This is a genomic window from Microbacterium sp. C23T, from assembly GCF_053345975.1.
Genome location: NZ_JBKFBD010000033.1, coordinates 1 through 56,147 on the forward strand (window position 1 = coordinate 1; position 56,147 = coordinate 56,147).

51 protein-coding genes, 2 tRNA genes and 2 pseudogenes (1 of these 55 running past the window's edge) are annotated in these 56,147 nt (G+C 70.4%); 36 read left to right on the forward strand and 19 right to left on the reverse strand.

What is annotated here, in order from left to right:
* The 3 genes and pseudogenes from ACLBXX_RS16940 to ACLBXX_RS16950 form a co-directional block, all read left to right on the forward strand.
* Positions 1–461, forward strand: a pseudogene (locus tag ACLBXX_RS16940) (DNA polymerase III subunit gamma and tau); the annotation flags it as partial.
* 3 nt (positions 462–464) lie between these two features.
* Complete coding sequence (gene recR, locus ACLBXX_RS16945; protein ID WP_310292398.1) at positions 465–1,058, forward strand: recombination mediator RecR; 594 nt, start codon at positions 465–467, stop codon at positions 1,056–1,058.
* 179 nt (positions 1,059–1,237) lie between these two features.
* On the forward strand, positions 1,238–2,170 hold the full coding sequence (locus ACLBXX_RS16950; protein WP_447658994.1) for a DMT family transporter: 933 nt from the start codon (positions 1,238–1,240) through the stop codon (positions 2,168–2,170).
* A 2-nt stretch (positions 2,171–2,172) separates the two neighbouring features.
* Here ACLBXX_RS16950 and ACLBXX_RS16955 read toward each other — a convergent pair whose 3' ends face one another.
* Positions 2,173–2,661, reverse strand: coding sequence for a hypothetical protein (locus ACLBXX_RS16955; RefSeq protein WP_447658995.1), 489 nt, complete (start codon positions 2,659–2,661; stop codon positions 2,173–2,175).
* 250 nt (positions 2,662–2,911) lie between these two features.
* Between ACLBXX_RS16955 and ACLBXX_RS16960 the strand changes: the two genes are divergently transcribed.
* The 5 genes from ACLBXX_RS16960 to ACLBXX_RS16980 all read left to right on the forward strand — a co-directional run bounded on the left by ACLBXX_RS16960 (position 2,912) and on the right by ACLBXX_RS16980 (position 9,912).
* On the forward strand, positions 2,912–4,213 hold the full coding sequence (locus tag ACLBXX_RS16960) for an aspartate kinase (protein WP_387147403.1): 1,302 nt from the start codon (positions 2,912–2,914) through the stop codon (positions 4,211–4,213).
* 177 nt (positions 4,214–4,390) lie between these two features.
* On the forward strand, positions 4,391–5,461 hold the full coding sequence (locus ACLBXX_RS16965; RefSeq protein WP_447658996.1) for an aspartate-semialdehyde dehydrogenase: 1,071 nt from the start codon (positions 4,391–4,393) through the stop codon (positions 5,459–5,461).
* Between the two features lie 144 nt (positions 5,462–5,605).
* Positions 5,606–7,120, forward strand: coding sequence for a malate:quinone oxidoreductase (locus tag ACLBXX_RS16970; protein ID WP_447658997.1), 1,515 nt, complete (start codon positions 5,606–5,608; stop codon positions 7,118–7,120).
* 53 nt (positions 7,121–7,173) lie between these two features.
* Positions 7,174–9,201 carry a DUF2207 domain-containing protein gene (locus ACLBXX_RS16975; protein ID WP_447658998.1) on the forward strand — a complete coding sequence of 676 codons (2,028 nt, stop codon included), beginning with the start codon at positions 7,174–7,176 and terminating at the stop codon, positions 9,199–9,201.
* Between the two features lie 63 nt (positions 9,202–9,264).
* Positions 9,265–9,912, forward strand: coding sequence for a thymidine kinase (locus ACLBXX_RS16980; RefSeq protein ID WP_447658999.1), 648 nt, complete (start codon positions 9,265–9,267; stop codon positions 9,910–9,912).
* A gap of 7 nt (positions 9,913–9,919) precedes the next feature.
* On the opposite strand, the gene ACLBXX_RS16985 is transcribed toward ACLBXX_RS16980, so the two are convergent.
* The gene (locus ACLBXX_RS16985; RefSeq protein WP_447659000.1) at positions 9,920–10,750 is read right to left on the reverse strand and encodes a DUF1295 domain-containing protein; all 831 of its coding nucleotides are present in this window, start codon (positions 10,748–10,750) and stop codon (positions 9,920–9,922) included.
* 136 nt (positions 10,751–10,886) lie between these two features.
* On the opposite strand from ACLBXX_RS16985, the gene ACLBXX_RS16990 reads away from it, so the two are divergent.
* Positions 10,887–11,636 (forward strand): FadR/GntR family transcriptional regulator, encoded by a 750-nt coding sequence (locus ACLBXX_RS16990; protein ID WP_447659001.1) that lies wholly within the window; start codon positions 10,887–10,889, stop codon positions 11,634–11,636.
* An 18-nt stretch (positions 11,637–11,654) separates the two neighbouring features.
* Positions 11,655–13,043, forward strand: a complete 1,389-nt coding sequence (locus ACLBXX_RS16995; protein ID WP_447659002.1) for an alpha-hydroxy acid oxidase — start codon at positions 11,655–11,657, stop codon at positions 13,041–13,043.
* A gap of 63 nt (positions 13,044–13,106) precedes the next feature.
* On the opposite strand, the gene ACLBXX_RS17000 is transcribed toward ACLBXX_RS16995, so the two are convergent.
* From ACLBXX_RS17000 to ACLBXX_RS17025, 6 genes are all read right to left on the reverse strand, one after another.
* Positions 13,107–13,883, reverse strand: coding sequence for an HAD-IIB family hydrolase (locus ACLBXX_RS17000; protein WP_447659003.1), 777 nt, complete (start codon positions 13,881–13,883; stop codon positions 13,107–13,109).
* A 51-nt stretch (positions 13,884–13,934) separates the two neighbouring features.
* Positions 13,935–14,011: transfer RNA gene (locus ACLBXX_RS17005), tRNA-Pro, on the reverse strand.
* 18 nt (positions 14,012–14,029) lie between these two features.
* Entirely contained in the window at positions 14,030–15,469 is a 1,440-nt protein-coding gene (locus ACLBXX_RS17010) for a hypothetical protein (protein WP_447659004.1), read from the reverse strand.
* Positions 15,470–15,576: 107 nt separating this feature from the next.
* Positions 15,577–15,831: a hypothetical protein gene (locus ACLBXX_RS17015; RefSeq protein ID WP_447659005.1), complete on the reverse strand. Its 255-nt coding sequence runs from the start codon at positions 15,829–15,831 to the stop codon at positions 15,577–15,579.
* A 102-nt stretch (positions 15,832–15,933) separates the two neighbouring features.
* On the reverse strand, positions 15,934–16,866 hold the full coding sequence (locus ACLBXX_RS17020) for a metallophosphoesterase (RefSeq protein ID WP_447659006.1): 933 nt from the start codon (positions 16,864–16,866) through the stop codon (positions 15,934–15,936).
* Positions 16,866–19,685, reverse strand: coding sequence for a transglycosylase domain-containing protein (locus tag ACLBXX_RS17025; RefSeq protein ID WP_447659007.1), 2,820 nt, complete (start codon positions 19,683–19,685; stop codon positions 16,866–16,868). Before ACLBXX_RS17025 ends, ACLBXX_RS17020 begins: the two co-directional genes overlap by 1 nt.
* Positions 19,686–19,794: 109 nt before the next feature.
* Between ACLBXX_RS17025 and ACLBXX_RS17030 the strand changes: the two genes are divergently transcribed.
* Positions 19,795–20,010, forward strand: coding sequence for a hypothetical protein (locus ACLBXX_RS17030; RefSeq protein WP_045298026.1), 216 nt, complete (start codon positions 19,795–19,797; stop codon positions 20,008–20,010).
* Positions 20,011–20,012: 2 nt separating this feature from the next.
* On the forward strand, positions 20,013–20,480 hold the full coding sequence (locus ACLBXX_RS17035) for a RidA family protein (RefSeq protein WP_447659008.1): 468 nt from the start codon (positions 20,013–20,015) through the stop codon (positions 20,478–20,480).
* 74 nt (positions 20,481–20,554) lie between these two features.
* Here the strand turns inward: ACLBXX_RS17035 and acs are convergent, their stop codons facing one another.
* Positions 20,555–22,546 carry an acetate--CoA ligase gene (gene acs / locus ACLBXX_RS17040; RefSeq protein ID WP_447659009.1) on the reverse strand — a complete coding sequence of 664 codons (1,992 nt, stop codon included), beginning with the start codon at positions 22,544–22,546 and terminating at the stop codon, positions 20,555–20,557.
* A gap of 415 nt (positions 22,547–22,961) precedes the next feature.
* Here acs and ACLBXX_RS17045 point away from each other — a divergent pair, with 415 nt between their 5' ends.
* The 9 genes from ACLBXX_RS17045 (at position 22,962) to ACLBXX_RS17085 (ending at position 32,480) form a co-directional block, all read left to right on the forward strand.
* Positions 22,962–24,173, forward strand: coding sequence for a TadA family conjugal transfer-associated ATPase (locus ACLBXX_RS17045; protein ID WP_447659010.1), 1,212 nt, complete (start codon positions 22,962–22,964; stop codon positions 24,171–24,173).
* The gene (locus tag ACLBXX_RS17050; protein ID WP_447659011.1) at positions 24,158–25,213 is read left to right on the forward strand and encodes a type II secretion system F family protein; all 1,056 of its coding nucleotides are present in this window, start codon (positions 24,158–24,160) and stop codon (positions 25,211–25,213) included. The genes ACLBXX_RS17045 and ACLBXX_RS17050 overlap by 16 nt, the downstream gene beginning before the upstream one ends.
* A gap of 86 nt (positions 25,214–25,299) precedes the next feature.
* Complete coding sequence (locus tag ACLBXX_RS17055; protein WP_310292424.1) at positions 25,300–25,542, forward strand: DUF4244 domain-containing protein; 243 nt, start codon at positions 25,300–25,302, stop codon at positions 25,540–25,542.
* The gene (locus ACLBXX_RS17060) at positions 25,542–25,874 is read left to right on the forward strand and encodes a TadE family type IV pilus minor pilin (protein WP_447659012.1); all 333 of its coding nucleotides are present in this window, start codon (positions 25,542–25,544) and stop codon (positions 25,872–25,874) included. Before ACLBXX_RS17055 ends, ACLBXX_RS17060 begins: the two co-directional genes overlap by 1 nt.
* 49 nt (positions 25,875–25,923) lie before the next feature.
* Positions 25,924–26,241, forward strand: a complete 318-nt coding sequence (locus tag ACLBXX_RS17065; RefSeq protein WP_447659013.1) for an Rv3654c family TadE-like protein — start codon at positions 25,924–25,926, stop codon at positions 26,239–26,241.
* A gap of 67 nt (positions 26,242–26,308) precedes the next feature.
* Positions 26,309–29,026, forward strand: a complete 2,718-nt coding sequence (topA, locus tag ACLBXX_RS17070) for a type I DNA topoisomerase (protein ID WP_447659014.1) — start codon at positions 26,309–26,311, stop codon at positions 29,024–29,026.
* The gene (gene tmk / locus ACLBXX_RS17075) at positions 29,023–29,682 is read left to right on the forward strand and encodes a dTMP kinase (protein WP_447659015.1); all 660 of its coding nucleotides are present in this window, start codon (positions 29,023–29,025) and stop codon (positions 29,680–29,682) included. Before topA ends, tmk begins: the two co-directional genes overlap by 4 nt.
* Positions 29,683–29,739: 57 nt before the next feature.
* On the forward strand, positions 29,740–30,924 hold the full coding sequence (locus ACLBXX_RS17080) for a DNA polymerase III subunit delta' (RefSeq protein WP_447659016.1): 1,185 nt from the start codon (positions 29,740–29,742) through the stop codon (positions 30,922–30,924).
* Positions 30,921–32,480, forward strand: a complete 1,560-nt coding sequence (locus ACLBXX_RS17085; protein WP_447659017.1) for an alpha/beta hydrolase — start codon at positions 30,921–30,923, stop codon at positions 32,478–32,480. Before ACLBXX_RS17080 ends, ACLBXX_RS17085 begins: the two co-directional genes overlap by 4 nt.
* A 75-nt stretch (positions 32,481–32,555) precedes the next feature.
* Here ACLBXX_RS17085 and ACLBXX_RS17090 read toward each other — a convergent pair whose 3' ends face one another.
* From ACLBXX_RS17090 to ACLBXX_RS17100, 3 genes are all read right to left on the reverse strand, one after another.
* On the reverse strand, positions 32,556–33,215 hold the full coding sequence (locus ACLBXX_RS17090; protein WP_447659018.1) for a methionine ABC transporter permease: 660 nt from the start codon (positions 33,213–33,215) through the stop codon (positions 32,556–32,558).
* Complete coding sequence (locus ACLBXX_RS17095) at positions 33,208–34,245, reverse strand: methionine ABC transporter ATP-binding protein (protein WP_447659019.1); 1,038 nt, start codon at positions 34,243–34,245, stop codon at positions 33,208–33,210. Before ACLBXX_RS17095 ends, ACLBXX_RS17090 begins: the two co-directional genes overlap by 8 nt.
* 87 nt (positions 34,246–34,332) lie before the next feature.
* A complete protein-coding gene (locus tag ACLBXX_RS17100; RefSeq protein WP_447659020.1) occupies positions 34,333–35,235 on the reverse strand; it encodes a MetQ/NlpA family ABC transporter substrate-binding protein in 903 nt (300 codons plus the stop codon).
* A 258-nt stretch (positions 35,236–35,493) separates the two neighbouring features.
* Between ACLBXX_RS17100 and ACLBXX_RS17105 the strand changes: the two genes are divergently transcribed.
* Both ACLBXX_RS17105 and ACLBXX_RS17110 read left to right on the forward strand, forming a co-directional pair.
* Positions 35,494–35,569, forward strand: a tRNA-Thr gene (locus ACLBXX_RS17105).
* Positions 35,570–35,635: 66 nt separating this feature from the next.
* Positions 35,636–35,845: pseudogene (locus ACLBXX_RS17110) on the forward strand (formate dehydrogenase accessory sulfurtransferase FdhD); the annotation flags it as partial.
* Between the two features lie 39 nt (positions 35,846–35,884).
* On the opposite strand, the gene ACLBXX_RS17115 reads toward ACLBXX_RS17110, so the two are convergent.
* Both ACLBXX_RS17115 and ACLBXX_RS17120 read right to left on the reverse strand, forming a co-directional pair.
* Positions 35,885–36,859, reverse strand: coding sequence for a hydroxyacid dehydrogenase (locus ACLBXX_RS17115; RefSeq protein ID WP_447659021.1), 975 nt, complete (start codon positions 36,857–36,859; stop codon positions 35,885–35,887).
* Positions 36,860–36,891: 32 nt separating this feature from the next.
* Positions 36,892–38,865, reverse strand: a complete 1,974-nt coding sequence (locus ACLBXX_RS17120) for a DUF2264 domain-containing protein (RefSeq protein ID WP_447659037.1) — start codon at positions 38,863–38,865, stop codon at positions 36,892–36,894.
* A 110-nt stretch (positions 38,866–38,975) separates the two neighbouring features.
* Between ACLBXX_RS17120 and ACLBXX_RS17125 the strand changes: the two genes are divergently transcribed.
* The 8 genes from ACLBXX_RS17125 to ACLBXX_RS17160 all read left to right on the forward strand — a co-directional run bounded on the left by ACLBXX_RS17125 (position 38,976) and on the right by ACLBXX_RS17160 (position 47,772).
* Positions 38,976–40,043, forward strand: coding sequence for a substrate-binding domain-containing protein (locus ACLBXX_RS17125; RefSeq protein WP_447659022.1), 1,068 nt, complete (start codon positions 38,976–38,978; stop codon positions 40,041–40,043).
* 113 nt (positions 40,044–40,156) lie between these two features.
* On the forward strand, positions 40,157–41,479 hold the full coding sequence (locus ACLBXX_RS17130; RefSeq protein ID WP_447659023.1) for an ABC transporter substrate-binding protein: 1,323 nt from the start codon (positions 40,157–40,159) through the stop codon (positions 41,477–41,479).
* Between the two features lie 61 nt (positions 41,480–41,540).
* Positions 41,541–42,503 (forward strand): carbohydrate ABC transporter permease, encoded by a 963-nt coding sequence (locus ACLBXX_RS17135; RefSeq protein ID WP_387147273.1) that lies wholly within the window; start codon positions 41,541–41,543, stop codon positions 42,501–42,503.
* Positions 42,500–43,402, forward strand: coding sequence for a carbohydrate ABC transporter permease (locus tag ACLBXX_RS17140; protein ID WP_447659024.1), 903 nt, complete (start codon positions 42,500–42,502; stop codon positions 43,400–43,402). Before ACLBXX_RS17135 ends, ACLBXX_RS17140 begins: the two co-directional genes overlap by 4 nt.
* A gap of 185 nt (positions 43,403–43,587) precedes the next feature.
* The gene (locus ACLBXX_RS17145; RefSeq protein WP_447659025.1) at positions 43,588–44,142 is read left to right on the forward strand and encodes a hypothetical protein; all 555 of its coding nucleotides are present in this window, start codon (positions 43,588–43,590) and stop codon (positions 44,140–44,142) included.
* A 185-nt stretch (positions 44,143–44,327) separates the two neighbouring features.
* On the forward strand, positions 44,328–47,072 hold the full coding sequence (locus ACLBXX_RS17150) for an exo-rhamnogalacturonan lyase family protein (protein WP_447659026.1): 2,745 nt from the start codon (positions 44,328–44,330) through the stop codon (positions 47,070–47,072).
* A gap of 16 nt (positions 47,073–47,088) precedes the next feature.
* A complete protein-coding gene (tatA, locus tag ACLBXX_RS17155) occupies positions 47,089–47,265 on the forward strand; it encodes a twin-arginine translocase TatA/TatE family subunit (protein ID WP_387147260.1) in 177 nt (58 codons plus the stop codon).
* Positions 47,266–47,376: 111 nt separating this feature from the next.
* On the forward strand, positions 47,377–47,772 hold the full coding sequence (locus ACLBXX_RS17160; RefSeq protein WP_310292444.1) for a hypothetical protein: 396 nt from the start codon (positions 47,377–47,379) through the stop codon (positions 47,770–47,772).
* Positions 47,773–47,798: 26 nt separating this feature from the next.
* On the opposite strand, the gene ACLBXX_RS17165 is transcribed toward ACLBXX_RS17160, so the two are convergent.
* On the reverse strand, positions 47,799–48,755 hold the full coding sequence (locus ACLBXX_RS17165; protein ID WP_447659027.1) for an EamA family transporter: 957 nt from the start codon (positions 48,753–48,755) through the stop codon (positions 47,799–47,801).
* 92 nt (positions 48,756–48,847) lie between these two features.
* On the opposite strand from ACLBXX_RS17165, the gene ACLBXX_RS17170 reads away from it, so the two are divergent.
* Genes ACLBXX_RS17170 through ACLBXX_RS17190 form a run of 5 tightly spaced genes read left to right on the forward strand, consistent with a single transcriptional unit; the run spans position 48,848 to position 53,253 of the window.
* Entirely contained in the window at positions 48,848–51,232 is a 2,385-nt protein-coding gene (locus ACLBXX_RS17170) for an MMPL family transporter (RefSeq protein ID WP_447659028.1), read from the forward strand.
* Positions 51,229–51,819 (forward strand): isochorismatase family protein, encoded by a 591-nt coding sequence (locus ACLBXX_RS17175; protein WP_387147250.1) that lies wholly within the window; start codon positions 51,229–51,231, stop codon positions 51,817–51,819. The genes ACLBXX_RS17170 and ACLBXX_RS17175 overlap by 4 nt, the downstream gene beginning before the upstream one ends.
* Positions 51,812–52,477 (forward strand): DNA alkylation repair protein, encoded by a 666-nt coding sequence (locus tag ACLBXX_RS17180; protein WP_447659029.1) that lies wholly within the window; start codon positions 51,812–51,814, stop codon positions 52,475–52,477. Before ACLBXX_RS17175 ends, ACLBXX_RS17180 begins: the two co-directional genes overlap by 8 nt.
* Positions 52,478–52,504: 27 nt before the next feature.
* Entirely contained in the window at positions 52,505–52,954 is a 450-nt protein-coding gene (locus ACLBXX_RS17185; RefSeq protein ID WP_447659030.1) for an N-acetyltransferase family protein, read from the forward strand.
* Positions 52,951–53,253, forward strand: coding sequence for a hypothetical protein (locus ACLBXX_RS17190; RefSeq protein ID WP_447659031.1), 303 nt, complete (start codon positions 52,951–52,953; stop codon positions 53,251–53,253). The genes ACLBXX_RS17185 and ACLBXX_RS17190 overlap by 4 nt, the downstream gene beginning before the upstream one ends.
* A 105-nt stretch (positions 53,254–53,358) precedes the next feature.
* On the opposite strand, the gene ACLBXX_RS17195 is transcribed toward ACLBXX_RS17190, so the two are convergent.
* The 4 genes in view from ACLBXX_RS17195 to narH are tightly spaced (each overlapping or abutting the next) and all read right to left on the reverse strand, a layout consistent with a single transcriptional unit that may run on beyond the window.
* Entirely contained in the window at positions 53,359–54,582 is a 1,224-nt protein-coding gene (locus ACLBXX_RS17195; RefSeq protein WP_447659032.1) for a nitrate/nitrite transporter, read from the reverse strand.
* On the reverse strand, positions 54,579–55,367 hold the full coding sequence (gene narI / locus ACLBXX_RS17200; RefSeq protein WP_387147235.1) for a respiratory nitrate reductase subunit gamma: 789 nt from the start codon (positions 55,365–55,367) through the stop codon (positions 54,579–54,581). The genes ACLBXX_RS17195 and narI overlap by 4 nt, the downstream gene beginning before the upstream one ends.
* Positions 55,367–56,050: a nitrate reductase molybdenum cofactor assembly chaperone gene (gene narJ, locus ACLBXX_RS17205; RefSeq protein ID WP_447659033.1), complete on the reverse strand. Its 684-nt coding sequence runs from the start codon at positions 56,048–56,050 to the stop codon at positions 55,367–55,369. The genes narI and narJ overlap by 1 nt, the downstream gene beginning before the upstream one ends.
* Positions 56,047–56,147, reverse strand: the final stretch of a protein-coding gene (narH, locus tag ACLBXX_RS17210; RefSeq protein ID WP_447659034.1) for a nitrate reductase subunit beta. It continues 1,591 nt past the right edge of the window; the window shows 101 of its 1,692 coding nt (coding positions 1,592–1,692); its start codon lies off the right edge, out of view; its stop codon occupies positions 56,047–56,049. Before narH ends, narJ begins: the two co-directional genes overlap by 4 nt.

Sequence of the window (56,147 nt, forward strand, 5' to 3'; positions counted from 1 at the left end):
CGCCCCGACCGACCGCGCCGGCTGCGGCGCCGGCGTCGGCTGCCCCGGTCACCGACTGGGCCGTCGCGCCCATCCCGTCCGACGACGACGCCCCGCCGCCCGACCCGGGTCCGGCCGCCTTCCCCGCCGAGACGCCCGCGCAGTTCGCGGTCGACGACGAGCCCGAAGACGCCGAGGCCGCGACCGCACGCGTCGCGACGCTCGCGCCGCCGCGTGAGGGCGAGGTCCTGCCGCGTGCCGAGATCGTACCTGCCCTCGAGCGCGATGACGACGACGAAGAGGACGACACGGATGCCGTCGCCGACCTCCCGGTGCCGCCCACGGTCGCGCCGCCGCTGACCCCGGTGGTCACGAGCCGCAACGGCGGCGTGCAGCGCTACGGCGAGGCGGTCGTGCGCCAGGTGCTCGGCGCGACGTTCGTCCGCGAGGAGCCCTACGAGCCCCCGACGAGGTTCAGCTAAGCCATGTACGACGGCATCGTCCAAGACCTCATCGACGAATTCGGCCGGCTCCCCGGGATCGGGCCGAAATCGGCTCAGCGCATCGCGTTCCACATCCTGCAGACGCCGAACTTCGACGTGTCGCACCTCGCCGAGCTGCTCAGCGAGGTGCGCGAGCGGGTGCGCTTCTGCGAGGTGTGCGGCAACGTCTCCGAGCAGGAACGCTGCTCGATCTGCCGCGACCCTCGCCGCAACCAGACGCTGATCTGCGTCGTGGAGGACGCGAAAGACGTGGCCGCGATCGAGCGCACGCGCGAGTTCCGCGGGCTGTACCACGTGCTCGGCGGCGCGATCAGCCCGATCGCCGGCATCGGTCCCGACGACCTGCGCATCACGCAGCTCATGCAGCGTCTCGCCGACGGCACCGTGCAAGAGGTCATCCTCGCGACCAACCCGAACCTCGAGGGCGAGGCGACTGCGACCTACCTGAGCCGCCTGCTGCACACCCTCGAGATCTCGGTCACCCGCCTCGCCTCGGGCCTTCCGGTCGGCGGCGACCTCGAGTACGCCGACGAGGTCACGCTGGGTCGCGCCTTCGAGGGGCGTCGCTCGGTCTGACCCCGACGCCGGTCGGAGTGTGCTCCGCCATCGCCGATGATGTCGGAAGTGCGTCGTAGATTGGCGGTCGGCCGTCTCGCGCGCAACGCCCGGCGACCCGGAACCTGAGTCGATGATGACGACGTCCGTCCGGCGGCGTCTCGGTTGACTTCGCCACACCACCTTGGGAGACACCCCGCATGAACTCCTCACAGCGGTTCGACACGCGCGCATGGCTGCTCTTCGCCGCGATGGCGCTGCTGTGGGGTGTCCCGTATCTGTTCATCAGCGTCGCCGTCGAGTCCTACTCGCCCGCGGCGGTGGTCGCCGGCCGCACACTGCTCGGCGCGCTGCTCCTGCTGCCCTTCGCGCTTCACCAGAAGGCGCTGCGTCCCGCGTTCGCGAAGATCGGCTGGGTGCTGCTGTTCGGCGGGATCGAGATGGCCGGGCCCTTCCTGCTGCTCGGCCATGCCGAGCAGACGCTGCCCTCAGGACTCACAGGACTCCTGGTGGCGACCGTGCCCCTGTTCGCCGCGCTGATCGCCTTCGGCGGCGGCGACCGGTCCGTGCTCAGCCCGGCGCGGGCGATCGGGCTCTTCATCGGCTTCGCCGGCGTGTTCGTGATCGTCGCCGGTCCCGGGCTCGCCATCGAGGGCGGCGGCGGCCTCCTCGCGGTGGGGGAGGTGCTCCTCGTCGCGCTCCTGTACGCGATCGCGCCCTTCGTCATCGCGACCAAGCTGCGCGACGTGCCGGCCCTCGGGTCGATCACCCTCGCACTCTTCGCGGTGGGCATCTTCTATACACCGATCGCGTTCCTGACGCAGCACCAGGTGCCGACCGTCGAGAGCACCGTGTCGCTCGTGGCCCTCGCTGTGCTCTGCACGGCGCTCGCGTTCATCGCCTTCTTCGCGCTGATCGCCCGGGTCGGCCCGGTCAAGGCGCCGCTGTTCACCTACGTGAATCCGGTCGTCGCGATCGTCCTCGGCACGATCATCCTCGGCGAGCCGCTGACCCCGGGCCTCTTGATCGGCTTCCCGCTGGTGCTCCTCGGCTGCTGGCTCGCTGCCACCGGCGGCGCGCTGCGCGCCCGCAAGACCGAGACGGCCGACCTGCCGCCGATCTCCTCGAGCTGAGTTCAGCGGAGCACTTCGACCAGCACGATCCACGACACCAGCAGCGCGGCGCCGATCGCGACGATCGACCCGACGGCGAACCACGCCAGGCCGCCGGGCCGGCCGGCAGCCAGGAGTGCGCCGCCGATCAGATAGGCGAGCGGGGCGAAGAAGCCCACCGCCGACTTGAGCCCGCGCATCCGGTTGGCGGGATGCTGATTCTCGAAGATCCTCCGAGTGGCCTGCCCCTGGAAGACCCCGGCGCCGAGCGCGATCACGATCATCGCCACCCCGTACGGGACAGGCCCGACCTCCGGAATGAGCCCGATCGCGGAGCCGACGAGCGCGAGCACGAGGCCCGAGATGCCCGCGGCAAGACGGGCGGTGAGCGACGCCTCCTTGATGATGTCGCCGATGTTGACGCTCGCGGCGACGATCACGAGACCCGCGAGCGCCGCCGTCGCGCCGACCATGGCCACGTTGAAGTCCGACCACGCCTCGATCTGCTCCATGCTCGGATGCTACTGGCGCGCCGCGGCGCACAGAATCGGAGCCTCTCGCCGACACGCCGGTCGGCGCACCGCGCGGGCGGCGTGTCGGCGCGGATCTCCGATCCTGTGCAGCGCCGCCGCCGCTCGGGCGGCGCGACACATGGCTGGGCGCGCATAAGCGCGTCCGTAAGATGGACCTTTGGGTGACAGGAGACCGCGGTGAGCGGCATCCGTTCTCGCCCGTCCTCAGACAAAACGCGTGGAGTTCGATGTGGCGCTGATCGTCCAGAAGTACGGCGGATCGTCGGTGGCTGATGCCGAGAGCATCAAGCGCGTCGCGAAGCGGATCGTCGACGCGCGTCGCGCCGGCCACGACGTCGTGGTGGCCGTGAGCGCCATGGGTGACACGACCGATGAGCTGCTCGATCTCGCCAGCCAGGTCGCACCGATCCCGGCGCCGCGCGAGCTCGACATGCTGCTGTCGAGCGGCGAGCGCATCTCGATGGCGCTGCTCGCGATGGCGATCCACTCGATGGGCTTCGAGGCGCGGTCGTTCACCGGCAGCCAGGCGGGCATGATCACGACCGCCGACCACGGCTCGGCCCGCATCGTCGACGTGACGCCGATCCGCCTGCGCGAGGCGCTCGACGAGGGCGCGATCGTCATCGTCGCCGGCTTCCAGGGCTTCAACCGCGACACCCGCGACATCACCACGCTCGGCCGGGGCGGCTCCGACACCACGGCCGTCGCCCTCGCGGCAGCGCTCGAGGCCGACGTCTGCGAGATCTACAGCGACGTCGACGGCATCTTCACCGCCGACCCGCGCGTCGTGCCGAAGGCGAAGAAGCTCAACGTGGTCTCGGCCGAGGAGATGCTCGAGCTCGCCGCCAACGGCGCCAAGGTGCTGTACATCCGCGCCGTCGAATACGCACGCCGTCACGGCGTGCTCATCCACGCCCGCTCCACGTTCAGCTCGGGCGTGGGGACCTACGTGCTCGGCCAAGGGATGAACCTTCCCGAGGGCACAGTTCCCGACATTTCAGGGGGAGAAGAGATGGAAGAGCCCATCGTCGCCGGCGTCGCCACCGACCTCGGCCAGGCCAAGATCACCGTGATCGGCGTTCCCGACGTGCCCGGCAAGGCCGCCGAGATCTTCAAGGTCGTCGCGAAGTCCGGCGCCAACGTCGACATGATCGTGCAGAACGTGTCGGCCGCGACGACCGGTCGCACCGACATCTCGTTCACGCTTCCCAAGACCGACGCCGCGACTGCGCTCAAGGCGCTCGCCGCCGACCAGTCCGAGATCGGGTTCGAGAACCTGGTGCACGACGACCAGATCGGCAAGCTCTCCGTCGTCGGCGCGGGCATGCGCACCCACTCGGGCGTCTCGGCCACGCTCTTCGAGGCGCTGAGCGTCGCGGGCATCAACATCGAGATGATCTCGACCTCCGAGATCCGCATCTCGGTCGTGGTGCGCGGCGACGATCTCGCCGAGGCCGCCCGCGTCGTCCACACCGCCTACGGCCTGGACGGCGACATCGAGGCGACCGTCTACGCCGGCAGCGGCCGCTGACCCGGTCCGTCCGCGCGCAGCCGCACGCGAACGGCAGGAATCGCACGCATACTGTCCGCTCGGACAGGTAACACCGCAGTCGGCGCCCGGCCGCGGCCGGTAGAATCGCCCAAACCCCGCGCGATCGACGGTGCCCGCGCTTCCGCTCCACGCTTGTGCCCACGCTGAGGAACTCCCATGACCCGCATCTCCGATTCAGGACTCTCCGTCGCCGTCGTCGGCGCCACCGGCCAGGTCGGGACGGTCATGCGCGAGATTCTGGCCGAGCGGAACTTCCCGATCCGCGAGCTGCGCCTCTTCGCCACGGCGCGCTCGGCCGGCACCGCCGTCGAGTTCGGCGGCGAGACCGTGATCATCGAGGATGTCGCCACCGCCGACCCCGCGGGCATCGATGTCGCCCTGTTCTCGGCCGGCGCCACCGGCAGCCGCGCGCACGCGCCCCGCTTCGCCGAGGCCGGCGCGATCGTCATCGACAACTCCAGCGCATGGCGCATGGACCCCGAGGTGCCGCTCGTCGTCAGCGAGGTCAACCCGCACGCGATCGCGAACCCGCCCAAGGGCATCATCGCGAACCCCAACTGCACCACGATGGCCGCGATGCCGGTGCTGAAGCCCCTCGACGCCGAGGCGGGCCTCGAGCGACTCATCGTCTCGACGTACCAGGCCGTGTCGGGCTCGGGTCTCGCCGGTGCGCAGGAGCTGCTCGGCCAGGTCGAGGGCGTCCTCGCCCAGGGCAACACACTCGACCTCGTGCACGACGGCTCGGCGGTGGACTTCCCGCAGCCCGAGAAGTACGTCGCGCCGATCGCGTTCGACGTGATCCCGCTCGCCGGCAACCTCGTCGACGACGGACTCAACGAGACCGACGAGGAGAAGAAGCTCCGCAACGAGAGCCGCAAGATCCTCGAGCTGCCCGACCTGCGCGTCGCGGGCACCTGCGTGCGCGTGCCCGTCTTCACCGGCCACTCGTTGTCGATCCACGCCGAGTTCAAGGGCGACATCACGCCCGAGCGCGCCTACGAGATCCTGGCCTCAGCGCCGGGCGTCGTCGTCGAAGAGGTCCCGACGCCGCTGCAGGCGGCCGGCAACGACCCGAGCTTCGTCGGCCGCATCCGCGCCGACCAGTCGGCGCCGGAGGGCAAGGGCCTCGTGCTCTTCATCTCGAACGACAACCTCCGCAAGGGTGCCGCACTCAACGCCGTGCAGATCGCCGAGGTCGTCGCCGCCAACCTCGGCGTCTCCGCCTGACGATCTGCTCGCACCGCTTCGAAGCGACGGATGCTGCGACCCGCAGCATCCGTCCGCTTGTCGCTTCGGCAAGAACCGCAGGACTTTCGGCGTGAAGACCCGGTCCCGGTCTGGGGTGCTTTCACGCGGAACTAGAATCGTCTGGTGACCGCAACGCCCGCTGAGAACCACGCCGACATCAATCCCCACGTCGAGACCGTCGATGTGCTGCTGATCGGCGGCGGGATCATGAGCGCGACGCTCGGCACCCTTCTCCAGGAGCTGCAGCCCGATCTCAAGATCGCCGTGTTCGAGCGGCTGAGCGATGTCGCGCTCGAGAGCTCCAATGCGTGGAACAACGCCGGCACCGGCCACGCGGCCCTGTGCGAGCTGAACTACATGCCCGAGGGCAAGGACGGCTCGGTCGATCCCGCCAAGGCGATCTCGATCAACGAGCAGTTCCAGCAGAGCCGGCAGCTGTGGTCGTCGCTCGTCGAGGCCGGCGTGCTGGACGCTCCGTCGACGTTCATCAACTCCGCCCCGCACATGACCTTCGTGCGCGGCGAGAAGGACGTCGCGTACCTCAAGAAGCGCTACGAGGCACTCAAGGACGAGCCGCTCTTCGCCGGCATCGAGTACAGCGAGGACTCCCGGGTCATCAACACGTGGGCACCGCTGCTCATGCAGAAGCGACTCAAGGGCGAGCCCTTCGCGGCGACGCGTGTGCCCGCCGGCACGGATGTCGACTTCGGCGCCCTGACCCGCCAGCTGGTCGACCGGCTCGCCGAGAACGGCGCCGACGTTCGCACCAACACCGAGGTGCGCAAGCTGAAGCGCCTCTCGGACGGCACGTGGAGCGTGAAGTACCGCCGCACCATCGGTCGCACGCCGGGCGAGATCCGCGCCAAGTTCGTCTTCGTCGGCGCCGGCGGCTGGGCGCTCAAGCTGCTGCAGCGCTCCGGCATCCCCGAGATCTCGGGGTACGGGGTGTTCCCGATCGGCGGGCAGTTCCTCAAGACCTCGAACCCCGCGGTCGTGGCACAGCACAAGGCGAAGGTGTACTCGCAGGCCTCGGTCGGCGCGCCGCCGATGTCGGTGCCGCATCTCGACACGCGCGTCGTCGACGGTGAGGCCTCGCTCCTATTCGGCCCGTTCGCGACGTTCAGCCCGAAGTTCCTGAAGACCGGCTCGTGGTTCGACATCGTGGGCCAGGTGCGTCCCGGCAACCTCGGGCCGATGCTCAAGGTCGCGTGGGACAACCCCAGCCTCATCACGTACCTCGTCGGCGAGCTGCTGAAGAACCACAAGAAGAAGGTCGACAGCCTGCGCACCTTCATGCCCACCGCGAAGGACGAGGACTGGGAGATCATCCAGGCCGGCCAGCGCGCGCAGGTCATGAAGAAGGACCCGGAGAAGGGCGGCGTGCTGCAGTTCGGCACGGAGGTCGTGACCGGGGCCGACGGCACGATCGCCGGCCTGCTGGGGGCCTCCCCGGGCGCGTCGACCGCCGTCTCGATCATGCTGGGACTCCTGAAGACTTGCTTCCCCGACCGCATCGAGGAGTGGGAGCCGCGCCTGCGCGAGCTCATCCCGAGCTACGGCGACACGCTCAACGCGCGGCCCGCGGTCGCGCGCGAGTCGCTCGGCGAGACTGCCGAGGCGCTGGCGCTCACCGCCTGATCCGCCGCGCGCCCTCCTGGGCGAGCGGGCCCGCGCGCCCCTAGGGTGGGTGCATGTCGGTGTCACGACGCGGGTGGCGTCGCTGGGGGATCGCCGCCGGGGCGCTCGTCGCGCTCGTCGTGGCGGGCGCGATCACGCTCGGTGTCGCGACGGCCTCGGCCACGGCCGCGGCGATCGCGGCGCGGGGGAGCGAACGCCCCGCTGTCCTGAATGCGGTGGCGGCAGCATCCGTCGACGATTTCACGTTCGATTCGTTCCAGGCCGACTATTGGCTCGTCCGCGGCACGGGCGAGCGCAGTCGCCTGCTCACCACCGAGACGATCGTGGCGCGCTTCCCGGACTTCGACCAGAACAAGGGCATGGTGCGGGCGCTGCCCGTCGTCGACAGCGGCATCGACCTCGGCACCGTCGTCTACACCGTGACCGGCGCCGACGGCGCGGCGATCCCGTGGTGGACCGAGCGCGACGGTGACTGGATCTACGTGCTCACCGGAGACGACTCGTATGTGCGCGGTGCGCAGACCTACGTCATCACGTACGAGATGAGCGACGTCGTGCTGCGCTACGAGGACACGGCGGCCGACGAGTTCTACTGGGACACCGTCGGCACGGACCACGCGCAGCCGTTCGATGTCGTGACCGCTGACGTGCATGTGGCGACGGATGCTGCCGCCGGCCTGATCGAGGGGCGCGCGTTCTGCTACACCGGGCCCCACGGATCGACCGAGCAGTGCGCGATCGAGCGCGCGGCGGAGCCGGAGCCGCTGCCGGACGCCGTGCAGGCGTGGGCGCGGGCCGTCGGCGCGTCGGCCACGACCGCCGTGGCGTTCACCGCAGGGGACGAGGGGCTCGGTCCGAACGAGAACGTGACCGTGGCGCTCGGCTTCGAGCAGGGGACGTTCGCGGCGCCGAGCCCGCCCCCGCCGCCGCCGTACCCGTGGTGGCTGTGGATCCTCCCCGGGCTCGCGCTGCTGTCGGGCATCGGCGGTCTGGTGTTCGTGCTCGTGGTGAAGGCCGCGGCGCGTCGGAACCCCGACCGTTCACCGGTGATCGTGCAGTACACGCCGCCCGACGACGAGTCGCTGACGCTGTCGGCCGGGGTGCTCGACGTCCCCGAGCGTGCGCTGGCGGCGAACGTGGTCGACCTCGCGGTGAAGGACGCGGTCGAGATCCGAGCGACGGGCGACCGCGAGGACGCCGACGACTTCGAGGTGGTGTTGCGGGACAGTGCCGGTCTCGACAGTGACGAGCGGCGCATCGTCGACACGCTGTTCGGCCGCAACGCCGAACCCGGCGCTGACGTGGATCTCGGCGCGTTCGCCCGCAAGCCCCCGTCGCGCGCCGTCACCTACGTGCGGCGGATCGACGAGTTCACCGTACAGCGCGGGTATCGCAGCAAGCTGCCGGACTGGATCACGCTGCTGCGGGGCTTCCTCCAGTTGGCCGGGCTGCCGCTGGCGATGCTCCTCATCTTCTTCGCCGACGGCGCGTTCGTGGTGCTCGACCCCCTCGGACAGTGGGGGAACGTCATCTACTTCGCCGCGCTGGGCAGTGCCTTCTTCGCGTTCATCGGTCTGCCCTTCTTCTCGCTCCCGAAGTCGGTGCTCACGGTCGCGGGCGGCATGCACAAGACCTATCTCGAGGGGATCCGCGACTATCTGCAGCTCGCGGAGGAGGACCGCTTGCGCGCGGCGCAGTCGCCGCGGACCGCCGATCTCGTGTCGTCGGGGCGTCGTCCCTATGGCGATGCGCCGGGAGAATCTGGCGCATCCGTCGTGAACCTCTACGAGCGCCTGCTGCCGTACGCGGTGCTGTTCGGCATGGAGCGCGAATGGGTGAACGTCATCCGCGCGGCCGGAGCCGTCGAGGTCGCCTCCCAGCTCGCGCTGTTCGACGCGGTGACCTCGCGCTCGCTGTCCGACGCGTCCTCGTCGATCGGACGGCTCGCGGCCACCCCGGTGTCGCGGCCGGGATCGTCGTCGAGCTCTTCCTCGAGCTCGAGCTGGTCGTTCTCGGGCGGATCTTCTGGCGGCGGGTTCTCGGGCGGCGGAGGTGGCGGGGGAGGCTTCGGCGGCCGCTGACCCTCGCCCGGCGCCGGCTGCCGTGCGGCAGGCGCCGGGAGCGCCACCGACTACGCTCGATCCGTGGCCAAGCTCTACTTCCGATACGGGGCGATGAACTCCGGCAAGTCGACGTCGCTCCTGCAGGCCGCCTACAACTACGAGGAGCGCGGCCAGCACGTGCTCCTCGCCAAGCCCGCCATCGACACCAAGGGTGCCGACCAGATCGACAGCCGCCTCGGCGTCAAGCGCACGGTGGACTTCCTGGTGCGCCCCCAGGACGACATCCGCGCACTGTTCTCCGAGCATCGCGCGCGCGTCAAGGCCGAGGCCGCCGACACCCTCGTCCCGGAGTCCGAGGAGCACGAGGTCGACGTCGCGTGCCTGCTCATCGACGAGGCGCAGTTCCTCACCCGGGAGCAGGTCGACGATCTGCTGCGCATCGTCGTCTTCGACGGCGTGCCGGTGCTGGCGTACGGCATCCGCACCGACTTCCAGACCCAGGCGTTCCCGGGGTCCGCACGGCTGCTCGAGCTCGCCCACAGTCTCGAAGAGCTGAAGACCATCTGCCGGTGCGGTCGCAAGGCGCTGTTCAACGCCCGCCTCGTCGGCGGCCGGTTCGTCTTCGACGGCGACCAGGTCGCGATCGACGAGCTCACCGCGGACCGCATCACGTACGAATCGCTGTGCGCCGAGGACTACCTCCGCGCTTCAGGCGGCCGCCTGGAGTAGCCCGCGCTCAGGCGGTCTCGGGTGCGCGTCCGCGCCGGCGGGGGAGCGGGATCAGCATCGATGTGGTCCGCTGGTACTCGCGGTAGGCCGGGTACTTCGACGTCGAGATCGACTCGGTGAACACCGTCGAGCCGATGAACAGCACCGTCAGCAGAGCGGCGCCGGCGATCGTCCAGTTCAGCCAGCTGCCGCCGTCCGCGACGAGGGCGACGGCGCCGAGCGCGTAGAACGCCCACCACTGGGCCTGTTCGAAGAAGAAGTTCGGGTGGCGGCTGTAGCCGAAGAGGCCGGTGGTGACGAAGCCGGGCTCGAGCGTGCCGCCCGCCGCCTTCTTCGCCTGGTGGAACGCCCACTGCTGCTGATCCGCGACGGTCTCGCCGACCAGGAACGCGGCGAACAGCACGGCGAACGCAGCATCCCATCCGGTGAAAGCCACGGGATGCTGCCACGCGATGTACGCCGGAAGCGAGATGAGGACGAGCAGCGCGCTCTGGAAGAGCACGATGAAGAAGACGTTGAACAGCTGGAACTGCCAGCGCGTCATGCGGCCGCGCAGGATCGCCCACCGGTAGTCCTCCATGCCGGTGTAGCCGCCCTTGCGCGCGAAGTTGAAGGTGAGCCGCGCGCCCCACGCCGTGACCAGCAGAGCCATCACGACGAGGCGCGTCGCGTCGACGCCCGCGAACAGGGCGGCGGCGGCGAAGATCCAGACGTAGATCACGGGGACGATCGACCACAGCCGGTCGATCCACGAGGTCTCGTTCGTGACGAGCGAGGTGATCCAGCAGAAGGCGGCAGCGACGCCCGCGACGATGAGGACGAGGAGGAGGGGGTCCATGGGGTCAGCGTAGTGGTCCGCGCGGACACGTGGAGTCATACGGGTTGTCTGTGGTCCGACCACACGCTATCGTGGTCAGACCACACCGTGCCCTTCAATGAGGAGGGCGCCGGATCCGACATCGACGAGGAGATCCGTGGCAGGTATCCCGACTCCACCCGCGCTCGCGCCCGCACGCGCGTGGCGCGTCGTGCTCGAGAAGATCGAAACCGACCTGCTCGACGGCACCCTCAAGCCCGGTGATCGCCTCGCCCCCGAACGCGAGCTCGCCGCCACTCTCGGCGTGGGGCGCTCCAGCGTCCGCGAGGCGCTGCGCGTCCTCGAGGTGATGGGACTCATCCGCACCGCGACCGGCTCGGGGCCGACGTCCGGGGCCATCATCATCGCGACGCCGCAGGGCGGTATGTCGGCGCTGCTGCGGCTGCAGGTCGCCGCCCAGGGCTTCCCGTTCGACGACGTCGTCGCCACGCGGCTCGTGCTCGAATCGGCCGTCGTCGACGCGCTCGCCGCCGACCCGACGCGCTCGACCGCGCAGGCGCGCGAGGTGCTCGTCGCGATGGACGCCGACGACCTCACCGCCCCCGAGTTCCTCGCGCTCGACGCCCAGCTGCACCTCGCCCTCGCCGAGGCCTCCGGCAACCTCGTCATCGCGGCGATGATGGCGGGCCTGCGCACGGCGATCGAGTCATACGTGCAGGCGGGTGCGGCGGGCATCGCGGAATGGGATGCCGCGGCCGACCGCCTGCGCCACGAGCATCACGCGATCCTCGATGCCGTCGACGCGGGCGACGCCGCGCTCGCCCGCACCCGCGTCCACGACCACATCGTCGGCTACTACGCAGCGGCGGGTCTCGCCCGCTCGACCGCCGCACGCACGCAGATCTGACCCATCGGAGAGGTATTCATGGTCACCCGGCAGTTCCCCAACCCCAAGGAGCTCCTCGAGCTCATGCAGTTCAAGAAGCCCGAGCTCGACGGCAAGAAGCGCCGCCTCGAGTCCGCGCTCACGATCTACGACCTGCGCGACATCGCGAAGCGCCGCACCCCCAAGGCCGCCTTCGACTACACCGACGGCGCGGCCGAGGGCGAGCTCTCGCTGTCGCGGGCGCGGCAGGCGTTCGAGGACATCGAGTTCCACCCCGACGTGCTGCGCCCTGCCGAGAACGTCGACATGTCGACCGAGATCCTCGGCGGCCCGTCGGCCATGCCGTTCGGCATCGCGCCGACCGGCTTCACACGCCTCATGCAGACCGAGGGCGAGATCGCCGGCGCCGGTGCGGCCGGTGCCGCCGGCATCCCGTTCACGCTGTCGACGCTCGGCACGACGTCGATCGAGGGCGTGAAGGCCGCGAACCCGAACGGGCGCAACTGGTTCCAGCTGTATGTCATGCGTGACCGCGAGATCTCCTACGCCCTGGCCCGCCGCGCGGCCGGGGCCGGCTTCGACACGCTGCAGTTCACGGTGGACACGCCGGTCGCTGGCGCGCGCCTGCGCGACAAGCGCAACGGCTTCTCGATCCCGCCGCAGCTGACGCTCGGCACCATTGTGAACGCGATCCCGCGCCCCTGGTGGTGGTACGACTTCCTCACCACTCCCAAGCTCGAGTTCGCGTCGCTCTCGACGACCGGCGGCACGGTCGGCGAGCTGCTCAACTCGGCCATGGACCCGACCATCAGCTACGACGACCTCGCGATCATCCGCGAGATCTGGCCGGGCAAGATTGTGATCAAGGGCGTGCAGAACGTCGCCGACTCGAAACGTCTCATCGACGCCGGCGTCGACGGCATCATCCTGTCGAACCACGGCGGCCGTCAGCTCGACCGCGCGCCGATCCCGTTCCGCCTCCTGCCCGAAGTCGTCCGCGAGGTCGGCAAGGACGCCACGGTCATGGTCGACACCGGCATCATGAACGGCGCCGACATCGTCGCGTCGATCGCCCTCGGCGCCAAGTTCACGCTCATCGGTCGCGCGTACCTGTACGGCCTGATGGCCGGCGGACGACAGGGCGTCGACCGCACGATCGCGATCCTGCGCAGCGAGATCGAGCGCACCATGAAGCTCCTGGGCGTCTCGTCCATCGCGGAGCTCGAGCCGCGCCACGTCACGCAGCTGCAGCGACTCGTGCCGGTCACGGTGTCGGCCCCCGCCGCAGAGGCGGCTGTCGCGGCGGCTCCGCGCCCCCGCGCTGCACGTGCCACGACGGCGTCGAGCAGCGCGAAGGCGGATGCTGCAGCATCCCGCCCGGCGAAGGCTCCGGCAGCGAAGAGCACGGGGCCGCGCGCCAAGGCCTGACGGCTCTGACACGAAGAGGGCGGGTTCCCGTGGGAATCCGCCCTCTTCCGATATCCGGACGCGTCAGACGCGGACGGGAAGGGTGGGGATCAGCTGCTCGAGGTACACCACCGTGTCTTCCCAACCGTCGACCGCGTGGCAGCGCACGCCCATCGCGAGCACGGGGTAGTCGTTGCCGTCGGGGTCGAGGCGGTCGCCCACGAAGAGCATGTCGTCGAGGGAGATGCCGGTCTGCTCGGCGAGCTGACGCATGCCGTAGGCCTTGTCGATGCCCTGCTCGGTGATGTCGACCGAGGTCGAGCCGCCGGAGCGCACCTCGAGATCGGGCAGCAGTGCCGCGACGGCGGCACGCAGGGTGTTCTTCTTCTCGCCGGTGGGATCCCATGCGGTCTTCGCGGGGACGGGGGCCTTCTGGCCGAGCGCCGAGAAGGTGATCTGAGACCCGCGGTCCTCGAGGATGTCGCCCCACGTCTCGGACTCCCAGAGTCCGAGGCGGCGGGCCTCGCCCTCGACGGCAGCGAGTGCGCGGGACTTCTGGTCGTCGGTGAGCGAACGCTTGTAGACCGTGACGACCTCGTCCTCGGTGAGGCGGTAGTACTGCGTGCCGCACGTGGGAAGCAGGTGCAGACGCGCCAGGGTGTCGGCGGAGGCGTCGGGAAGGCGGTCGACGACCTGCGTCGTGAACTGCAGGAGCTGGCCGCCGGAGATGATCGCCACCTCGACGCGCTCCGCCAGGGCGATCAGCAGTTCGCCGATGCGCGGGTCGATCTGGCTCTTCGAAGGAGCGAGAGTGTCGTCGAGATCGAAGGCGACGAGGAGGGGCGGGATGCTGTGAGCCATGGCGTCCGTCCTTTCATGCAAGAGGCTCCGCCTTCCGGCGGAGCCTCTCTGTGGTCGGGGTGACAGGATTTGAACCTGCGGCCTCTTCGTCCCGAACGAAGCGCGCTACCAAGCTGCGCCACACCCCGTTTTGCAACCCTCCGAGTCTAACCGATCGTCAGGGGTGCTGCTGACCACGGCCGCCTCGAGCTGACGATCGCGACGCCGAGACTGAGAAGAGCGATGGCGATCGCGGCGGGCGCGCGGAGGGAGGCGGCCTCCGTGCCGGTGGCTGCCAGCTCCGGCAGGGGCACGTCTGCTGGGGCCGGAGGCGCATCGGGGGCCGGACTGGCAGTGGGCGTCGGCACCGGTGGGGGCGGCGCGATCACCGCGACTTGCGAGGGCTCGCCGAACCGTTCGGTCCAGGCGAAGTCAGCGCCGATGTGGGCGACGACGGAGGGGATCTGGTCGGCAGCACGCAGGCTCCACACGGCGGTGTAGTACCCCGCGGTGGTCATCTCCCACGAGGATCTGACCGTGTACGGGGCGGCCGGCCCTGTCGTGGAATCGGTCGTGAACTGCAGCGTGCCGACGATGGCCTCCTCGCCCGGGACAGCCGACCCGGCGACGGGTTCGGTGTCGGTGCGGTAGACGATGGCGGTCGCGGTCACCGGCAGATAGGAGCCGTCATCGGCGCGCGGCCACGAGCCCTCGGTCGCGGTGAAGCTGACCTCGTCCACGTACGGACCGGGTGCCGCGTCGCGCGCGGCGACGCGCGTCGTGATGGCCGGCGCGAACGGAGGGATGCGCGGGGCGGCGTCGGCCCCGGACACCTCGAACTGAACGCGCCCTGCGGGTCCGGCGGTCTCCTGGCCGCCCGGCGTCGTGAAGTGCCGCACGGCGGCGGCGAGGCCGGCGTCGAAGCGACCCGTTCCGCTCACGGTGTAGGGACGACCTTCGGTCGGCGGCGCGGTGCGGATGGCGTACGTCGACCCCGATGTTGCGTTCTCGAGCGTCGGCGAACCCGACTCCGCGAAGACCGCGTTCGTCAGGGTGATCGTGCCCGTCGCTGCCGCGGTCGTGTCGACCCGGACCGTACCGCTGCGGTGGTCGGCAGCATCCGTCGTGAACACCAGGCTTCCGCTCGCGGTGGAAGGTCCTGCCGCAGCACGTGTGGCTTCGTCGTAATACGCCACCGCACGCTCCTGCACGGCGCGGTCGTGCTGCGGAGAAAGCGCGGACATCGTCCAGTGGATGGCGCCGGCGAGCGAGTCTCCCCGGTAACCGAAGGCATGCAGTGTCTCTTCGCGGTTCGCGATGGCCTTGACCGCCCACGCCACCGCGGCGGCCTGAACAGGGTCCGCGGTCTGTCCGTAGGTCGTCACCAGGAGATTGATTCCGGCGAGCTGCTGCGGCGAGAGACCGGCGGCCGATCCGCTGATCCCGTGGTCGGCGGTCCGGCCGGTCGGAGCGGGCGCTCCGGGGGTGATGCAGTACGTGTGCACGCCGTCGACCAGCATCGATCCGTGCCAGCCGTAGGCGGAGATCGGAGCCCAGGTGCCGAACCCGGTGCCGCGCTCAGCGGCGTCGGCGCGGGTCGGGGCCATGAGGGTCAATGCGAGGACGATCAAGAGGATGGCCAGACACAGGGCAGACGTTCGCCGAGGGACTGGAAGCCGGATCGGCGCTGCCGCGTCGTCGATCGCAGGCTTGCTCATTCGGCGTCTCCGCTCACCGGCACGAACGGCATGTGCCGACCGAAACCACGGGTTCGTTGATCGTCGCCCTGGTCGGCGCCGTCCGTCGTGTCGGGGGCAAAAGGGGCAGACACGACCGCGATGACGAGGGCGATCAGGAGCGCGAGCAGCCGCAGTCGCATGGGCAGCCCGATGCCGTGAACGCTCGTCGCCGCGACGAGCGTGTTCCGGAAGGGGGGATCAGCGGGTCGTGTGGAACGCGGAGCAGCCATGCATCGAGGATCGGCGCCTCGGGCAGGTTGCTGCGGCCGTGAATGGCTAACAGTGGACGGCCGATCCGCGAGCGTGGTTGGGGAGGAGCCTCGGGGACGTCGCTACGCGCGCGGTATGAGGGTGAGCAGCGAGGCCTCGGGGCGGCACGCGAAGCGCACCGGAGCGTAGATCGAGTGGCCGAGCCCGGCACTGACGTTGAGCGGCACCGAGTGGCCGTCGTGCTTCCACGCGCTGAGCCCGCGGGCCTGACGGAGCGGGATGTCGCAGTTGGCGACGAGCGCGCCGAAGCCGGGGACGCGGACCTGGCCGCCGTGCGTGTGGCCGCCGAAGATCGCGTCCGCTTTGAGGTCGACGAAGTCGTCGAGCACCCGGCGATAGGGCGCGTGGGTCACACCGATCGAGAGGTCGGCGGGCTGCTCGGCGCGGAGCGCGGCGAGCGGCTCGGGAAGCGCCTCGAGGTGGTCCCAGTGCCGATGGGCGTCGCTCACGCCGAAGGCGGCGATGCGCAGACCGCCGGCATCCACTGATCCGACCTTGTTGTTGAGGTCCAGCCAGCCGAGCTCACGGGTGAGGTAGTCGTCCAGCGCCTCGGTGTCGAGAGGCTCGGCGGTGTGCTTCACCTTCGATGGACCGGTGAAGTACCGGAACGGGTTGCGAGGAGAGGGGGCGGCGTGGTCGTTCGACCCGTGCACGAAGACGCCCGGCACGCCGCGCAGCGGATCGTACGCGCGGCGAAGCCCGCGAAGGCCGTCGAAGTGGCCCATGTTGTCGCCCGTGTTGACGATCAGGTCGGGCTGGAGCTCCGCGAGCCCCGCGATCCATTCCTGCTTGCGGTGCTGCCAGGGCGCCATGTGCGCGTCCGAGAGGTGCAGGACGCGGATGGGCGTGGCTCCTGCGGGAAGCACGGGCACCTCATGGAAGCGGACCGTGAAGAGGTAACGCTCGATGCCGACGCCCCAGACCGCGGCACCCGCGCCGACCGCCCCCACCGTGCCGAGCACGGTGAGGGCGGTACGCGTCGCTGAAGAGGGCACTAGCCGTTGCCGCCGCCGTTGCCGGGACCGCGGCCGCCGCCCCCGCCGCAGACCGCTGCGGCGTAGTCGACGGTGATCGAGGCGTTGCGGTTCACGACCGAGCCCGCGCCGGGGTTGGTCGCGCCGGCCTTGGTCTGCGCGCCGAGGCTGGCGTCGGCCGTGCATGTTCCGTCGCCCACGTTGCCGAAGCCCGCGCTGCGCAGCGCCTTCTTGGCGTCGTCGAGCGTGCGACCTGAGACATCCGGCACGGTGACGCCTTCGCCGTTGCTCGGGTTGATCGTGACGGTACTGCCGCCTGCGACCTTGCCAGGTCCGGGGTTCTGTGCGCCGACGACGCCCGCCGGCTGGTCGGAGTCGACCGGTCCGCCGACCTCGACCGTGAAGCCGGCCTCGGTCAGGATCGCCGTTGCCTCGTCGACCGACTTGCCGACCACGTTCGGCAGGTCCGTGAGTTGGACCTTGGTCAGCTCGTTGTCGGCGGCAGCGAACTTGTCACCGCCGTAGATGTCGTTCGCCACGCCTTGGATGGCCCGCGTGATCGGGAAGCGGATCTGGTTCAGGCGGTTGCCGTTGTAGGAGGTCTTCGTGATGTCGCCGCCACCCTGCACGTTGCCGACCCACGTCGCCGTGGCCACCTTCGTGCTCGACTCGACCATCCACGTCGTGATCTCTTCGTGGGTACCCGTCTTGCCGATGAGCGGGGTGCCGTCGCCGGGGTTGCCGCCGGTGCCGGTGCCGCCGCTGTTCATGACGCCCTGCAGGGCGAAGGCCGCGGTCGCCGCGACGTTCGGCGCGATCACCTGAGTGCAGGTGCGCGCGGGCTTCGCCAGCTCATTGCCGTCGGCGTCGGTCACTTTGTCGATCGCCTGCGGCTGGCAGTAGATGCCGTTGTTCGCGACGGTCGCGTAGGCCTCGGCCATCGCCATCGGGGAGACGGAGTTCGTTCCGATGATCGAGTTGAGGTTGGTCATCGAGACCTCCTCGCCGTTCCCCTGGGTCACACCCATGCGCGTCGCGACGTTCTTGATGTCGCAGAGGTCGAGCTTCTCCGCCATGGCGAAGAAGCCGGTGTTCAGCGAGTCCTTCGTGAAGCGCATGGGTGTGCCCATGTAGCCCCCGTTGCCGCCGAAGTTCTTGATGAGGGTGTTCGAGCCGTTCACCCAGTCGCCGTCGCACGAGTTCTTCATCCTCTTGAACACGTGCAGCGTTCCGTTCAGCGTCTGGTTGACGGAGTTGCCCTTCTCGAGCCAGTCGATCAGGGTGAAGAGCTTGAACGTCGAGCCCGCCGGGAACCCGGACGAGGTGCCGAACTTCTTGTCACCGGCGAACACCAGCGACGAGTAGTTCGGGTCGCCGGACAGCGACGCGTCCTCGCTGAACTTCGTGTTCTGCGCGATCGCGAGAACGCGGCCGGTCGTCGCTTCGATGCTCACCGAGGTCGCGCCGAAGCGGCCCGGTGATGGCGCGGTGCGGCCGATCGGCATGTCGGCGGACGTCGGCGCGTACTGGGTCATAGCCTGCTCCGCTGCTATCTGCACGCGGGTGTCGAGCGTGGTGTAGACGTTGAGCCCGCCACGCTGCAGGAGGGCCTGGCGCTCTTCGAGGGTCGCTCCGAAGGCCTCGTCGTTCAGGATGACGTCCTTCACGTACTGGCAGAAGTACGCGGCACCGCCGGCCGCCTGGCAGCCCGTGGTCGGCAAGACCACGTCGGGTGTGATCGGCCAGACAGCGGCCTCCACGTACTGCTCGCGCGTGATCTTGCCGTCGTCGAGCATGCGGCTCAGCACATAGAGCTGACGCACCTTCGTGGAGGTGTAGCCGTCGGCCGCCGCGAGCTTCTGCTCCTCGGTGATGTCGCCCGACGCCACCAGTGCGTCGAGCGCGCCGAGCTTCGCGCCCTCGTCGATGATGCCGTCCGGTGCCTTGTTGAAGGTCGCCCCGTCGGAGCCGAAGATCGAGCCGCCCGGCTTGTCGATGCGGTAGTTGTTGGGGTTCTGCACCATGCCGGCGAGCGTCGCCGCCTGCGCGACCGTCAGGCTCGCGGCATTGGTGTTGAAGTAGTGGCGTGCTGCGGCCTCGATGCCGTACGTGATGCCGCCGAAGTTGGCGATGTTCATGTAGCCGAGCAGGATGTCGTTCTTCGAGTACTTCTGCTCGAGCGCGATCGCGTAGCGCATCTCCTGCAGCTTGCGGGTGTACCCCTCAGAGCCCTCGGCCGTGGTGGCGTCAGTCCAGCACTTCCGGAGGACGTCGTCACGGCTCATCTTCTGGACGGCCACGCCGTTCTCGTCCTTGACGATCTCGCCCGCGTCGTCGGTCTCGTAGACCACCTCGGCGTTCTGCTCGCACTTCTGGATGAGCACGTTCTTCACGTACTGCTGGCTGACAGAGGAGCCACCCTGGGTCTCGCCGCCACCCTGGGCATTCGAGAGGAGTGCGCGCGCGGTGCCGATGAGATCGATGCCGCCATGCTGGTAGTAGCGCGGGTCCTCGGAGGACAGGAGCGCGTCGAACATCACGGGGTTGATCTGCGCGAATTCGACCGGCGTGCGGTCCTGCTCGAGGAACTTGGTGAGCAGGAAGGGCTGGCCGGTGGCCGGGTCCGTGGCGTAGAAGTTGCTCGGGAGCATGAGCTTGTCGATCTCGAGGACGCTCGGGAGATTGTCGAACATCGTGATCGCGCGCTCGGCGGCGGTGCTCGTGAGTGCGACCGCGGGGGTGACGGTCGCCGCAATGAGGACACCGGCTGCGGCACTGAGGCCGACAAGCCCGGCGAGTCCGCCGAGCACACCGGTGGCCGTGCGTTTGGTATCAGGCATAGGGTTGATCGTAAGGGAGATACCTGGGCGATCCATCAAGGACGCACAGCTGACCGGGGTGTTTCCCAGCCTTCACCAGCCGTCCTTTCCGCATACTCGAGGAGTCGCGATGACGACGTGGGAGTACCTCACCACGCCCCTTCTGATCCACAACACCGCCGCGATCCTCAACAACTGGGGCAAGCAGGGCTGGGAGCTCGTGCAGGTCGTGCAAGGTCCCGAGGGCGGGCTGGTCGCCTACTTCAAGCGCCCGTCCGGCGGTGGCCAGCAGAACGCGGGACTGGATGCTGCGGCCCAGGCCGCGAAGCAGTTCGAGGAGGCGTGAGCATGAGCGTGAGCGCCCGCCTCGCCGAACTCGGCATCGAACTGCCTGACGTCGTGCCGCCCGTCGCCGCCTACGTGCCCGCGAAGGCGCACGGCGATCTCGTCTACACCGCCGGCCAGCTGCCGATGGTCGCAGGCTCCCTGCCGGCGACCGGCAAGGTCGGCGAGGGCCACGGACTCGTGCCCGCGTCCGACGCGAAGGGGTACGCGCGCCAGAGCGCCCTCAACGCCATCGCCGCCGCTGCGGCCGCCGTGGGTGGGGTGGACCGCCTCACCGGCGTCCTCAAGGTCACCGGGTTCGTGGCCTCCGTCCCCGATTTCACCGGCCAGCCCGGCGTCATCAACGGCGCGAGCGAGCTGCTGGGCGAGGTCTTCGGCGACGCCGGCAAGCACGCCCGTTCGGCCGTCGGCGTGCCGGTGCTGCCGCTGGACGCCCCCGTCGAGGTCGAGGTCGTCTTCTCGTTCGCCTGATCGGCGACACGGACCACAGACAGCAGAGAGCGGATGCTGCAGCCCCGGGCTGCAGCATCCGCTCTTCTCTTCGGCTACTTGACCTGCGCGGAGATCACCGACATGACGGCGGTGTCGGCGAGGGTGGTCGTGTCGCCGACCTCGCGGCCCTCGGCGACGTCCCGCAGCAGACGGCGCATGATCTTGCCGGAGCGGGTCTTGGGAAGCTCGCCGACGATGTAGACGTCGCGGGGACGGGCGATCGGCCCGATCTGCTCGCCGACCCACAGGCGCAGGCCCTGGGCCAGGCCGTCGGGGGAGTGCGCGTCGAGGTAGGACTGCTTGATGATGACGAATGCGACGACCGCCTGACCGGTGGTCTCGTCGGAGGCGCCGACGACGGCCGCCTCGGCGACCGCCTCGTTGCCTACCAGAGCCGACTCGATCTCGGTGGTCGACAGGCGGTGGCCCGACACGTTCATGACGTCGTCGACGCGGCCCAGCAGCCACACGTCGCCGTCGTCGTCGAGGCGCGCGCCGTCGCCGGCGAAGTAGTAGCCCTGCTTCTGGAACTTCTCCCAGTAGGTCTCGACGAAGCGCTCCGGGTCGCCCCAGATGCCGCGGAGCATCGACGGCCACGGCTCCGTGACGACGAGGAGGCCGCCGTTGCCGTTGCCGACGTGCGTGCCGTCTTCGTCGACGACGTCGATCGAGACGCCGGGAAGGGGCACCTGCGCCGAGCCGGGCTTGGTCTCCGTGACGCCGGGAAGGGCCGACACCATGATCGAGCCGGTCTCGGTCTGCCACCACGTGTCGACGATGGGCGCGGTCTTGCCGCCGATGATCTTGCGGTACCACATCCACGCCTCGGGGTTGATGGGCTCGCCCACCGAGCCGAGGAGGCGCAGCGACGACAGGTCGAACTGCTTCGGGATCGCGCGGCCGAGCTTCATGAACGAGCGGATCGCGGTCGGCGCCGTGTAGAGCACCGTGACCCCGTACTTCTGCACGATCTCCCACCAGCGGCCGGGGTGGGGCGCATCCGGCGTGCCCTCGTAGAGCACCTGCGTCGCGCCGTTCGCGAGCGGGCCGTACGTGACGTAGCTGTGCCCGGTGATCCACCCGATGTCGGCGGTGCACCAGTAGACGTCGGTCTCGGGGTGGAGGTCGTGGACGACCTTGTTGGTGAACGCGGACTGCGTGAGGTAGCCGCCGGAGGTGTGGAGGATGCCCTTGGGCTTTCCGGTCGTGCCCGACGTGTAGAGGATGAACAGCGGGTTCTCGGCGGGGAACGCCTGCGCATCGTGCTCGCCGGAGGCCTGCGGCACGACCTCGTGCCACCAGAGGTCGCGCCCGTCCTTCCAGTCCACCTCGTTCTCGCCGCGCTTGACGACGAGCACGTGCTCGACGGACTCCTGCACCCCGGCGCCGCGGTCGGCGAGGGCGAGGTCGACGGCCGGCTTGAGCGGCGAGACCTTGCCCTTGCGGTAGCCGCCGTCGGCGGTGATGACGAGCTTCGCGCCGGCATCGTCGATGCGCGAGCGCAGGCTGTCGGCTGAGAAGCCGCCGAACACGACGGAGTGGATGGCGCCGATGCGGGCGACCGCGAGCATCGAGGCGACGGCCTCGGGGACCATCGGCAGGTAGATGGCGACGCGGTCGCCCTGGCCGATGCCGAGTCCCTCGAGCACGTTGGCGAGGCGCTTGACCTCGTCGGTGAGCTCGGCGTAGGTGACACGGCGCTCGTCGCCGGGCTCGCCCTCCCACAGCAGCGCCACCCGGTCGCCGTTGCCGGCCTCGACGTGACGGTCGAGGCAGTTGTAGGCGACGTTCAGCTCGCCGTCGGCGAACCACTGTGCGAACGGCGGGTTCGACCAGTCGAGCACTTCGGTGAACGGCTTGTGCCAGTGGAGGTCACGGGCCTGGTCGGCCCAGAAGCCGAGGCGGTCGGCCTTCGCCGCTTCATACAGCTCCGCCGTCGCGATGGCGTTGTCTGCGAAGTCGGCCGTGGGCGCGAAGCGCCGGTCCTCGTTCAGCAGGTGGTCGATCTGGCTGCTTGCTTGCGTGACAGGGGTCTGTTCGCTCATGGGAGCGCGCTCCTTTGCGGGCTGGGTCGAGGCCGAGGCGTGTCGGCGAGTCTGCCAGGAAATGTACCCACCGCCGCCGGAACCGACTACCCCCGATAGTAGGTGGCCCCGCATACATCGATCCCGACCGATATATCAGTGAGAATCCTCTCCTTTTCGTTTTGTCAGGACCCTTACCTCGCCTATGCTGACCGTTGGCCGAACATCGATTCTGGCATTGCGGCTCCCGACGTCACCCCCCGAATTCGGGGCCGCGCTTGGCGGCATCCCATTCCCCCCATGGGATGCCGCCTCTATTCATTGGGAGCGGTCTCTCGATTCACCGGCTCCTCCCCAACCCGTGGCGTGGCGCCGCTCTCCACGGATGACCTGTTGCCCTCGCCGGGGTGGGACACCGCCTTCGTAGCGTCGGAGCATGTCCGCACCGTTCGTCGTCCGCCCCCGTTCCGGGGCTGTGGGCGCGCCCGCTGCGAAGGGGCGATGGGATGCTGCGGCCCGGCCGGTGTCCTCCGCCCCGACGGTGAGCGGGGCCACGGGCGAGACGGCTCCGTCCGCCGCTGCGCCTTCGCGTACACCAGCTCAGCCTGGCGCCGGCGGGGCAGCATGGGTGCCGCGGCGTGTGGGTGCGGCCGAAGTTCCGCGTGGCGAGCCGGTGCCCGTCTCCAAGCCCCCGCGGGCACCGGCGGAGCGGCATCAGGTCCTCGCGCCCTTCGCGGCGTACCTCGACGACCCGGAGGTCACGGACCTCTTCGTCAACGGAGCGGCGGGCCTGTTCGTCGATCGCGGAGCCGGCGTGGAGCCGGCACGCGAGTGGCGTGCCACGGAAGAAGAGGTGCGCGACCTCGCCGTGGCACTCATCGGCCTGGGTGGGAGGCACATCGACGACGCTTCGCCGTGCGTCGATGTGCGCGTGGTGGGTGGGATCCGCGTGCACGCCGTGCTGCCGCCGATCGCCCCCGAGGGCACGGTCCTGTCGATCCGCGTGCCGCGCCTGGGCGCCGCGACGCTCGACGAACTCCAGCGGACGGGGATGTTCGACGAGGGCGTCCGCGACCGCCTGCGGGAGGTGATCGCCGGGCGCACGAATCTCCTGATCTCGGGCGCCGCCGGCGCCGGCAAGACCACGCTGCTCGCGGCGCTTCTCGCGGAGGCACCGGCGCAGGAGCGGATCGTGACGATCGAGGATGTCGCGGAGCTGCGGATCGCACACCCGCACCACGTGCGCCTCGAGGCGCGTCAGCCCAACATCGAGGGCACCGGCGGAGTCGGGCTCGCTCGTCTGGTGCGTGAGGCCCTGCGGATGCGCCCCGACCGTCTCGTGGTCGGGGAGTGCCGCGGCGACGAGGTGCGGGAGCTGCTGTCGGCTCTGAACACCGGTCACGACGGGGGAGCCGGTACGGTGCACGCGAACGGACTCCACGACGTGCCGGCACGCCTCGAGGCTCTCGGTGCGCCCGCAGGGCTGGACGACCGCGCACTCGCGCGCCAGGCGGCCAGCGCGATCGGACTCGTCGTGCACGTGGAGCGGGGCGCGGACGGCTCGCGACGCATCGCCGGAGCCGGCCGCCCCGTCCTCGACGGCGACGGGCGCCTCGCCATCAAGGAGGAGCGATGGGGCGCGCGCTGACGCAGGCGGCGGGTGCGGAGGGTGCACGGGCTTCCTCCCCGGCAGCCGTGTCGCCTCGAGCCCTCGTGACGTCCCGGCTTCGCGCGTCCGCACGAACCCCGACGTCGTCAGCCGACGTCGCGGAGACCGTGCTGCGACTGGCGGTGCTGCTGCAGGCCGGGGTCGCGCCTGCCCGCGCCTGGGAGCATCTCGCCCGCGCCGGCGACCCGGCGGCTCGGCACGTCGCCTCGGCGATCGACCGAGGGTTGCCGCTGCCCGAGGCGATCGCCACCGCGGAAGCCGACGGGTGGCAGGTGGTCGGCGTCGCGTGTCAGGTCGCGCTCGTCGTAGGTGCGCCGCTCGCCGAGTGCCTGCGCGGACTCGCTGCCGCGCTGCGGGACGCACAGGAGGCGGCCGACGACGTGCGGGTCACCCTCGCCGAGCCCGCGGGCACGGCCCGGCTCATGAGCTGGCTTCCGCTCGTCGCTGTGGGACTGGGTGCGGCGTTGGGCTTCGACACGATCGGCACCCTGTTCGCGAACCCGCTCGGGCTGGCATGCCTCGGAGCCGGAGCGGTGCTCATCCTCGCCGCGCACCGATGGACGAAACGGCTCGTGCGCGCAGCGGCGCGGTCGGACGGCGCGCCCGGTCTCGACGCAGACCTGATGGCGATCGCGCTGAGCGGCGGGGTGTCCATCGACCGCGCGCGGGCAGTCGTCCAGGACGCCCGCAGCGTCGGAACCAAAGGGGAGAGCACCGATCCGGGCGGTGAGTCCGGGACCGCCACGGCGAACCCGGAGGGAGGCGCGCCGGCCGGATCCGATGACGTCGACGCCGTGCTCCAGCTGTCGCGCACAGCGGGCGTGCCCGCGGTCGAGCTGCTGCGGGCTTCGGCCGCGCATGCCCGGCATCGCGCCCGTGTCGAGGCCCGCCTTCGTGCCGCGCGGCTCTCGTCGCGGCTGCTCATCCCGCTGGGTGTGTGCACACTGCCCGCATTCCTCCTCCTCGGGGTCGCGCCCATGCTGCTCAGCGTCATGTCGACGATGTCGGTCTCGCTATGACGGCCCCTCCCCGAGACCGCGACGCTGCGCCGCGTCCTCGCGCCCAGACCGTGCCCGCACCCACGAATCCATCGAACGGAGAACCCATGTCCCTGTCCCGAACCGACCTCGTCGTGCCGCGTCTCACGCGTCGCCGCGCCGAACGCCTGTTCGCGCCGCGCGACGTCGAACGCACGTGGGAGGGCGAAACCGGCGCCGCGACCGCCGAGTACGCCATCGCGACGATGGCAGCGGTCGCCTTCGCCGGCCTCCTCGTCGTCATCATGCGGTCGGATGAAGTGCGCACCATCCTCACCGACCTCGTGCGACGCGCGCTCACGGTGGCGTGATGCGGCCGCGGCTGGGCGACGATCGCGGTGCGGTCGTCGCCGAGTTCGCGGTCGCGCTCCCCGCCGTCGCGCTCGTCCTGCTGGTCGGGGTCGGCACCCTCGCGGGAGCGTCCCGGCAGGTGCGGCTGCAGGACGCGGTGGCGGATGCTGCCCGCCTGAGCGCCCGCGGCGAGTCCGAGCAGCGCGTGCGCGACGCCGTCGCGACGACGGTGGCGGAGGCATCCGTCGACATCACCGCTCGGGGGGATCTCGTGTGCGTGGCGGCATCCGCTCCGGCGCTGTTCGGAGTGCGGGTGACGGCGGCCGGATGCGCGTTGGCGGGCGGCCTGTGAACGCGCCCGACGTCGCCGTCACGCGGCCGCCGGCGAGCAGGCCGGGTTGATGGCGGGGACGATGGTCGCGGTCGGGATCGTCGGTGCGGCCGCCGTCCTCGCGGCGGCGCTCGCCGGTGCCGGTGCCGCGGCGGTCGCGAGTCAGCGACTGGCCTCGGCGGCCGACGCCGGTGCGCTCGCCGCGGCGGACGCGGCGTCCGGCGCGGTGACCGGCGCCCCCTGCGGACGTGCGGCCGAGGTCGCGGGCACTTTCGGGGGCACCATCGAGGCCTGCGAGCTCGACGAGCTGATCGCGACGGTGACCGTGTCGATGCGCCTCGGGCCGGTCACCGCGCAGGCCACCGCCCGGGCTGGACCGCCTCCCTGATCGCGTCTCACAGCCCCTGCACCGAGAAGTGGCGTGTATGGTTTGCGTCGAAGAAAGGACGCCCCCGTTGGCAGAAGGCAAGAAGCTCGTCATCGTCGAGTCACCGACGAAGATGAAGTCGATCCAGGGGTACCTCGGCGATGGCTACGAGGTGCTCAGCTCGGTCGGGCACATCCGCGACCTGGCGGACAAGCGCGACATCCCGGCCGATAAGAAGCAGGCCTATGGGAAGTATTCGATCGACATCGACAACGGCTTCGACCCGTATTACGTCGAGAGCGAGCGCGGCAAGAAGACCGTCGCCGAGCTCAAGCGCGCGCTGAAGGGGGCGGACGAGCTCCTGCTCGCCACCGATGAAGACCGCGAGGGCGAAGCCATCGCGTGGCACCTGCTGCAGACGCTCAAGCCCAAGGTCCCCGTGAAGCGCATGGTCTTCCACGAGATCACCAAGGACGCGATCCAGGCCGCCGTCGGCAACACCCGCGAGCTCGACCTCGCGCTCGTCGACGCGCAGGAGACCCGCCGCATTCTCGACCGCCTCTACGGCTGGGACGTCAGCCCCGTGCTCTGGTACAAGGTGCAGCAGGGCACCTCCGCCGGGCGCGTGCAGTCTGCCGCGACGCGCCTCGTCGTCGACCGCGAGCGCGAGCGCATGGCGTTCGTGTCGGCGTCGTACTGGGACATCGAGGCGCTCGCCGCGCCCAACCGCCCGCAGGGCATCGACGACTCGTTCTCGACCCGCCTCGCCCGCGTCGACGGTGCGGTGCTCGCCCGCGGCACCGACTTCGACGACCGCGGTGAGCTGAAGAAGGCCGTCCTCGTCCTCGACGAGGCGCAGGTGCGCGAACTCGCCGCCGCGATCGAGGCGGCGGCCGAGGCATCCGTCACCGCCCTCGAGTCCAAGCCCGGAACCCGCAGCCCCAAGCCGCCCTTCACGACCTCCACCCTCCAGCAGGAGGCCGGTCGCAAGCTCTCGATGAGCGCCAAGCACGCCATGGGCGTCGCGCAGCGTCTCTACGAGAAGGGGTACATCACTTATATGCGCACCGACTCGACGGCGCTGTCGACGCAGGCCGTGCAGGCCGCGCGCGAACAGGCGGTCAAGATGTACGGCGACCTGTCGGTGCCGCCGAACCCCCGCTCGTACCGCAACAACAGCAAGAACGCGCAGGAGGCGCACGAGGCCATCCGCCCGTCGGGCGAGACGTTCCGCACGCCGTCCGAGGTGTCGGGCCAGCTCGACCGCGACGAGCTGCGCCTGTACGACCTCATCTGGAAGCGCACGATGGCCAGCCAGATGTCGGACGCGAAGTACGAGACCACCACCGTGACCCTCGAGGTCGGGGCGGCCGGTCGCCGCGCCGAGTTCACGGCATCCGGAACCGTGTACACCTTCAAGGGCTTCCTCGAGGCGTACGAGGAGGGCCGCGACGAGAAGCGCGGCGACAGCGACAAGTCCGACGACCAGTCGCTGCCGGCGATGGCGGTGGGCGACGTGCTGCGCCTCCGCGACGTCGAGCCGAAGGGTCACGCCACCAGCCCGAAGCCCCGCTACACCGAGGCGAGCCTCGTCAAGGCGCTCGAGGAGAAGGGCATCGGCCGCCCCTCGACGTTCGCGAGCATCATCGACGTCATCCTCAACCGCGGCTACGTCACCAAGCGTGGCCAGGCGCTCATCCCGAGCTGGCTCGCGTTCAGCGTCGTGCGCCTGCTCGAGCAGCACTTCGCCGACCTCGTCGACTACGACTTCACGGCGGCGCTCGAGGACGACCTCGACGCGATCGCCCGCGGTGAGCAGAAGCGCCAGGACTGGCTGCAGGACTTCTACTTCGGAGGAACCGACCACGTCGGCCTCCGGAACATCGTCGACAACCTCGGAGAGATCGACGCGCGCGCCCTCAATTCGACGCCCATCGGCGACGTCGCGACGCTGCGGTTCGGCAAGTACGGCCCCTACCTGGAGGTGCCCGACGCCGAGAAGCCGGACGCCGAGCCCCGGCGGGTCAACATCCCCGAGGATCTCGCGCCCGACGAGCTGACGCCGGCGCGCGCACAGGAGCTCATCGACGCCCCCGTCGCGGGTGACCGCGTGCTGGGGGAGAACCCCGCCAACGGCAAGCTCGTCGTCGTGAAGGATGGCCGTTTCGGCCCGTACGTCCAGGAGACCGACCCGCCCGCCGAGGAGGCCGTCGACGAGGAGACCGGCGAGGTCGTCGCGGTCGAGCCGGAGCCCGCGCCGAAGAAGCGCGGCGCGAAGAAAGAGGTCGCGCCGAAGCCGCGCACCGCCTCGCTCTTCAAGTCGATGTCGGTCGACGCGATCGACCTCGACACCGCGCTGAAGCTGCTCGACCTCCCGCGCACCGTCGGCGTCGACCCCGAGACGGAGGCCCCGATCACGGCACAGAACGGCCGGTACGGGCCCTACCTCAAGAAGGGCACCGATTCGCGCACCCTGCAGAGCGAGCAGCAGATCTTCGACATCACGCTCGAGGAGGCGCTCGCCGTCTACGCGCAGCCGAAGTACGGTGCGCGCGGCGCGTCGTCGGCCCTCAAGGAGTTCGAAGCCGACCCGACGAGCGGCAAGCCGATCAAGCTGAAGGACGGCCGCTTCGGCCCGTACGTCACCGACGGCGAGACGAACGCGACGATCCCGCGCGGCGAGGACGCGATGGAGGTCACGTTCGAGCGCGCGGTGCAGCTGCTCGCCGACAAGCGTGCGAAGGGCCCGGCCAAGCGCCCGGCGCGGCGCACGACGACGACGCGCAAGCCCGCGGCGAAGAAGTGACGGGCGGCGGCGACACCCGTCCGGTCCCCGAGTCCGTCGAAGGGCTGTTCGTCACGTTCGAGGGCGGCGACGGCGTCGGCAAGACGACGCAGGCGGCGCTCCTCGACGCGTGGCTGACGGATGCCGGCCGCACGGTCGTGCGCACGCGCGAGCCCGGCGGCACCGAGGTGGGCGTTCTCATCCGCGACATCGTCTTGCACCACCGGGGAGAGGTCGCTCCGCGGGCGGAGGCGCTGCTGTACGCGGCGGACCGGGCGCACCACATCGAGACCCTGGTGCGGCCCGCGCTCGCGCGCGGCGAGGTCGTGATCCAGGACCGCTACCTCGACTCGTCGGTCGCGTATCAGGGTGCGGGACGCGTCCTCGGGCGTGACGAGGTCCGGGAGCTCTCCCTGTGGGCGACCGGGGGCCTCCTTCCCGACGTCACGGTGCTCCTCGACCTCGACCCCGCATCGGCACGCGAGCGCCTCGACGCCGACGACAAGCCCTTCGATCGGCTCGAGTCCGAGAAGGAGCACTTCCACGCCCGCGTCCGCGAGGAGTTCCTCGCCCTCGCCGCCGCCGAGCCGGACCGCTTCCTCGTGCTCGACGCCTCGCTCCCGCCGGACGAGCTCGCCGCCGCCGTGCGGGCACGCGTGGAGCCGCTCCTCGCATGAGGCGAACGCTCGGCGTACGCACAGCCGGTGTCCGACTGGATGGTTAGGCTGGTCGGCATGGAGCCGGTCGCCGCTGTCGCTGGGGCGTCTCCCGCGACGGACGACCAGGCGTTCCCCTGGGGCGACGTGTGGGGGCAGCCCGATGCCGTCGCGGCGCTGCGGGAAGCAGCATCCGATCCCGCATCGATGACCCACGCCTGGCTCATCACCGGTCCTCCCGGCTCCGGCCGGTCCACGCTCGCCCACGCCTTCGCGGCCGCCCTCATCGCCGAGCCCGGTGATGAGCGCACGATGCACCAGGTGCTCGCCGGCACCCACCCCGACCTCACGGCGCTGCGCACCGAGGGCGTCATCATCTCCATCAAGGACGCGCGCGCCCTCGTCGAGCGGTCGTACTTCGCGCCCTCGCTGGGGCGGTACCGCGTCATCGTCATGGAGGACGCCGATCGCATGGCGGAGCGCACGTCGAACGTGCTGCTGAAGGCTCTCGAAGAGCCGCCCGAGCGCACCGTCTGGGTGCTGTGCGCACCCAGCGACGCCGACCTGCTGCCGACGATCCGCTCCCGGGTGCGCACGCTGCGCCTGCGCGAGCCCGACGTGGCCGATGTCGCCGACCTCATCGTGCGACGCAGCGGCGTCGACCCCGCGATCGCCGAGCAGTCCGCCCGGCACGCGCAGCGCCACATCGGCATGGCACAGCGGCTCGCGACGGATGCCGCGGCCCGTGCACGCCGCGACGCCACGCTGCGCGGCGTGCTCGCGGTGCGTGGCGTGGGCGACGCGGTCGAGGTCGCCGGCGCGATCGTCGCCGCCGCCACCGATGACGCCAAGGCGCTCACGGCGGAGCGCGACGAGGCGGAACGCTCGGGGCTCCTGCGCACCCTCGGCATCGCCGAAGGGGCCGCGGTCCCGCCCGCCGTGCGGTCGCAGCTGTCGGCGCTCGAGGACGAGCAGAAGCGTCGCGCCACGCGCAGCCTGCGCGACGGCATCGACCGCGTGCTCACCGACCTCGAGTCGATGTTCCGCGACGTGCTGCTGCTGCAGTTCGGCCGTGACGCCGACCTCATCAACCGCGAGCTCGAGCCCGACATGCGGGCCCTCGCCGCCGCGTGGACGCCGGAGCGCACGCTCACGGTCGTCGACCGCATCGGCGTCACCCGCGAGAATCTCGAACTGAACGCCGCGCCCGCTCTGGCGCTCGAGAGCATGCTCGTCACCGTCGCGAGCGGAAGGATCCCGTGAACCCGACCCGTCCCCGCCGACTTCGTCGCGCTCTTGCCGTCGTCGTCGGTCTGGTCGCAGCATCCGTCGTCCTCAGCGGCTGCCTGTCGGCGATCATCCCCGACGCGTCGCCACGTCCGAGCTCGAGCAAGGCGGCCGACACCGACGGCGTCGCCGAGAATCTGCTGCCGTACTACGAGCAGACGCTCGACTGGTCCAGCTGCAACGAGACGTTCGACTGCACGACGGTGACCGCGCCACTGGACTGGTCCGACCCGACGAAGGGCGACATCGAGCTGTCGGTCATCCGCAGCCGTGCCGAAGGCACCGACGACCCCATCGGGTCCCTGCTGACCAATCCCGGCGGGCCCGGTGCGAGCGGTGTCCAACTGATCCGCGACTCGGTGTCGTTCGCGGTGAGCGAGCCGGTGCGCCGGCAGTTCGACGTCGTCGGCTTCGATCCGCGCGGTGTCGGCGAGTCGACCGCGGTGACCTGCTACGACGCGGCCGACATGGACGCGTACCTGTTCGACATCCCCGAGGGCGCGCGCGGGACGGATGCCTGGGCCGAAGAGCTCCTCGCACGGCACAAGAGCTTCGGCGAGGCGTGCGACGAGAACAGCGACGGCGTCCTCCCTTACATCACGACCGAGAACTCCGCCCGCGACATGGACCTGCTCCGCGCGGTGCTCGGCGACGCGGAGCTGAACTACCTCGGCTACTCGTACGGCACATTCCTCGGCGCGACGTACGCGAAGCTGTTCCCTGAGAAGGTCGGACGGCTCGTGCTCGACGGCGCCGTCGACCCGTCGGTGTCGAACCTCGACGTCAACGTGACCCAGGGCATCGGGTTCGAGTCGGCCCTGCGCGCGTACATGGCGGACTGCCTGACCGACAAGGATTGCCCGTTCCGCGGCACCGTCGACGAGGCGATGGCCGATCTGGGAACCCTGCTCGCCAGCGTCGACCGCGACCCGATCCCCAACGCCGACGGCCGCCTGCTCGGCTCCGATTCGCTGATGACCGCGATCGTCGCCGCACTGTACTCGCAGGACAGCTGGGGCTACCTCACGATGGCCCTCACCGACGTGCTGCAGGGCAACGCCGACATCGCGTTCCAGCTGGCGGACTTCTACTACGACCGCCAGGGCGGCACGTACACCGGCAACCAGACCGAGGCGTTCCGCGCCTACAACTGCATGGACTACCCCACGGGTGCCACCGACGAGGACCTGGCGGCGGCCGAGGCCGCCCTCGCCGAGAAAGCCCCCACGATCGCGCCCTACTGGTTCGGACCCGACCCCTGCGAGGTGTGGCCGTACCCGCCCACCGGCGTGCGCGAGCGCATCACCGCCGACGGCGCCGCGCCGATCGTCGTGGTGGGCACCACGAACGACCCGGCGACCCCGTACGAGTGGTCGGTGTCGCTGGCCGACCAGCTCTCGTCGGGCGTGCTGGTGACGCGCGTCGGCGAGGGCCACACCGGGTACAACAAGGGCAACTCGTGCGTCGACTCGGCGATCGAGACGTACCTGCTCGAGGGGACGCCCCCGCAGGACGGCCTGCGCTGCGAGTGAACTGACGAACGACAGAAGCGGATGCCGCGACCTCAGGGTCGCGCCATCCGTTTTCTGTTTCCGAGGTCCTGGTCGTCAGCGGCGCAGCACGCGGCGGGCCAGGGCGTTGCCGAGGAACTGCACCAACTGCACGATCACGATGATCACGAGCACCGCGGCCCACGTCACCGCCGGGTTGAACTGCTTGAAGCCGTACACGATCGCGAACTCTCCGAGTCCTCCCGCCGCGACGGCACCGGCGATCGCTGTCATGTCGACGAGCGCGACGACGATGAAGGTGTAGCCGAGGATGAGCGGGCCGAGCGCCTCGCGGGGGAGCAGGCGCAGGAGGATCCGCGAACGGCTCGCACCCGTGGCGCGGGCCGCCTCGATCACGCCCGGCCGGACCGTCAGCAGATTCTGCTCGACGATGCGGCTGATCGCGAAGAGCGACGCGATGGTGATCGCGAAGATGCCGAACTCGGGTCCGATGCCCGGGATGCCCAGGCTGCGCGCGATCGGCTGCACCGCCGCCAGCAGGATCACGAACGGGATCGGCCGGAAGAAGTTCACGATGACGTTGATGGTGCCGAACAGGAACCGGTTGGGGAACAGGCTCCCGGCCCTGGTGGCATACAGCGCGAGTCCGACGAAGAGCCCGGCGATACCGCCGAGCACCAGGCTCAGCGACACCACGTACAGCGTCTCGGCGGTGGCCTCCCACAGCTGGGGGAGCAGGTCGACGAGCCTATCCACGGGCGTCCTCCTCGATCAGCGGCGCGAACGCCGCGGCCGCGTCGATGGCCTGCTGCACGGCATCCGTCTCTCCGGTCAATGCCAGCGTGAGATGCCCGAAGACGCGGCCGCCGATGTCGTTGATGCCGCCGTGCACGAGCTCGAATCGCACGCCGTGCGACGAGAGCGCGGCGAAGACATCGGCCTGCGTGACGTCGCCGTCGCGGATGGTGAACGTGACGATCCGCCCGGGGTGGCGCTCGCGCAGGGTGCGCAGCTGGTCGCCGACAGGGACGTCTTCGATGATGCTCGCGACGAAACGGCGCGTGGCCGCGTGCTGCGGCGTGGAGAGCACGTCGAAGACGGCGCCGCTCTCGATGATGCGGCCGTTCTCCATCACGACGACGCGGTCGGCGAGGGTGCGGATCACTTCCATCTCGTGGGTGATCACGAGGATGGTCACGCCGAGCTCCTCGTTGATGCGTTTGAGGAGCGCGAGCACCTCCTGCGTCGTGTCGGGGTCGAGGGCGCTCGTCGCCTCGTCGGCGAGGAGGATGCGCGGGCTCGTCGCGAGCGCTCGAGCGATCCCGACGCGCTGCTTCTGGCCGCCCGACAGCTGCTCGGGGTAGCTCTTCGCCTTGTCGGCCAGGCCGACGAAGCGCAGGAGCTCGTCGACGCGCGCCGCGATCTCGGCGCGCGGGCGGCGCGCGACCTCGAGCGGGTACGCGATGTTCTTCGCGACCGTGCGGGAATCGAAGAGGTTGAACTGCTGGAAGATCATGCCGATGTCGCCGCGCAGCTCGCGCAGTTCGCGCTCGCGCAGGTGGGTGATGTCGCGGCCGTCGATCTCGACGGTGCCGGTGGTCGGCGTCTCGAGGGCGTTCACCAGGCGCAGCACGGTGCTCTTGCCGGCACCGGAGTAGCCGATGATGCCGCACACCTCGCCGGCGGCGACGTCGAGCGACACGTCGTCGACCGCGGCCACCGGAGGGGCGTCCTTGGCGGGCGGGGGGAAGGTCTTGGTCACGCCGGTCAGGCGGATCAGGGTCATGGGTGCTCCTCGGCGGAACGCGCGTGTGCGGCCCGTGCGCGCGAGGCGCGAACGGGCCGCACAGGCAGTGCCGCAGTCGGCGGTGTCTTACGAGTTGGCGCGGATGTCGTCCTCGACGTCGGTGAGCGACGTCAGGAGCTCGTCCACCGGGGTCTTCACGAGGACGGCGGTGCCGCCCGACGCCTCGACGACGCCGTCCAGGACGGCCTTCGTGTTCTGGTAGATCTCCACGAGCTTGAGGTACGTCGGGTTGTCGGCGTCCTCGGCCTTCGCCGCGAAGATGTTGATGTACGGGAACGCGCTCGGGTCGGTCGGGTCGTCCGTGGCGATGGCGTCCTCGGGGGTGAGGTTCGCGTCCGCGAGGAAGTCGTTGTTGACGATCGACGCGGCGACATCGGGCAGCGAGGTCGCGGTGAACGCGGCGTCGAGCGCCTCGACCTTGACCTTCGACTCGGGCAGCACGTCGGCGACGGTCGAGAACACCGAGCCGCCATCCTTCAGCTCGATGAGGCCGGCCGACTGCAGCACGAGGAGGCCGCGCGCCTGGTTCGACTCGTCGTTGGGAACGGCGACCGTGGCCCCTTCGGGGATGTCGTCGGTCGACTCGTACTGCGACGAGTACAGGCCGAGCGGGTAGATCGCCGTGGCGCCGATCGGCTGGAGGTCGTCGTCGCTCTGCACGTTGTAGGTCGCGAGGTAGATGATGTGCTGGAACTGGTTCAGGTCCAGCTCGCCCGCCGAGAGGGCGGGGTTCGGCTGGGTGTACTCGCTGAAGTTGACGAGCTCCACCTCGATGCCCTCGTCCGCCGCGGCCTCCTTGTAGGTCTCCCAGTACGGGTCGCCGGAGTCGACGACGCCGATGCGGACGACCTCGTTCTCGTCGGAGGCGCCGGCGGCGGCATCCGTTCCGGTCCCGGCGCAGCCGGCGAGGAGGAGGGCGAGGGGAAGCGCGAGTGCTGCTGCTGCGGCGAGCTTCTTGGACGTGGACATGTGAGTGCTCCTGTGGATCGAGGCCCGTCTCGGGCTTGTGACCGCGCGCACGATCCACGGACCGCGCACGCTTCGTCGCGGACCGGGTTCGAACCTACGTGGGGGTGATGCGCCATCTCGAACCGGGGCGTAACACGTCGACACCGAGTCCGTCGAAAAGTGGGATCGGGTCCGGAACGGATGCCTCGACCGCCGTGGTTCGCGAGCACCCTCCGGACCCTGTAAGATCGTTGCTTGTGCGTCGCGCAAGCGAGGCCCGCCACCTTAGCTCAGTCGGCAGAGCGAATCACTCGTAATGATTAGGTCAAGGGTTCGATTCCCTTAGGTGGCTCCACCCATCTCCGTCGGCGGGAATCCCTTCTCGCACCCGTCGCGATCGTGTTGTACGCGGTGGGCTTCGCTGAGCGGAACCGTGCTGCAGGTGTCGGGTCGCGCCAGCTTCGAGCTCGTCCAGAAGGCGATCATGGCCGGCATCCCTGCGCTGTCCGCGGTCTCGGCGCCGTCGTCACTGGCCGTCGAGCTGGCCGCGGCGTCCGGACTCACGCTCGTGGGGTTCTCACGGGGCACCTCGTTGAACGTGTACTCGCGGCCGGGGCGCATCCGCATGTGACGCCCGGCCCCGGCCACCGTGTCGCAGCCTGCGGGCGCATCACGCGATGCGCGCGAGATCCGGCGAGGTCACCTCGTCGGCGAGGTCGCCCGAGCGCACGAAGCGCTCGACCTCCGCGACGACATGACGGCCGAGCCGACGCAGCTCGTTGCCGATCGAGCCCGCGATGTGAGGCGTCAGGGTGGCGCCCGGCAGTGAGAACAGTGGATGCCCCGGCGGCAGCGGCTCGGGGTCCGTGACGTCGAGCACCGCCCGCAGCCGATCGGTCGCGAGCTCGGCGACGAGGGCATCGGTGTCGACGAGCGACCCTCGCGCGGTGTTGATCAGTGTCGCGCCGTCGGCCATGAGCGCGAGTTGGTCGCGGCCGATCATGCGGAAGGTCTCCGGGAGCGCCGGCGCGTGGATGGTGACCACCTGCGAGCGCGTGAGCAGCTCGGGAAGGCTCACGAGCTCCGCGCCGAGTGCGGATGCACTCGCGGCGTCGAGCGAGGGATCGAAGACGACGCACCGGATGTCGAAGGGCTGCAGGAGCTCGATCACGCGCCGCCCGATGCGGGATGCGCCCACCACGCCCACCGTGATGCCGAAGGCACCCACCCCGCCTCGCGGGCGGGCCGCGATCATGTCCTGCGTCCGCGTGAAGTCGCGCGCCGAGCGGAGCACGTCTCCGGCGCTCAGCAGGATCGTCGCGAGGGTGTACTCCGCGACCGGGACCGCGTTCGCGCCGGCGGCGCTGGAGACACGGATGCCTCGTTCCCAGACGGCGGGGGTCACGAGGCGCTTGACCGACCCGGCGGCGTGCACGACGGCGCGCAGGCGCGGCCAGTGCGCCAGCGTCCGCTCGTCGAGCGAGGGCGCGCCCCACCCGGTGATGAGGATCTCGGTGTCGGCCGTCGACGGCGGCACGCTCGGCAGGTCGGGGGTCAGCACGACCTCGTCGAGGCGGACGAACCGCTCGAGGTCGGCGCGTGCCGCGGCACCGAACAGATCCGACGCGAGTTGCGGGGACTCCATCGCTAAGAGCGCCTTGGGGCGCGCGAGGGCGCTCACGCGCGGCCCTCGCCGGTCGGAACGACGTCGACGACGCCGTCGCGCCAGCGCACGACGATGCCTCCGGCCTCGACCTCGACGGCGGGCACCGCGTCGAGATCGAGCGTCTCCTGCGCACCGATCGCGACCAGCGCGGCCACGACGTCGCCCTCGCCGGCAGGGGTCGCCCCCGCGGCCCACGGTGTCGCCGACCCGGAGAGGAACGGGTCCCCGCCGGACCGGTGGGCGATCCCGGGGATCGGCAGGCCGCGCACGCCGACGACGGCGGTCGTCACGCCGTCGTCGCGGGTCGCGGTGGTCGGTGCGGTCGCCCGCCACCGGCCGGGCTCGATGGGCAGCGCCCATCCGCCGATGCGGAAGCGCCACGGTCCGCCCTCTTCGGGCCACACCGCGTCGAGGTCGTCGGCGGCCGACGGCTGCGCGACGCGCGGCGCTGCATCCCACCACGCGAGCCGGAGTTCGTGCACCCCGTGCACGACCGACGCCACGGTCACCCGCGGGCCGCGCCGCAGCGCCGCCCATCCCGCGACGTCGGTCGTGCTCCCCGCTTCGGGGGTGTCGAGCCAGTGCACCCGCGACCGCGACACCGCGACGCGGTCGTCCAGGCGCACCCGCTCGATGCGGTCGCGGTGGGACGGGGCACCAGTACCGTCCAGCAGCGCGACATGGGACTCGAAGGGCTTGGCGATCCCGCCGGCCGAGAGGTCGGGGGAGGAGGTCGTCGAATAGCCGACCCGGTGGTAGAAGGGGTTGTCGGCGCGCACACCGCCTGCGGGGCCGCGGAAGCCGTCCGAACCGTGGTTCAGAACGCGCACGATGCCGTCGGCCTCGGAGCGCACCACGAGCCAGCCCGGTGCGACCAGGAGCCGCGTGCGGATGGGCTCGGCCTGGACATCGTCCGGCTGCACCGACCATTCGGGGTGGTCCTCGGGCAGCAGCAGGCCCATCAGGCCTTTGCTCGCCCAGTACGTCGACGACGAGCCGGTGTACGCCTGCCGGATCGCGCGGTACTCGCGGTGCCAGCCGATCGACAGCAGGCCGCGCTCGTCGACGGCCCCGGCGTCGAGGAAGTGGTCGAGCACGCTGTCGGCGAGCACCCGCGTGCCGCCCGGTGCCAGCGGGGTCTCGCCCGCGAGCGCGCCCGCCCAGAACGGTGCGAGCGTCGCGAAGCGGTAGGTGAGTGAGCGGCCCTGCAAGAGCGGGGCGCCGTCGGAGCCGACGAGGTCGCGCGCCTGACCGAGGAACTCCCGGAGGCGGTCGCGATGCACCTGCTCGAGGTCGGTGCCGAGGATCCGCGCGTGCAGCAGGGGGTAGACGTGCCACGCCCAGCCCGCGTAGTGGTCGAAGTTCTGGCGCGACCCGTCGGGGCCTGCGCCGTCGGAGTACCAGCCGTCGCCGAGGTACAGGCTCTCCTGGATCTCGGTGTTGCGGTCGAGGTCGTCCTGACTCCAGGGGCCGTCCACGGACTGCAGGAAGCCCTCGATCACCGTCTGGAACCACGTCCAGTTGTTGGTGTAGCCGCTCGTGCCCACCACGCCGGCGAGCCAGGCGACCGTGCGCTCCTGCACCGCGGGGTCGAGACGGTCCCAGAGCCACGGCCGGGTCTCCGACAGGAGGATCGCCAGGGATGCCGCCTCCGGCACAGCCTGTCGGCGCTCGCCGATCGTGGGCCAGCGCTCGGCGTGCGACGGGTCGGTTCCCGCGGCGAAGCCGCGGGCGAACCGCTCCAGCAGCCCGGCCGGGTCGTCGCCGCCGGCGCCGGCCACGCGGAAGGCTGCGAGCAGGCCGGTGCGGGCGAAGCCCTCGAGCCCGTCGCTCCAGCGTCCCGAGGCGCTCGCCGGGCCTGGAAGCACGACGAGCGAACCGCTCGGAGACGCGTACGGCGCCGTCGCCTGCAGCAGCCGGTCCGCGAGATCCTGCCAGCGGCCCCGTGCTGTCGTCTTCGCCACTTCGGCTTCCCCGTACGTCATCGTCACGCGTCGATCGTGCATTACGATCCTGTAGCCATCGGCCCTTCCGGACAATTCCGATCATCGATCGGTCAAACCGGATCAGACTGCGACGAACGGACTTCGCACCCATGACTGGACAGAACTCACTGCCGAGGACACGTCACGAGCACCTGCTGCGCCAGGTCGAGCTCCACGGCAGCGTCAGCGCCGCGGACGTCGCGACGCAGCTCGGTGTCTCGCAGGTGACGGTGCGCCGCGACATCGTAGAGCTCGAGAAGGCGGGCAAGCTCGCCCGCGTCCACGGCGGCGCGATCGCCGTCGGCGCCCCCGCCGTCCCGCAGGCGGCGCGCACGAACGTCGGCGTCGTCGTGCCCGGATCGGTCAGCCACTACCCGCAGATCGTGCGGGGGATGGATGCCGCGTCCCACGGCGTGCGCACTCGTGTCGTGCTCGCGACCTCGCAGTACCGCGAAGACCTCGAGCAGCGGCAGGTCGAGCGGTTGATCGAGATCGGTGTGGCGGGCATCGTGTTCGCTCCGACCATGCGCAGCCGCACCGAGGCGGAGCTGTCCGAGTGGGTGCGCACCATCCCGGTGCCGGTCGTGTTCCTCGAGCGGAGACTGGAATCCACGGCGCTGGCGGTCCATGACAGCGCCCGCACCGATCACGAGCGCGGCGCCGAACTCGCGGTCGAGCATCTGTCCCTGCTCGGGCACCGCTCGGTCGGCCTCGCGCTGTTCGACCGCACGCCGACGGCGCCGCTCATCCGTGACGGCCACCGCGCCGCCGTGGCCCGGCTGGGCCTCGCTGAGGCGCCGTCCGTCGCGCTCCCGAAGGGCGGTGACGGCGAGAGCGATCCGCTGGACGACGCTCTCATCGCGTTCCTCGACGCCTGCCGCGACACCGGCACCGACGCCGCGCTCGTGCACACCGATGTGCACGCCGCGCGGCTCGTCGAGCTCGCCATGGACCGCGGCATCCGAGTTCCCGATGATCTCGCGGTCGTCGCGTTCGACGACGACACCGCGGGGCTCGCCATGGTGCCGCTCACGAGTGTGACACCGCCCGGACGCGACCTCGGGCAGGAGGCGATGCGCATCCTCACCGAGCGCATCGCGGCGCCTGACAGCGCCGCGCGGCACATCACGATGCTGCCGCGACTGACGGTGCGCGAGTCGTGCGGGGCGGCTTCGTGATCGCTTTTGTCCGCTTGCTCACGACCGGTCGAGCCCCGACCTACATTGTCTCTGCACGGCCCCCGGTGCGATCGCCGGGCGAGCGACGAGAGGCAACGAGCAAGGAGGCTCCGATGACATCCCGAGCATTCACCAGTGCCACGGCACGGCGAGGCGCACTCACCGCGGGGGCCGTCCTCGCAGTGGGGGCCCTGACACTCCTGACCGGCTGCGCTGGCGGCGGCGCCGAACCCGCTGCGAGCGCGGATCCCGACGAAGAGGTCACGCTGAACTTCGCGTGGTGGGGCGACGCCAGCCGCGCCGAGCGGTACGAGGCGGCGATCGATCTGTTCGAGGAGCAGAACCCGAACATCACGATCCAGACGAGCTACGCGAGCTTCGGCGACTACTGGACCTCGCGCAACACCGAGGCCGCCAGCCGGACCCTCCCCGACGTGTTCCAGATGGACCTCGCCTACCTCGCCGAGTACGGCGGCTTCGGGCATGTGCTGCCGCTGGACGACTACCTCGGTGACGCCATCGACACCGACGGCATCGATCCGTCGCTCGTGCAGGCGGGCGCCGTCGACGACAAGATCGTCGGTCTCGCATCATCCAGCAGCACGCTCGCGACGCTCTACAACGGTCCGCTGCTCGAGCAGCTGGGAGTCGAAGTGCCCGACGGCCCGCTGACGTGGGACGAGTACGACGACTTCCTCACGGAGGTCTCGAAGGCCGGCGCGGCGAACAGCCCGGCCGTCTACGGCTCGCTCGACTACACGCAGTACTTCTGGCTGTTCCAGATCTGGCTCGGCCAGCAGGGTCTGTCGCTCATCGACGGCGACGAGCTCGGCTTCGAGAAGGGCGACCTCGCCGACTGGTGGTCGCGCAGCGCGACGCTGCAGGAATCGGGTGGGGTCATGCCGGCCGAGCGTCAGGCGCAGCTCGAGGGTGTGGACGCCCTCGGCGCCGGCGAGATCGCCAGCGACGTCAGCTGGGCGAACTTCCTCGCCCGCTTCAGCGAGGGACCCGCGAAGCCCGAGCTGTCGCTCGCGATCCCGCCCTACGACGACGAGGACAACACGGGCATGTTCCTCAAGCCCGGTCTGATGCTCTCGATCGGCGCCAACAGCGAACACCCCGCACAGGCGGCGAAGTTCATCGACTTCCTCGTGAACGACCCCGAGGTGGGCGCGATCTTCGGCATGTCGCGTGGCGTGCCCGCATCGTTGAGCGCCGCCGAGGGCATCGAGGCGAACGAGCTCGACGAGAAGATCCTCGCCTATCAGGAGTCCGTCGCCGACCAGCTGGACGGCCAGGCACCGCCGGCCGTGAAGGGCCTAGGAACCCTCGAGCAGACCTTCGTGGCGATCAGCCAGGACGTCGCCTACGGTGCGGCCACGCCCGAAGAGGCGGCCGACCGCTGGTTCGCCGAGGCCGAGAACGCACTGAAGTGACCACCCCGCGGGCGGCGTGCACCGCTGCACGCCGCCCGCGACTTCCGGGAGAGCAACCGTTATGACCGCCGATACACTCGCACCCCCCGTGCCGCCGGAGGTGCGGACGCCGCCGCCGGCGCCGCGCCGCCGCCGGCGCCGCTGGGAGGACATCCGCGCCGGATACGTCTTCCTCGCTCCCTGGCTGCTGGGCTTCCTGCTGCTCACCGCAGGGCCGATGGTCGCCTCCCTCTACCTCTCCTTCACCGACTACAACCTGTTCAGCCCGCCCGAGTGGATCGGATTCGACAACTACGTCCGGCTGTGGAGCGACCCGGACTACCTCCAGGCGTGGAAGGTCACCGCCGTCTACGTGCTGGTCGGCACGCCGCTCAAGCTCGCGGCCGCACTCGGTGTGGCGCTCATCCTCAACGCGGCGTTCCGCGGGAGCGGCTTCTACCGCTCCGCCTTCTACCTGCCGTCGCTCGTGGGCGCGTCGGTCTCGATCGCCGTGGTGTGGAAGGCCATGTTCATCGATGACGGACCGGTCGACAGCATCCAGCAGCTCTTCGGCTTCCCGGCCGGCGGCTGGGTGGGCGACCCCGACAAGACCATGCCGATGCTGATCCTCCTCGCGGTCTGGCAGTTCGGCGCCCCGATGGTCATCTTCCTCGCCGGACTCAAGCAGGTGCCGCACGAGCTCTACGAAGCGGCATCCGTCGACGGCGCGGGCCCGATCCGCAAGTTCCGCGCCATCACGATCCCGATGCTCTCGCCGGTGATCTTCTTCAACCTGCTGCTCGAGACCATCAACGCGTTCCAGGTGTTCGCCTCCGCGTTCATCATCTCGGGCGGCACCGGCGGCCCCGCGCGGTCGACCCTCTTCTACACGCTGTACCTCTACTTCCGCGGCTTCCGCGACTTCCAGATGGGGTACGCCTCGGCCATGGCCTGGGTCCTCGTGCTCGTGATCGCCTTCATCACGGTGATCTTCTTCCGCAGCTCGAAGTTCTGGGTCCACTACGCAGGAGACGAAGGACGATGAGCGCAACGCAGCTGCTCGTGACCGCCGACGAGGGCAGGACGCCGCGGCGTGCCCGCACGCGGCGCCGCTGGACGGGCAAGGAGATCGTGTTCCACGTCGTGGTGCTCGCGCTCCTCGTGATGATCCTCTACCCCGTGGCCTGGATGCTGCTGTCGACCTTCAAGCCGTCGTCGCAGATCGTGGGCAACGCCCAGCTCCTGCCGCGCGAGGTGACGTTCGAGAACTACGAGACCGCGCTGAGCGGCATCGGGGGAGTGTCGTTCTGGACGTTCTTCCAGAACTCGACGATCCTCGCCGTGCTGTCGGTGATCGGCGTGGTGATCTCGTCGGCGCTCGCCGCCTACGCGTTCGCCCGGATCGACTTCCCCGGCCGCTCGGTGTACTTCGGCATCATGATCGCGACGCTGCTGCTGCCGTTCCACGTCGTGATCATCCCGCAGTACATCATGTTCAACGCGCTCGGCATGGTGAACACCTTCACCCCGCTCCTTCTCGGCAAGTTCCTCGCGACCGAGGCGTTCTTCGTCTTCCTCATGGTGCAGTTCATGCGGGGCCTCCCGCGCGAGCTCGACGAGGCCGCGCGCATCGACGGCGCGGGCCACTACCGCACCTTCGGATCGATCATGCTGCCGCTGCTCAAGCCGGCGCTGGTCACGAGCGCGATCTTCACGTTCATCTGGACCTGGAACGACTTCTTCGGCCCGCTGCTGTATCTCAAGGACCCCGACCTGTACACGCTGCCGATCGCGCTGCGCCTGTTCGTCGACCAGAGCTCGTCGGCCGACTACGGCGGGCAGATGGCGATGGCGGTGCTGGCGCTCATCCCGGTGTTCCTCTTCTTCCTCATCTTCCAGCGCTACCTCGTGGACGGGGTCGCCACCCAGGGACTGAAGGGCTGAGGCGATGACCGCCACCGACACGACCCCGCGCCACGGCGCCGCCGCCCCGGGGGGGGGCCGGGGGGGCGGGCGGGCGCCGCGCCGCGGCCCGCCGGACCGCCCCCCCCCCGCCCCCGGGCCCCCCCGCGGGGGGGGGCGCCGGGGCGGCCGGACGGCCGCCGCGCGGCGCCCAGCGGATCGCCCGCGTGCTGTCGAGCCGCGGGCTCGGACTGTTCTCCGAGACGATCGTGGTCAGCCTCGCGGTGGCGGTTCTCGCCATCCCCGCCGTGACGGCGCTGCCCGCGTTCGCCGCAGGTGCTGCCCACTTCCGGCGACACATCGAGGGGGAGTCGGACTCGCTGCTCGAACTCGGCCGGGACTTCCTGCGAGCGCTGAGACGCGGCTGGCAGTGGGGCGTGCTCGCAGCCGCCGCGTTCTGGGCGATCGCCGCGACGCTCACCAGCCCGGTGATCCTCGAGATGCCCGGCGGCGCGGCCTACCGCTGGGCATCGGGACTGATCGGTCTCGGCATCGGCGTCGTGCTGCTCCGCGCGATCGCGCGCTGGCGGCCGACCGCCTCCTGGAGCACGCTGATCCGCAGCGCGGCGGAGGAGTCCGTGCGCGACGTCCCCGGCTCGTTCCTCCTTCTGCTCGCCCTGGGCCTGAGCGGGCTCGTCGTGTGGATGTTCGCCCCGCTGGTGGTGCTCGTCCCCGGGATGCTCGTGCTCGCCGCTCGCGCGGTGGTCTCGCGCGCGGGCTGAGCGATCCTGCGCGAAGCCCCGGGCGCGTCGAAACGCCCGGGGCTTCGTCGCGCCCGCGCAGATCACACGAAGCCCGCGTCATGACCGGTTTTGTCCACTTGTCCGTGCCCCGCTCGGTGCCGTCCGTAATGTCGGTGCGGTCGGAGCCGAGGCGGCTCCGAAGGATTCGATGAGGGGTCACACACATGGACATCAGCCGTCGCGGACTGCTGCAGACGTCTCTTGCCGCCGGCGTCGCCACCGCGTTCACCTTCGCGTCGACGAGCGCCGCGAACGCCGCCCCGGCCGCGCGCGACGCCTTCGGGCGGATCGTGCCGGCCCGGCTCACCGGCCACGGTCCGGTGCCGCTGCGCTGGCTCGAGGGTGGGGTGCCGTCCCAGCTGACCGCGGGCACCACGTGGGGTGTGCCGTGGCCGAAGGGCGCGCTGGCGCCCGACCAGTCCTTCACGCTCGTCGCCGAGAGCGGGACGAGCGTCCCCGTCCAGACGTGGCCGACCGGCTGGTGGCCCGACGGATCGGTCAAATGGACCGCCCACGCTGTTGCCGCCTCCGCCGAACGGTCGACGGCGTACTCGCTGCAGCCCGGCACCGCCGCCGCGCCGGCGGCACCCGTCACCGTCACCGAGAACCCCGGCAAGGTCGTCGTCGACACCGGCGTCGTCACGGTCGAGTTCCCCCGCAACGGTAAGAGCATCGTCTCGGTCATCCGGCGAGGGAACACCGTCATCGCAGAGGAAGGCCGCCTCGTCGCCGGGCGCCAGAACGTGCCCGACACCGACGCCGGCGACAAGATCGACAACGAGTGGTTCCAGGGCGACGTGGGCGAGGTCGTCGTCGAGCAGTCGGGCCCGGTCCGCGCCGTCATCCGCGTGAAGGGCACGCACAAGAAGGGCAAGCGCTCGTGGCTGCCGTTCGACCTGCGCTTCTACCTGTACGCCGGCTCCGACGGCATCCGCGTCGTGCACACCTTCGTCTTCGACGGCGACGAGAACAAGGACTTCATCAACGGGCTCGGCATCCGCTTCACGGTCCCGCTCGCCGCGCAGCTGCACGACCGCCACGTCCGCTTCGCGGGTGCGGGGCAGGGCGTGCTCGGCGAGGCCGTCCGCGGGATCACCGGCCAGCGTCGCGACCCGGGGGCGGCCGCCCGCGACGCGCAGATCGCCGGCGCGTGGACGCCCGACCCCGCCACGTGGGACCAGCGCGTCACCTCGCGGCTGCAGTGGATCCCCGCGTTCGGCGACTACAGCCTCAGCCAGCTCACGGCCCACGGGTTCGAGATCCGCAAGCGCACGTCCGCCGGCCACTCGTGGATCCGCGCCGACGGCGGGACGCGCTCGCGCGGTCTCGCGTACGTCGGCACGCCGGGCGGCGGACTCGCCTTCGGCATGCGCAACTTCTGGCAGCTGCACCCGACCGAGCTCGAGATCACCGGCGCCTCGACCGACAAGGCGACGGCGACGGTGTGGATGTGGTCGCCGCGCGCCGAGGCGATGGACCTGCGGTTCTACCACGACGGCCTGGGCCAGGACACCTACGAGAAGCAGCTCGACGCGCTCGAGATCACCTACGAGGACTACGAGCCCGGCTTCGGCACCCCGTACGGCGTCGCGCGTACGACGGAGCTGAGCTTCTGGGCGCTCGGTGCGACTCCGTCCGCCGCCGACTTCAGTGCGATGGCGGATGCTGCGGCCACGCCTCCGCTCCTGGTGAGCAGTCCGCAGCACAATCACTCGGCGGGCGTGTTCGGGTCCTGGGCGCCGGTCGACCGCTCCAACTTCGCCAAGACCACGATCGAGGACAAGCTCGCCTTCATGCACTCCTGGTACGTGCAGCAGGTGGACCAGCGCTCCTGGTACGGGTTCTGGGACTACGGCGACGTCATGCACGACTTCGACCGCGACCGGCACGTGTGGCGGTACGACGTGGGCGGCTACGCGTGGGACAACTCCGAGCTCAGCACCGACATGTGGCTGTGGTACCACTACCTGCGCACGGGCGATGCCGCCGCATTCCGCTTCGCCGAGGCGATGACGCGGCACACCGGCGAGGTCGACGTGTACCACCTGGGCAAGTGGGCCGACCTGGGCACCCGTCACGGCATCATGCACTGGGGTGACAGTGCGAAGCAGCAGCGCATCAGCAACGCGGGCTACCGTCGGTTCTATTACTTCCTCACCGCCGACGAGCGTGTGGGCGACCTCATGCGCGACCTCGTCGACGCCGACAAGACGTTCCTCGTGCTCGACCCCTCCCGCAAGATCCGCACGGATGCGTACGACCCGCAGCCCGACGCCCTCAGCGTGTCGACCACGACGGACTGGGGCGCGCTCGCGCTGGCGTGGCTCGCCGAATGGGAGCGCAACGGCGATCCGATCGCCCAGGCGAAGCTCGTGAACGGGGCCAAGACGATCGCCGCGCTGCCGAACGGATGGGCGCAAGGTGGCACGCCGCGCTACAACCTGGCCGACGGCACGTTCGGAGAGGAGACCGAGAAGACGGTGTCGGTCGGCTCGCTCGACTCGGTGTTCGGGCTCATCGAGCTCATGACCGAGCTCATCGATCTCATCGACGATCCCCAGGTGACCGAGCAGTGGGTCAACTACTGCCGCCTCTACAACGGCACATCGGCCGAGCAGGCAGCGGTGACCGGCGTCTCGTGGGGGAGCCAGAACCTCCGTCAGGCGTACTCGCGGGCGACGGCGTATGCGGCGCATCAGCTCGGCGACACCACGCTCGCGAAGCGCGCGTGGAAGGAGTTCCGCACGGGCCACGCCGGTTACGCCGAGGGTCTCGCCTTCACCTCGACCCGGATCGATGGGCCGGCCGTGCTCAATCCGGTCGACGACGCCCCGTTCGGCACCAACGCGAGCGCGCAGTACGGGCTCGCCGCCATCCAGTGCCTCGCCCTCGTCGGCGACCAGATCTGACGGGGAGGACGACGTGATGCTCGCGAACATCGGCGGCTGGCACCTCATCCTCCTTCTCGTCGTGATCCTGCTGCTGTTCGGCGCGGCGCGCCTTCCCGCTCTCGCGAAGGGTGTCGGGCAGTCGGTGAGGATCCTCAAGACCGAGACGCGGAGCGAGAGCGCTCGCTCGGAGGAGGGCGGCAGGGACTCGTAGTGGCGGTGAGACGTGGTGCCGAAGCCGGCGGGGTGATCCGTTAGGCTGGGCTCAGAACCGGAGACGGCCGCGCACAGCGGCCGTTTTCCGTATCCGAAGGACGGTGATGCGGTGTCTCAGGCGATCGACGCCCTCGCCGAGATCTTCTCGTGGATCGGGTTCGGCGTCGGCGCACTCCTCGCGGGCATCGCGCTGATCATGTACCTCCTCGACGGCACGTGGCTGCCGGTGCGCGCGGTCGTCGAGACCGGCCCCAACGGCCGGCTCGTGCGCTGGTTCGACGAGGACGGCGGCGTCGGCGAGGCGCACCTCACCCACGAGCAGGATCACCACATCGGCGACGCCGACATGGCCGACATCTTCGTGCGGCGCGGATCGCTGAACCGCATGCGGCTGACCCACGGTTCCCCTGCGGTGCGTGCGGTCACCCGACTCGCGATCGGGATGCTGGCGCTCGGCGTGGTGGCGCTGGTGACGTCGCTCGTCATGCTGTTCGTGCGGGGCTGATCCGCCGATCCCGCCTGCGGCCGGGCTCACGCGATGGCGAGCATGCCTCCGGCGGCCAGCGCGAGGCCGAGCCCGATCCACTGCACCGCGGCGACCCGCTCCCGCAGCACGATCGCGGCGAGCAGGATGGTGCCGGCGGGGTAGAGCGCGGTGAGCGCCGACACCACGGCCAGGTCGCCCGTGCGCAGCGCGAACAGGGCGAGGGCGTTGGCCGCAGCATCCGCGATTCCGCACGCGATCGCCAGCCACCACGCCTGACGCGCTGAAGCCACGATGCGCCCGACACCTGTCGTCGCGTGCTCGAGGTCGGCATGTCCGCTGGGCGTCGCGCCGAGGGGGAGCCCGGCGACGGGGAGGACCGAGCGCGCGCGCTCGCCGCGGCGCAGAGCGGCGAGGGCCAGGCCGCCGACGATGGCACCGGTCACGACGGCGCTCGTCGCGCGGCTCGTCACGAGCGGCACGAGTCCGCTGTCGTCCGAGGTCTGGTCGAGCACGATGAGGAACGCGCCGATCGCGAGGCCCGCGCCGACCGCCATCGCCAGCCCGCGGGCGCTCGGCCGGACGATCTTCTCGCCGGGGATGAAGCCCACGAGCACGACGGCGACGAGCGCAACGCCGAGCCCGACGTATCCGATGGGTGCGAGGGCGTCGCCGTTCACGAGCAGCCCCCACAGCATCGGGGCGACGGCCGACACCACCGCGGTCAGCGGCGACAGGATGCTCATCGGCCCGATCGCGAGGCACGCGTACAGCAGTGCGATCGCGACCACGCTGAAGATGCCGCCCAGCACGCCCCATGCGACGTCGGGCGCCGACCACACGCCGCCGAAGAGAGGCTGGGCGACGAGCAGGGCAGCGAGCCCGGAGAGCGCGGCGACCGCCGTCACGACGATCGAGCGCAGGCGCCGGGCGGCGAGGCCTCCCAGGAAGTCCGCGGAGCCGTACACGATGGCGCCCACGAGGGCGATGGCGGCGGAGATCATCCCGACCCAGCATACGAGCGCGGCGCGTGGGGGTCTGCGATCCGGATGTCAAGTGGTCGGAGAAGATCCAATTCGCTAGATAAGCTAGCGATATGACCTCGCCTCACCACGCGAACCGTCGCCCCTCGGGCTGGCTGCGGATCGGGATCCCCGCCCTCCTCGTCCTCGTCTGGCTGGCCGTGGGATCCATCGGCGGCCCCTTCTTCGGCAAGGTCGACGAGGTGTCGAGCAACGACCGCTCGTCGTTCCTCCCCGAGAGCGCGGACGCGACGCAGGTGAACGAGAGGCTCGCCGGGTTCCTCGGCGGCGAGAGCATCCCCGCGGTGGTCGTGGTCACGGGCGACGGTGAGCTCTCCGATGACGACATCGCGGACGTGCAGACGCTCGCCGACGACATCGCCGAGATCGAGGGAGTGCAGGAGGACGTGTCGCCGCCGATCCCGTCGGAGGACGGCGAGGCGGTGCAGATCTTCGTGCCCATCGACGCCTCGGGCGAGGTCGGACCGACGGTCGAGGAGATCCGCTCGCTCGTGGCCGAGGATCTGCCGGCCGGACTCGAGGGCTGGGTCACCGGTCCTGCCGGCTTCACCGCCGATCTCGTCGAGGGCTTCCTGGGGATCGACGGGCTCCTGCTCGGCGTCGCGCTGATCGCGGTGTTCCTGATCCTCGTGATCGTCTATCGCTCGCCGCTGCTGCCCGTGCTGGTGCTCCTGACGTCGGTGTTCGCGCTGTGTGTGGCCCTGCTGACGGTGTGGTGGCTCGCCTACGCCGGGATCGTCGTGCTCAACGGGCAGGTGCAGGGCATCCTGTTCATCCTCGTGATCGGCGCGGCGACCGACTACGCCCTCCTGTACGTCGCCCGGTTCCGCGAATCCATCGCGACCGGCATGTCGAAATGGGATGCCACGCTCTCGGCGTGGCGCGGAGCCTTCGAGCCGATCCTCGCTTCGGGCGGCACGGTGATCGCCGGCCTGCTGTGCCTGCTGCTCTCGGACCTCGCGACCAACCGCGCGCTCGGCCCGATCGCGTCCATCGGGATCGCGTTCTCGATGCTGTCGGCGCTGACGTTCCTGCCGGCGCTGCTGGCGCTGTGCGGGCGATCGGCGTTCTGGCCGTTCATCCCGAAGAAGCCGATCGCGATGATCCCCGACGACCTCACGCAGCCGGTCAAGGGCCTGTGGCCGCGCCAGGCGCGCTTCGTCGCCCGTCACGCGCGCGTGGTGTGGATCGCATGCACGATCGTGCTGCTCGCGGGCGCCGTCGGCATCACTCAGCTCAAGGCCGACGGCGTGCCCACGAGCGATCTCGTGCTCGGCTCCTCCGAGGCGCGGGACGGCCAGGACGTGCTCGCCGAGCACTTCCCGGCGGGCTCCGGCTCGCCGGTGTACGTGATCGTGCCCGAGGAGGACCTCGCCGACGCGGTCGGCGTGCTCGAGGCGTCGGACGGGATCGAGTCGGTGTCGGTCGCCTCCGACGACTCCCCGACGGGGCAGGCACAGGTCACGGTCGAGGACGGTGAGCCGGTGTTCACCGCTGTCGGTCCTCCCGGCACGCCCGCGCCCGCGCCGACGGTCTCCGAGGGCGACGTGCTGGTGATCGGGACGCTGACGGATGCTGCCGACTCCGTCGCGGCGGAGGACACCGTCCGTGATCTCCGCGCCGCCCTCGACGAGACGCTCGGCGCCGGCACCGCGGTCGTCGGCGGCGAGACGGCCACCGACATCGACACCAACGACACGTCCACGCGCGACCGCACGGTGATCATCCCGGTGATCCTCGCGGTGATCCTCGTCATCCTGATGCTGCTGCTGCGCTCGATCCTTGCACCCGTGCTGCTCATCGGCACCGTGATCCTCTCGTTCGCCACGGCGCTCGGCGTCAGCGCGCTGGTCTTCAACGAGGTGCTCGGCTTCCCTGGGGCGGATCCCGCCGTGCCGCTGTACGGCTTCGTGTTCCTCGTGGCGCTCGGGGTCGACTACAACATCTTCCTGATGTCGCGGGTGCGGGAGGAGTCGCTGGTCCACGGCACGAGACCCGGCATCCTCCGCGGCCTCGTCGCCACCGGCGGGGTGATCACCTCGGCGGGACTCGTGCTCGCAGCGACCTTCGCGGCGCTCGGCGTGATCCCGATCCTGTTCCTCGCGCAGATCGCGTTCATCGTCGCGTTCGGCGTGCTGCTCGACACGTTCATCGTGCGGTCGCTCCTGGTGCCGGCGCTCTCGTACGACATCGGCAAGGCGATCTGGTGGCCCTCGAAGCTCTGGCGGCGGGACGTCGGCCCTTCGGCAGGCTCAGGGCTCGGCACGATCCCTGAACCCCAGGCACCGGGCGGTGAGCCGCGGATTCCGGTCGCTGGGCCCCGGATTCCGGTCGCTGAGCCTGTCGAAGCGCTGCCCGCCGAGACGGACCCCGAGCTCGTGGCGGGTGACGGGCACCCGCTCACCCGTGAGGAGTACAGGCCTACGCTCGAACCATGAGCAAGGCGCTGTTCATCGTCGACGTCCAGAACGACTTCACCGAGGGCGGTGCCCTGGGCGTCGAGGGCGGCGACGCCGTCGCGCAGCGCATCTCGGAGTTCCTCGTCACCCACGCCGAGGAGTACGCCGTGATCGTCGCCTCCCGCGATTGGCACCACGCCGAGGGCGACAACGGCGGGCACTTCCACCCGGAGCCCGACTTCGTCGACACGTGGCCGGTGCACTGCGTGAGCGGGACCGAGGGTGCCGAGTACGATCCCGGTTTCGACACGTCGTCGGTGACCCACCACGTCAAGAAGGGCCAGGGCAAGCCCGCGTACTCGCTGTTCGAGGGCACGACCGACGACGGCGTGACCGTCGCGCACCTCCTCGAGGAGCACGGCGTGGTCGACGTCGACATCACCGGCATCGCGACCGACTACTGCGTGCGCGCCTCGGCGCTCGACGCCATCGAGCACGGCCGGCACGTCCGCGTCCTCACCGACCTCATCGCCGGCGTCGCGGCCGAATCCAGCGAGGCGGCGCTCGCCGAGCTCGCGCACGCCGGCGCCGAACTGCGGCCGTCAGGGCTCGAGGGCGGTGACTGAGCCCGGGGCGCCGACCGCCGAGGGCGTCCGTGCGGCGCTCGAGGGCGCAGCATCCGTCGACGAACGCGCCAAGATCGAACGGCGCATGACCGACGCGCGCACCGAGGTGATCGGCGTCCGCATGGGCACGGTGTTCGACATCGCGAAGGCGAACTCGCGGATGCCGCTCACCGAGGTCGACCGGCTGCTCGACTCCGACGCATACGAGATGCGGATGGTCGCGGTGTCGATCCTCGACTTCCAGGCGCGGACCAAGGGGGTCGACCGCGCGGCGCTGTACGAGCTGTGGATGCGGCGCCTCGATCGCATCGACACGTGGGACTACATCGACCGGTCCGCGCCGAGGGTGGTGGGCCTGTACCTGCTGGACCGCCGGCGCGACGTGCTGTTCGAGCTCGCGCGCTCCGACGACCGCTGGCATCGGCGCACGGCGATCACCGCCGCCTTCTCGATCATCCGCGCCCGGGACCTCGACGACCCGCTCGCGCTCTGCGAGATTTTGGCGGACGACCCCGAGCACCTGGTGCAGACCAACGTGGGCGTCGCCCTCCGCGAGATCGGGCGGGTCGACCGCGGTCGCCTGGAGGAGTTCCTGGCGCGTCGGGGCGACGACCTCAGCGCGCACGCGCGACGCACCGCCCGCACCGCGCTCATCTGAGGCGGGCGACCCGCTACTCTCGGGCTCGTGACCGAGATCCGCCCCCTCGCCCCTGCCGACCGCGACGCCTGGCTCCCGCTCTGGCGCGGCTACATCGAGTTCTACGAGTCCGAGGTGTCGGACGAGCAGACCGCGCTGACGTGGAACCGCCTCCTCGACCCGCAGTTCCCGATCCACGGGGCGGTGGCGACCGACGACGACGGGCGCGCCATCGGCTTCGTCCACTGGCTCACGCACGCCGCGACGTGGTCGCCGGCGCCCTACGTCTACCTCGAGGACCTCTTCGTCGCCCCCGACACCCGCGGCAGCGGTGCGGGGCGCGCCCTCATCGCCCACGTGACCGAGTGGGCGCGCGCGCACGACGCCGCGAAGGTCTACTGGCTCACGCAGGAGACCAACGCCACGGCCCGGGCCCTCTACGACCGCGTCGCGACCCACACCGGCTTCGTGCACTACGAGATCGGCCTGGACCGATGAGCGCGTCCGCCCCCGCCGAGCGGAGCATCGGCGACCTCGTCGCGACGCTGCTCCTGATCGGGTTCTCGGTCGGCGCCGCGGTGGTTCTCTTCTTCGTGTCGCTCGTGTGGGCCATCGGCAATCACGACAACACGGTGGCGATCGTGCTGGGCGGCTACCTGCCGCTGGCCCTCGCCGTGATCGGCGCCGTCGCAGGCATCGTCGCGCTGTCGCGCAAGCGCCGGGCCTTCTGGTACCCGCTGATCGCGCTCGTGCTCAGCATCGCCGCCTGGCTCATCGCGCTCTCGATGGTGCGCTGAGCGGGCTCGGCCTGGCCCGCCTCCGACAACTGCTGCAGTGTCCTGCACCTGCTGCGTCGCGCGACGCAGCAGGTGCAGGAACGTGCAGCAGTCGCGCCCGCGGCCTCAGGCCGTGCGCCGCTGCCGCCGGGCCAGGAAGATCACGAAGCCCAGCGCGACCAGCGCGGTGAGGCAGAGCAGGCTGAGCCCGACGGTGTAGCTGTGGGCCTCGGCATTGTAGGTCGCGCCCATCACGAGCGGCGGGAAGTAGCCGCCGAGCCCGCCCGCGGCACCGACGATTCCGGTGACGGTGCCGACCCGTTCGGCCGGGGCGCGCTGCGCCACCCACGTGAACACCGCGCCGGTGCCGAGGCCGAGGAAGAGAGCCATGAGCACGAACGACGCCCCCGCCGCGAGTTCGGGCGGCGGCTGCAGAGCGATGACGACCGCCATCACGGCGGCGCCGCCGAGCGAGATGCTGAGCACGGTCGCCGGGCCGATGCGGTCCGACAGCCAGCCGCCGACCGGACGGGCGATGACCGCGGCGATCGCGAAGCCCGCGGTGCGGGCGCCGGCATCGGCGAGGTCGTATCCGTAGACCTCCTTGAGGTAGGTCGGCAGGTACGTCGAGAATGCGACGAAGCCGCCGAAGGTCACGGCGTAGAGGAACGCCATCTGCCAGGTCACGGCGAGCTTGGATGCCGCCTTGAGCTTCGGCATGACAGGGGCGTCGTTCGGCTTCCACAGCGGCGAGTCCCGCATGAACAGCCACACGATGACCGCGACCACGAGCAGTGCGCCCGCGATGATGAGGTGCGTGGCGAAGTAGCCGAACCAGGCCACCATGCGGGGAGTGAAGAACGACGAGAGGGCGGTGCCGCCCATGCCGGCGCCGAAGAGGCCCGTGGCGAAGCCGCGCTTGGCCGGCTCGTACCAGGCGTTCACGAACGGGATGCCGATGGCGAAGGTCGTGCCGGCGATGCCGAGCAGGAACCCGAACGCGATCATGAGCGCATACGACCCCCACACCCCGGCGAGGGCCACCAGCACGACGGGCACGGCCGAGGCCGCCGTCAGGACCGTGAACATCAGGCGACCGCCGCAGCGGTCGGTGAACGCACCGGTGAGGATGCGGCCGAGCGACCCGACCAGCACCGGAGTCGCGATGAGGAGCGAGGCCTCCGTCGAGGTCAGCCCCATCTCGGCGGTGTACTGCACCGCCAGCGGCGCGATCAGGTTCCACGCCCAGAACGTGATGGTGAAGGCAAGCAGCGCCAGCAGGAGGTTCTTGGTGCGGCCCGGCAGGGCCTGGGTGTTCTGCGCGGCCTGGGCCGCAGCATCCGTCGTCATCGTCGTGTGCCTCCCGTCTTGCCTGTCGTCGTCGCCTTGCGGTCGGGGGTGCGGTCGGTGGTGCCCACGGGCGCCCAGCCGCGCCGGATCCCCCGTGCCGTCGTCGGCCGCCCGTCGCGCGAGCGGTAGACGATGTACGGGCGGAACAGGTAGTGCACCGGCGCCGTGAACGCGTGGACGAGCCGCGTGAACGGCCAGATCATGAACAGCACCATGCCGATCACGGTGTGGATCTGGTAGTCGAGCGACGCCTCGCTCATCGCGGCGATGTTCGGCTGGAACACGAACAGCGACCGGAACCACGGCGAGACCGTGTCGCGGTAGGTGAGTTCCTGGTGCGGGCCGATGACCCCCAGCACCGTGGTCGCGAGCCCCGCGACGATCGCGGCCACCAGCACGACGTACATGGTCTTGTCGTTCTTCGTCGTCGCCATGAACACCGGGCCGGTGGTGCGGCGGCGGTAGATCAGGATGCCGACGCCGACGAGCGTCGCGATGCCGGCCACCGTGCCGAGGCCGAGCGCGGCGAGGTGGTACATCTCATCCGAGATGCCGAAGAAGTCGGTCCACGCCTTGGGGATCACGAGGCCGATGACGTGGCCGATGATCACGACGAGGATGCCGAAGTGGAACAGCGGCGACCCGATCCGCAGCAGTCGCGACTCGTAGAGCTGCGACGAGCGGGTGGTCCAGCCGAACTGGTCGTAGCGGTAGCGCCAGATCGTGCCGCCGACGAGCACCGCGACCATGATGTAGGGGAGGATGCCCCACAGGAACAGGTCCATCAGCGCCTCCCGACCGGCTCGAGCGGCAGCAGCCGCGGGTCGTGGGCGTCGAGTCCGACGGACTCGCGCGGCGGTCCGGCGGCGGCCATCGCCATCGCCTGCTGGCGGTCGGCGGGGGAGCGGCCCGGGAGCGTGTCGCACACCGCCGCGACGACGCCGGCGTAGGGCGAGCCCCGCTCGGCGAGGGCGAGGCGGATGAGCTCGAGGCTCGGCCGGTACTCCTGCAGCAGCGCCGCGCCCTCGCCCGGCGCGTGCCGGGCGAACTCGAGCACGAGCGGCAGGAAGTCGGGCAGCTCGCCCGTGCCGTCGATCGTGAACCCGGCCTCGCGGTACCTCCGCTTCAGATCGGCGAGCACCGCGCCGCGCCGGCGCGTGTCGCCGTCGGTCCAGTAGCTCAGGTACAGCGCGTGGCGCCGCGACATGTCGAATGTGTCCACGTACACCGTCTGCACCTCGGACGCCGGCGTCTTCGCCCACCACTCGAGGAGAGGGGCGAAGGTCCCCGCTCCCCCTCCACGTGGCGCTGGCGCGCCACGCGGAGCCTCCGGGTGCGGGGGCCCAGCTAGCGCCCGGGGCGCCGCCTCCGTCAGCGCCTGGCCGATCAGCGCCGAAGAGCCGAGCACGCCGTCATCCGGGTAGCTCAGGCACAGCGACGCCGCCTGGTAGACCACCCGGAGGTTCACGACGAGCCTCCGGGCGCAGCATCCGGAGCCGCATCCTTCGGGGGGAAGAGACCGGGCGGTGCGCCGTTGCCGTCCCAGTTCAGGAGGTTGACGCGGC

Excerpts from the sequence above, each read along its gene's own strand:
- ACLBXX_RS17165 (WP_447659027.1), bottom strand. The coding sequence starts at position 48,755 with ATGATCTCCGCCGCCATCGCCCTCGTGGGCGCCATCGTGTACGGCTCC.
- tatA (WP_387147260.1), top strand. The coding sequence starts at position 47,089 with ATGCTCGCGAACATCGGCGGCTGGCACCTCATCCTCCTTCTCGTCGTG.
- ACLBXX_RS17125 (WP_447659022.1), top strand. The coding sequence starts at position 38,976 with ATGACTGGACAGAACTCACTGCCGAGGACACGTCACGAGCACCTGCTG.
- ACLBXX_RS17010 (WP_447659004.1), bottom strand. The coding sequence starts at position 15,469 with ATGGCCCCGACCCGCGCCGACGCCGCTGAGCGCGGCACCGGGTTCGGC.
- ACLBXX_RS17030 (WP_045298026.1), top strand. The coding sequence starts at position 19,795 with ATGACGACGTGGGAGTACCTCACCACGCCCCTTCTGATCCACAACACC.
- ACLBXX_RS17060 (WP_447659012.1), top strand. The coding sequence starts at position 25,542 with ATGCGGCCGCGGCTGGGCGACGATCGCGGTGCGGTCGTCGCCGAGTTC.
- ACLBXX_RS16975 (WP_447658998.1), top strand. The coding sequence starts at position 7,174 with ATGTCGGTGTCACGACGCGGGTGGCGTCGCTGGGGGATCGCCGCCGGG.
- ACLBXX_RS17095 (WP_447659019.1), bottom strand. The coding sequence starts at position 34,245 with ATGACCCTGATCCGCCTGACCGGCGTGACCAAGACCTTCCCCCCGCCC.
- ACLBXX_RS17140 (WP_447659024.1), top strand. The coding sequence starts at position 42,500 with ATGAGCGCAACGCAGCTGCTCGTGACCGCCGACGAGGGCAGGACGCCG.
- ACLBXX_RS17195 (WP_447659032.1), bottom strand. The coding sequence starts at position 54,582 with ATGACGACGGATGCTGCGGCCCAGGCCGCGCAGAACACCCAGGCCCTG.
- ACLBXX_RS17015 (WP_447659005.1), bottom strand. The coding sequence starts at position 15,831 with ATGGCTGCTCCGCGTTCCACACGACCCGCTGATCCCCCCTTCCGGAAC.
- ACLBXX_RS16985 (WP_447659000.1), bottom strand. The coding sequence starts at position 10,750 with ATGGACCCCCTCCTCCTCGTCCTCATCGTCGCGGGCGTCGCTGCCGCC.
- ACLBXX_RS17135 (WP_387147273.1), top strand. The coding sequence starts at position 41,541 with ATGACCGCCGATACACTCGCACCCCCCGTGCCGCCGGAGGTGCGGACG.
- recR (WP_310292398.1), top strand. The coding sequence starts at position 465 with ATGTACGACGGCATCGTCCAAGACCTCATCGACGAATTCGGCCGGCTC.
- ACLBXX_RS17025 (WP_447659007.1), bottom strand. The coding sequence starts at position 19,685 with ATGCCTGATACCAAACGCACGGCCACCGGTGTGCTCGGCGGACTCGCC.
- ACLBXX_RS17120 (WP_447659037.1), bottom strand. The coding sequence starts at position 38,865 with ATGACGTACGGGGAAGCCGAAGTGGCGAAGACGACAGCACGGGGCCGC.
- ACLBXX_RS17050 (WP_447659011.1), top strand. The coding sequence starts at position 24,158 with ATGGGGCGCGCGCTGACGCAGGCGGCGGGTGCGGAGGGTGCACGGGCT.
- ACLBXX_RS16965 (WP_447658996.1), top strand. The coding sequence starts at position 4,391 with ATGACCCGCATCTCCGATTCAGGACTCTCCGTCGCCGTCGTCGGCGCC.
- ACLBXX_RS17000 (WP_447659003.1), bottom strand. The coding sequence starts at position 13,883 with ATGGCTCACAGCATCCCGCCCCTCCTCGTCGCCTTCGATCTCGACGAC.
- ACLBXX_RS17045 (WP_447659010.1), top strand. The coding sequence starts at position 22,962 with ATGTCCGCACCGTTCGTCGTCCGCCCCCGTTCCGGGGCTGTGGGCGCG.
- ACLBXX_RS17080 (WP_447659016.1), top strand. The coding sequence starts at position 29,740 with ATGGAGCCGGTCGCCGCTGTCGCTGGGGCGTCTCCCGCGACGGACGAC.
- ACLBXX_RS17130 (WP_447659023.1), top strand. The coding sequence starts at position 40,157 with ATGACATCCCGAGCATTCACCAGTGCCACGGCACGGCGAGGCGCACTC.
- narI (WP_387147235.1), bottom strand. The coding sequence starts at position 55,367 with ATGGACCTGTTCCTGTGGGGCATCCTCCCCTACATCATGGTCGCGGTG.
- ACLBXX_RS17170 (WP_447659028.1), top strand. The coding sequence starts at position 48,848 with ATGACCTCGCCTCACCACGCGAACCGTCGCCCCTCGGGCTGGCTGCGG.
- ACLBXX_RS17065 (WP_447659013.1), top strand. The coding sequence starts at position 25,924 with ATGGCGGGGACGATGGTCGCGGTCGGGATCGTCGGTGCGGCCGCCGTC.
- ACLBXX_RS17150 (WP_447659026.1), top strand. The coding sequence starts at position 44,328 with ATGGACATCAGCCGTCGCGGACTGCTGCAGACGTCTCTTGCCGCCGGC.
- acs (WP_447659009.1), bottom strand. The coding sequence starts at position 22,546 with ATGAGCGAACAGACCCCTGTCACGCAAGCAAGCAGCCAGATCGACCAC.
- ACLBXX_RS16955 (WP_447658995.1), bottom strand. The coding sequence starts at position 2,661 with ATGGAGCAGATCGAGGCGTGGTCGGACTTCAACGTGGCCATGGTCGGC.
- ACLBXX_RS17100 (WP_447659020.1), bottom strand. The coding sequence starts at position 35,235 with ATGTCCACGTCCAAGAAGCTCGCCGCAGCAGCAGCACTCGCGCTTCCC.
- ACLBXX_RS17175 (WP_387147250.1), top strand. The coding sequence starts at position 51,229 with ATGAGCAAGGCGCTGTTCATCGTCGACGTCCAGAACGACTTCACCGAG.
- ACLBXX_RS17055 (WP_310292424.1), top strand. The coding sequence starts at position 25,300 with ATGTCCCTGTCCCGAACCGACCTCGTCGTGCCGCGTCTCACGCGTCGC.
- ACLBXX_RS17190 (WP_447659031.1), top strand. The coding sequence starts at position 52,951 with ATGAGCGCGTCCGCCCCCGCCGAGCGGAGCATCGGCGACCTCGTCGCG.
- ACLBXX_RS16950 (WP_447658994.1), top strand. The coding sequence starts at position 1,238 with ATGAACTCCTCACAGCGGTTCGACACGCGCGCATGGCTGCTCTTCGCC.
- ACLBXX_RS16995 (WP_447659002.1), top strand. The coding sequence starts at position 11,655 with ATGGTCACCCGGCAGTTCCCCAACCCCAAGGAGCTCCTCGAGCTCATG.
- ACLBXX_RS17115 (WP_447659021.1), bottom strand. The coding sequence starts at position 36,859 with ATGGAGTCCCCGCAACTCGCGTCGGATCTGTTCGGTGCCGCGGCACGC.
- ACLBXX_RS17035 (WP_447659008.1), top strand. The coding sequence starts at position 20,013 with ATGAGCGTGAGCGCCCGCCTCGCCGAACTCGGCATCGAACTGCCTGAC.